General features: G+C 66.6%; 38 protein-coding genes and 3 pseudogenes. 26 read left to right on the top strand and 15 right to left on the bottom strand.

All coding sequences use genetic code 11. From position 1 onward, the window contains the following. Positions 1-203: 203 nt before the first annotated feature. A complete protein-coding gene (locus ACWEJ6_RS45715; protein WP_452431668.1) occupies positions 204-668 on the bottom strand; it encodes a luciferase domain-containing protein in 465 nt (154 codons plus the stop codon). A 10-nt stretch (positions 669-678) separates the two neighbouring features. Further along, a pseudogene (locus ACWEJ6_RS45710) lies at positions 679-897 on the bottom strand (zinc-binding dehydrogenase); the annotation flags it as partial. Between the two features lie 148 nt (positions 898-1,045). Here ACWEJ6_RS45710 and ACWEJ6_RS45705 point away from each other — a divergent pair. Further along, entirely contained in the window at positions 1,046-1,345 is a 300-nt protein-coding gene (locus ACWEJ6_RS45705; RefSeq protein WP_452431667.1) for a hypothetical protein, read from the top strand. Positions 1,346-1,357: 12 nt separating this feature from the next. Here ACWEJ6_RS45705 and ACWEJ6_RS45700 read toward each other — a convergent pair whose 3' ends face one another. Continuing rightward, complete coding sequence (locus tag ACWEJ6_RS45700) at positions 1,358-1,609, bottom strand: alcohol dehydrogenase catalytic domain-containing protein (RefSeq protein ID WP_452431666.1); 252 nt, start codon at positions 1,607-1,609, stop codon at positions 1,358-1,360. A gap of 143 nt (positions 1,610-1,752) precedes the next feature. On the opposite strand from ACWEJ6_RS45700, the gene ACWEJ6_RS45695 reads away from it, so the two are divergent. The 15 genes and pseudogenes from ACWEJ6_RS45695 (at position 1,753) to ACWEJ6_RS45625 (ending at position 19,452) form a co-directional block, all read left to right on the top strand. Continuing rightward, positions 1,753-3,033 carry a LuxR C-terminal-related transcriptional regulator gene (locus tag ACWEJ6_RS45695; protein WP_452431665.1) on the top strand — a complete coding sequence of 427 codons (1,281 nt, stop codon included), beginning with the start codon at positions 1,753-1,755 and terminating at the stop codon, positions 3,031-3,033. A 417-nt stretch (positions 3,034-3,450) separates the two neighbouring features. Beyond that, positions 3,451-3,723: a hypothetical protein gene (locus ACWEJ6_RS45690; protein WP_452431664.1), complete on the top strand. Its 273-nt coding sequence runs from the start codon at positions 3,451-3,453 to the stop codon at positions 3,721-3,723. A gap of 335 nt (positions 3,724-4,058) precedes the next feature. Then, positions 4,059-4,538, top strand: a complete 480-nt coding sequence (locus tag ACWEJ6_RS45685) for a hypothetical protein (protein WP_452431663.1) — start codon at positions 4,059-4,061, stop codon at positions 4,536-4,538. 711 nt (positions 4,539-5,249) lie between these two features. Beyond that, on the top strand, positions 5,250-6,236 hold the full coding sequence (locus tag ACWEJ6_RS45680; protein WP_452431662.1) for a helix-turn-helix domain-containing protein: 987 nt from the start codon (positions 5,250-5,252) through the stop codon (positions 6,234-6,236). A 1,281-nt stretch (positions 6,237-7,517) separates the two neighbouring features. Then, the gene (locus ACWEJ6_RS45675) at positions 7,518-7,685 is read left to right on the top strand and encodes a hypothetical protein (protein WP_452431661.1); all 168 of its coding nucleotides are present in this window, start codon (positions 7,518-7,520) and stop codon (positions 7,683-7,685) included. A 35-nt stretch (positions 7,686-7,720) separates the two neighbouring features. Continuing rightward, entirely contained in the window at positions 7,721-8,587 is an 867-nt protein-coding gene (locus tag ACWEJ6_RS45670) for a hypothetical protein (RefSeq protein ID WP_452431660.1), read from the top strand. Between the two features lie 1,274 nt (positions 8,588-9,861). Continuing rightward, complete coding sequence (locus ACWEJ6_RS45665; protein WP_452431659.1) at positions 9,862-11,457, top strand: site-specific integrase; 1,596 nt, start codon at positions 9,862-9,864, stop codon at positions 11,455-11,457. Continuing rightward, the gene (locus ACWEJ6_RS45660; protein ID WP_452431670.1) at positions 11,364-11,867 is read left to right on the top strand and encodes a tyrosine-type recombinase/integrase; all 504 of its coding nucleotides are present in this window, start codon (positions 11,364-11,366) and stop codon (positions 11,865-11,867) included. Before ACWEJ6_RS45665 ends, ACWEJ6_RS45660 begins: the two co-directional genes overlap by 94 nt. Before the next feature lie 893 nt (positions 11,868-12,760). Beyond that, a complete protein-coding gene (locus ACWEJ6_RS45655; RefSeq protein ID WP_452431658.1) occupies positions 12,761-13,690 on the top strand; it encodes a hypothetical protein in 930 nt (309 codons plus the stop codon). A gap of 120 nt (positions 13,691-13,810) precedes the next feature. Then, the gene (locus ACWEJ6_RS45650) at positions 13,811-15,856 is read left to right on the top strand and encodes a hypothetical protein (RefSeq protein ID WP_452431657.1); all 2,046 of its coding nucleotides are present in this window, start codon (positions 13,811-13,813) and stop codon (positions 15,854-15,856) included. A 76-nt stretch (positions 15,857-15,932) separates the two neighbouring features. After that, positions 15,933-16,658, top strand: coding sequence for a hypothetical protein (locus ACWEJ6_RS45645; protein ID WP_452431656.1), 726 nt, complete (start codon positions 15,933-15,935; stop codon positions 16,656-16,658). A gap of 284 nt (positions 16,659-16,942) precedes the next feature. Beyond that, on the top strand, positions 16,943-17,500 hold the full coding sequence (locus ACWEJ6_RS45640) for a helix-turn-helix domain-containing protein (protein ID WP_452431655.1): 558 nt from the start codon (positions 16,943-16,945) through the stop codon (positions 17,498-17,500). Positions 17,501-17,505: 5 nt separating this feature from the next. Continuing rightward, positions 17,506-17,796, top strand: coding sequence for a hypothetical protein (locus ACWEJ6_RS45635; protein WP_452431654.1), 291 nt, complete (start codon positions 17,506-17,508; stop codon positions 17,794-17,796). Between the two features lie 103 nt (positions 17,797-17,899). After that, positions 17,900-19,196, top strand: a pseudogene (locus tag ACWEJ6_RS45630) (IS256 family transposase). 34 nt (positions 19,197-19,230) lie between these two features. Next, positions 19,231-19,452: an integrase core domain-containing protein gene (locus ACWEJ6_RS45625; protein WP_452431653.1), complete on the top strand. Its 222-nt coding sequence runs from the start codon at positions 19,231-19,233 to the stop codon at positions 19,450-19,452. A 141-nt stretch (positions 19,453-19,593) separates the two neighbouring features. Here the strand turns inward: ACWEJ6_RS45625 and ACWEJ6_RS45620 are convergent, their stop codons facing one another. Then, the gene (locus tag ACWEJ6_RS45620; protein ID WP_452431652.1) at positions 19,594-23,916 is read right to left on the bottom strand and encodes a hypothetical protein; all 4,323 of its coding nucleotides are present in this window, start codon (positions 23,914-23,916) and stop codon (positions 19,594-19,596) included. Between the two features lie 11 nt (positions 23,917-23,927). Between ACWEJ6_RS45620 and ACWEJ6_RS45615 the strand changes: the two genes are divergently transcribed. After that, positions 23,928-25,139: an NAD(P)/FAD-dependent oxidoreductase gene (locus ACWEJ6_RS45615; protein WP_452431651.1), complete on the top strand. Its 1,212-nt coding sequence runs from the start codon at positions 23,928-23,930 to the stop codon at positions 25,137-25,139. A 182-nt stretch (positions 25,140-25,321) separates the two neighbouring features. Here the strand turns inward: ACWEJ6_RS45615 and ACWEJ6_RS45610 are convergent, their stop codons facing one another. Then, the gene (locus tag ACWEJ6_RS45610) at positions 25,322-26,449 is read right to left on the bottom strand and encodes a hypothetical protein (RefSeq protein ID WP_452431650.1); all 1,128 of its coding nucleotides are present in this window, start codon (positions 26,447-26,449) and stop codon (positions 25,322-25,324) included. 167 nt (positions 26,450-26,616) lie between these two features. Here ACWEJ6_RS45610 and ACWEJ6_RS45605 point away from each other — a divergent pair, with 167 nt between their 5' ends. Continuing rightward, positions 26,617-27,138 carry an NUDIX domain-containing protein gene (locus ACWEJ6_RS45605; protein ID WP_452431649.1) on the top strand — a complete coding sequence of 174 codons (522 nt, stop codon included), beginning with the start codon at positions 26,617-26,619 and terminating at the stop codon, positions 27,136-27,138. 109 nt (positions 27,139-27,247) lie between these two features. Here ACWEJ6_RS45605 and ACWEJ6_RS45600 read toward each other — a convergent pair whose 3' ends face one another. From ACWEJ6_RS45600 to folE, 8 genes are all read right to left on the bottom strand, one after another. After that, on the bottom strand, positions 27,248-28,087 hold the full coding sequence (locus ACWEJ6_RS45600; protein WP_452431648.1) for a class I SAM-dependent methyltransferase: 840 nt from the start codon (positions 28,085-28,087) through the stop codon (positions 27,248-27,250). A gap of 36 nt (positions 28,088-28,123) precedes the next feature. After that, complete coding sequence (locus ACWEJ6_RS45595) at positions 28,124-29,044, bottom strand: hypothetical protein (protein WP_452431647.1); 921 nt, start codon at positions 29,042-29,044, stop codon at positions 28,124-28,126. A gap of 14 nt (positions 29,045-29,058) precedes the next feature. After that, positions 29,059-29,748 carry a dTMP kinase gene (locus ACWEJ6_RS45590; RefSeq protein ID WP_452431646.1) on the bottom strand — a complete coding sequence of 230 codons (690 nt, stop codon included), beginning with the start codon at positions 29,746-29,748 and terminating at the stop codon, positions 29,059-29,061. Then, positions 29,736-30,755: a hypothetical protein gene (locus tag ACWEJ6_RS45585; protein ID WP_452431645.1), complete on the bottom strand. Its 1,020-nt coding sequence runs from the start codon at positions 30,753-30,755 to the stop codon at positions 29,736-29,738. Before ACWEJ6_RS45585 ends, ACWEJ6_RS45590 begins: the two co-directional genes overlap by 13 nt. A 77-nt stretch (positions 30,756-30,832) precedes the next feature. Then, positions 30,833-31,666: a hypothetical protein gene (locus tag ACWEJ6_RS45580; protein WP_452431644.1), complete on the bottom strand. Its 834-nt coding sequence runs from the start codon at positions 31,664-31,666 to the stop codon at positions 30,833-30,835. Next, positions 31,656-32,459, bottom strand: a complete 804-nt coding sequence (locus ACWEJ6_RS45575; protein ID WP_452431643.1) for a 7-carboxy-7-deazaguanine synthase QueE — start codon at positions 32,457-32,459, stop codon at positions 31,656-31,658. Before ACWEJ6_RS45575 ends, ACWEJ6_RS45580 begins: the two co-directional genes overlap by 11 nt. A gap of 59 nt (positions 32,460-32,518) precedes the next feature. Continuing rightward, the gene (locus tag ACWEJ6_RS45570) at positions 32,519-32,890 is read right to left on the bottom strand and encodes a 6-pyruvoyl trahydropterin synthase family protein (RefSeq protein WP_452431642.1); all 372 of its coding nucleotides are present in this window, start codon (positions 32,888-32,890) and stop codon (positions 32,519-32,521) included. Beyond that, a complete protein-coding gene (folE, locus tag ACWEJ6_RS45565) occupies positions 32,887-33,513 on the bottom strand; it encodes a GTP cyclohydrolase I (protein ID WP_452431641.1) in 627 nt (208 codons plus the stop codon). The genes ACWEJ6_RS45570 and folE overlap by 4 nt, the downstream gene beginning before the upstream one ends. Before the next feature lie 172 nt (positions 33,514-33,685). On the opposite strand from folE, the gene ACWEJ6_RS45560 reads away from it, so the two are divergent. From ACWEJ6_RS45560 to ACWEJ6_RS45530, 7 genes are all read left to right on the top strand, one after another. Then, positions 33,686-34,981 carry a helix-turn-helix transcriptional regulator gene (locus ACWEJ6_RS45560; protein WP_452431640.1) on the top strand — a complete coding sequence of 432 codons (1,296 nt, stop codon included), beginning with the start codon at positions 33,686-33,688 and terminating at the stop codon, positions 34,979-34,981. Between the two features lie 10 nt (positions 34,982-34,991). Then, complete coding sequence (locus ACWEJ6_RS45555) at positions 34,992-35,366, top strand: hypothetical protein (RefSeq protein WP_452431639.1); 375 nt, start codon at positions 34,992-34,994, stop codon at positions 35,364-35,366. Beyond that, on the top strand, positions 35,363-36,685 hold the full coding sequence (gene fxlM / locus ACWEJ6_RS45550) for a methyltransferase, FxLD system (RefSeq protein WP_452431638.1): 1,323 nt from the start codon (positions 35,363-35,365) through the stop codon (positions 36,683-36,685). Before ACWEJ6_RS45555 ends, fxlM begins: the two co-directional genes overlap by 4 nt. 25 nt (positions 36,686-36,710) lie before the next feature. Then, entirely contained in the window at positions 36,711-37,961 is a 1,251-nt protein-coding gene (locus tag ACWEJ6_RS45545) for an MFS transporter (RefSeq protein ID WP_452431637.1), read from the top strand. A gap of 120 nt (positions 37,962-38,081) precedes the next feature. Then, positions 38,082-38,600, top strand: coding sequence for a DUF6624 domain-containing protein (locus tag ACWEJ6_RS45540; RefSeq protein WP_452431636.1), 519 nt, complete (start codon positions 38,082-38,084; stop codon positions 38,598-38,600). Positions 38,601-39,763: 1,163 nt separating this feature from the next. Further along, positions 39,764-40,150, top strand: a complete 387-nt coding sequence (locus ACWEJ6_RS45535; protein ID WP_452431635.1) for an SSI family serine proteinase inhibitor — start codon at positions 39,764-39,766, stop codon at positions 40,148-40,150. An 846-nt stretch (positions 40,151-40,996) separates the two neighbouring features. Beyond that, complete coding sequence (locus tag ACWEJ6_RS45530; RefSeq protein ID WP_452431669.1) at positions 40,997-42,049, top strand: AfsR/SARP family transcriptional regulator; 1,053 nt, start codon at positions 40,997-40,999, stop codon at positions 42,047-42,049. 47 nt (positions 42,050-42,096) lie between these two features. Here the strand turns inward: ACWEJ6_RS45530 and ACWEJ6_RS45525 are convergent, their stop codons facing one another. Further along, complete coding sequence (locus ACWEJ6_RS45525; protein ID WP_452431634.1) at positions 42,097-42,477, bottom strand: hypothetical protein; 381 nt, start codon at positions 42,475-42,477, stop codon at positions 42,097-42,099. Positions 42,478-42,831: 354 nt separating this feature from the next. Here ACWEJ6_RS45525 and ACWEJ6_RS45520 point away from each other — a divergent pair, with 354 nt between their 5' ends. Further along, the gene (locus ACWEJ6_RS45520) at positions 42,832-44,187 is read left to right on the top strand and encodes an ATP-binding protein (protein WP_452431633.1); all 1,356 of its coding nucleotides are present in this window, start codon (positions 42,832-42,834) and stop codon (positions 44,185-44,187) included. 313 nt (positions 44,188-44,500) lie between these two features. On the opposite strand, the pseudogene ACWEJ6_RS45515 reads toward ACWEJ6_RS45520, so the two are convergent. Next, positions 44,501-44,857, bottom strand: a pseudogene (locus tag ACWEJ6_RS45515) (hypothetical protein); the annotation flags it as partial.

Raw genomic sequence — 44,857 nt, 5'->3', positions numbered from 1 at the left:
GGGCCGATTTCGCCTCCGCGGACCTGGCGCTGCTGTTGAGGGCCAACTGCGGCATCGTCGCCGGTGCCGGGGAGGGGGAGGGGGAGGGGGTGGCGCCGCCGTTCGCGGCAGGAGCACACACCCGGTGCCTGGCTGGCCGCCGCGGTCAACCTCCGCGCCGCGGGCGGGCGACGCGGCCAGGGCTTGACTGCGGGGCCGGGCGGCTACAGGGTCCTGCCGGTGGCGTATCGGTAGGAGGCCGCGACGACGCTCCTGGCAGTCTCCAGCTCTTGTGGGCTGCGGGGACCGTAGAGCATCACCACGTTGATCGTGGGTGAGTACAGGGGATGGCGCTCGCCCCAGCCCTTGGCGATGAGCTCTTGCTGGTCCTCCTGCGACAGGGCCATGTGCAGGCTGCCGTCGACGTGGACGTGGGCGAACTCGTCGACCAGGCGGGGCGGCAGGAGCACCGCTCCCCGCGGCGGCACCGCGTCCTGGTGCAGGAAGAAGGCGAGCGAGCCTGGCTCAGAGACTTCGCTCGGCCTGATCTCGGTGCCGGGAAGCCGGGTGCTCATCCACTGCGCGAGCTGTTCGCGGATCTCGCCGGGGCTGTTCTGGCTGAGCTGGACGTGCGGAACGGACGGGCCGGTACGGGGACGGTCCCCGGCGCGGGTGGGAAGGGACAGCATGACGGACTCCTCAGAAAGTGATGACGATCTTGCCGCGCGTGTACTGGCCTTCGGCCAGGTCGCGCATGGCCCGCGGGGCTTCGTCGAACGGGTAGGTCGCGGCCACCTCGATGCTCATCCGGCCCGCCGCGACTCGTTCGGCCTGCCGGTGCAGGTCGCCGGTCGATGCCTCCATCCGGACGTAGACGGGCGCGACCCCGTCCACCTCCGCCGGGCCGTACAGGGTGGAGACGAGCCGGCCGCCGGGCCGTACGAGCCCGGCGGGGGGACGCGAGTGCGGGACCGGCGTTGATCAGGTCGACGACCACGGCCAGCCCGTCGGGGTGCGGCCGCCGGGCCGCGCTCAGAGTGTCGACGGCGGTGTGGTCGTTGGTCTCGTGCGCACCGAGCGCGCGGATGTAGGCCGTGTCGGCGGGTGCCGCTGTGGCCAGCACGCGTATGCCCAGCTCGGCGGCCTGCTGGTCCACAAGGGCGCCCACGCCGCCGGTCGCGCCGATGACCAGCGCGCTGTCGCCTGGCTCCGGGGCGGCGGCGGCCAGGACACAGTGCGCGGTCATCGCCGCCATGGGCAGCGCGGCGGCATTGACCGGGGACAGCGCGCGCGGCCGGTGGACGAGCTCGGCCCCTCGCCGACCAGCGCATACTCGGCGATCATCCCCGAGGCCACGCCTGCGTAGGCGATCACCTCGTCACCGGCCGCGAACCGCGTCACGCCTTCTCCCACGGCCGCCACCACCCCGGTGGCCCACGCCGGGCACGAACGGGTGCGTCACCGGGAACATCGCACGCAGCTCACCCGTGACCAGCTTCACGTCGATGGGATTGAGCGCCGCAGCCCGCACGCGGACCCGCACCTGGCCAGGGCCGGGTGACGGGTCGGGCACGTCATGGACGCGCAGCTGCTCCAGGGGGCCCAAGGCAGCGGCGACGAGAGCTTTCATGATCAGCGGCTCCTGATGTGGCGGCGAATCGGGCAGGGCAAGCCTGCTCGCCGCCCGCCCTCCCGCTCACCGTCCGTCCGGGCGGCACCTGCTACCCGAACGGGCAGCGACCTCCCTTGCCCGGCGTCGCCTAGCATCAGCGCATGGACCTGCCCGACCCGCACACCGCGCTGGCGGCAGCCGCATCCGTGCTGCGGGCGCCGACCGGCGCCATGCTCGAACCGCTGTCACAGGCGCTGGCCGAGTTCTTGCCGCACCGGGCGGTGACCGTGCTCACCGGCGACTGCGCCCGGCATCCTATGAAGGCCCACGGCGAGACGGCGATCACCGAGAAGATCACCAGCGCTGAGCTGGCCCGCGTGGGCGGCACGGTCGGCGTGGGCCGGCCCTGGTCCGGCCGGGCGCGCCTGGCCGGCGAGGACCTGCCGGTGCTGGCTGTCGCCTCCCGCCCGGCCGGGGCCTCCGGCGGCCTGCTCGTGGTGGTGACCGTCGGCGGGGACGCGCCCACCGGCCCGCCAGCCGAGCTGGTGCAGCGGCTGTGGGACCTGGTCGCCCTGCAGCTGATGCACCGCGCCGAGAACCTGCCCCCCGCCGACCTGACCGGCAACCGGGTGGCCGCGGGCGAGCGGGCCCGCGTCATCGCCGAGCTCACCAGCACTCACGCCGGCACACTGCAATCCCTGCTCGGCACCTTGCGCAGCCGTACGCTCGACGACGCCGCCGCCCGGCGCACCGCCACCGACCTGGCCGTGTCAGCGTTGATCGAGTTGCGCGCCGCGTCCGACCTGAATTCCATGCTGAGCGAGGAGCCAGCCGGGGCGTCCTTCGACCGGTTGGCAGGCAAGCTGGCACCCCTGGCCCGTCACAGCCAGGTGTCGCTGGAGCTGGCCGGGCCGCGCGACCGCGACCGCGCCCTACCGTCCGACATCGCCAACACCGCCCTGGCCCTGGTACGGGGCGCCGTGGTCACCATGCTCGAGCAGGACGGCCTGAGGAGAGTTCGCGTGTCCTGGGAGTCGGAGGAGTCCGAGCTCCACCTCGTCGTTCGCGACGACGGGCCGGGCACGCTCACGGCCGGCGCGCTTGCCCTGCGCCGTCTGGCCGAGCTGGCAGCCGCCGTGGACGGCCGTCTCTCCCTCGACGCCGTCCCCGGCTGGGGCGCGACGATCAGTGCCGCGCTGCCGCTCACCCCGCCCGCACCGCCGGCCTCGGACGCCGCCCTGGCCGCGCTCAGGCCACGCGAGCTCGAGGTGCTCGAACGGCTGGCGCGCGGTCTGCGCAATCGGCAGATCGCCGAAGACCTGCTGATCAGCGAACACACCGTGAAGTTCCACGTGGCCAACATCCTGGCCAAGCTCGGCGTGGGCACCCGTACCGAGGCCGCCGCCCTTGCTCATGCCTCCGGTCTAACCACGCCGGCTTGACTGCGCCAGCCTGACTGCGCCGGGCAACGCCCGGCCGCCGTGCTCGCTACGCCGACAGCGGCCGTGGAGGTTTCACATCCTGGGGCCGTGCTGAGCGCGGTGATCGCGGCACTCAGCAGCAGGGGCGCGCTCATGATGGGGCAGGCTGATCGGCTGCTGGATATGTGAACGCCGCGCAGGTGTGGCACCACCGACCCGAGCAGGATCAGTTGGACGACGCACGACGAAGGCCACACCGATGTTGTGAACCATAATGGTGGCTCGTTCGAGTATTCACTTGCTTCGCGCGTTTCGGCGGGTGTCGTGTCCGTGATGAGCTGGCGGGCCGGTGAGTCGTCCATCGTTTATCTTGGGTTCGCAGCCCTTCCCGCAGCTCAACGATGTGAGCTTGTCAGGCACGTAAGGCAAGTAGGCCGCTTGTCGCCTTGGGGCACCGGCCATCCGGCCCTCGACGCTTTCCTCGCCACGGCCCCCACCGCCAACCCCAACATGCACCGCGCCTACGCCTTGGCCATCGACCGCGTCACCGCGCGGCTCGGCCGCGACCGGCCGCTCGCCGAGGTCGCCGACGCCGCGATCGGGGCCGCGCTCACCGAGCTGTGGGCATGCCCACGTGACCCGCTTCCGCTGTCGCCGCTTCCCTGCGGAACCGAGAGTCGCGAAGTGCTCCTGCAGATGAATGGGAAATGAATTGAATGCGAGGTGAGAGCTCGTCTCCCGGCCGGAGGAGAGCGCCACTCCCTGCACCGGTCGCATTTGGGTGAGATACAGGAGGTGAGGCACGGCGCGAAGCAGCCCGGACGCTTTCTGGGCGAGAGTTTGACGGCCGGGGTTGCGCCTTCGCGTTCGAGCCCATCCCATTTTCCGATTTTGCGGTTTTGGAGCGCCCGATTTAAACGCTCAAACCTTTTCCCATGGGTTCTCAGGCAGTTCTCCTGGCGCTCACCACTTCATCATGTCATGTGTGACATGCTACTGCTGTGTGTGGCGCGAGGCTGCACGCCCGATCACCAAAGGGGAAATCGTTGAAGCAGATCGTCAAGCGTGGAGCCGCGGTATTCGCCGCAGGGGCGGTGGCCGCGGGGGCGCTAGCGCTGAGCAGCCCGGCATCCGCCGCCACGATTACGACCACCTGCAGTGACAGCATCCTGATCTCGGGTCTCTCCACTAAAGCCTGCGTGGATCTCACGGGCACTCAGGCGCGGTTCTACGGCACAGTCGGCGCGCCCGGCATTGCGGAACCTGGCCCCGGCGGAGTCATCACCCCACAGCGCGCAGAGGTGGAGGTGTCCGGCCAAGTCGTCGGTGGCCTGTTCCTCGGCTCCCGGCAGCAGTCGGTGAGCATCTGGAACAACACCGTGACCGTTGAGGGCACCACCGCGACCGCCCCTTGCGGATCGACGATTCGCGCCGAGGTCAAGCTGTCCCAGGGACCCGCGGGTCCCGGCGGGCCCAGCTTCTACGGCCCTGCCTCCGTCACGGTGGATGCGCCGATCGGCTGCTGAAACAGATGGATCGACGGTGGGCGCGGAACAGCCGTTCCGCGCCCACGTGCGCATGCCCGCAACTCGCGCCGCATCAGAGGGGTCCCGGACTGGCGGGCTCGCTTATTCAAGTGTCGTCAGTTCGGTGGGGTGGCCGCGGTAGCGGTGACAGTGTGTGGTCGCCTGGGGCGTAGCGGTTGGAGGCGGTTCCGGTCTCGGCGGCGAGCTTGGCCGTGGTGAAGGGGTGGAAGCCGAGGGCGTCGGCGATGATCGGGGCGGGGCTGTCTTGGATGTGCTGGCGAAGGGCGGCTCCGCGAGCGGGGAGAGTTGAGATGCCGAGTTGGCGGATCTGCTTGGCGAGCCACTCGGGCCGCAACGGCTGTCCGGCCCGCCGGCCGGGGAAGAGCCACGTCGAGGCGGGTCTCCAACCAGCCCAGCGGGGTAGGGCCACGCGGGGGCACCGTCAGAGCCACCCATCTCCGCTCTGGCCGGCCCGGGGCGAGGAACGCGGAGAAGTCATGAGCGATGAGATGGATCATGGTGCGGATGGCCTCCGCGACCTGCGGAAACTCTAAAGATCGTGTTATCGCGCCGGACTATTATGGAGCTCCAACCTCTCCATGATCCCCACCCTCAACATCGCTGAAAACTGCCGGATCGCCTCCCTTGCTGTCCGCACCAAGATCCTGACAGGGTTGGACCGCTTCAGTACGGATGGGCAGGGGACAGGCGATGGGGCACAAGGAGGTAGGGGCGCAGAGCCATGCAGCCGTGGAGTTGGGGGCGGAACTGCGGCGACTGCGTGTCGCTCACGGGTTATCACAACGAGCCCAGGCGAAGGCACTGTATTTGAGCTCGCACAGTACCGTCGCCGACTACGAACAGGGACGGCGTGTGCCTCCTGCCGAGACGATTGCCCGCTATGAGGCACAGTTCGGGTTGGTGGACGGCGAGTTGGTGCGGCTGCGGGAACGGGTCCTGGAGGACAGGGCTGCCCGTGAGGTCGACGATCTGCGGGCCAGGGCCGCTGTTGGCGCGGAGGACGTGGCGGGCACGGCCGACGATATCGCCGGGAACGTCGTGGGGGTCGTTGACTCCAGCGCCGAAGCCGTGGGGGAAGGAAGCGGCGAAGCCGCCAAGAACTCGATGGTGAAGGGCGATGATCCCGTGCCGCCTCGGTGGAGGCGGTCGCTCTGGTGGATCGCCGCTCTGGGCGCGTTGGTCCTTGTCCTTGGCGCGGCCTTGTGGTGGCGTTCTTCGGACAAGGCTCTGGGGATGGTTTGGTCTCCCCATGCCACCCGTATTCTGCCGCTGCCCACGACACCGGCCCAGCCTCAGCAGGATGGTTCAGACCCGGCCCGGGCAGGGTGCTCACAGGGAACGGTCGAGACGCTCGCCGCCCAGGAGATCGTGATCGGCCGTGATGTCCTGGGCACCCTCGAGTTGAGATACTCGACCGCCTGCCGTACCGGATGGCCGCGATTCATGCCGACAGGAGCGCTGATCTACAACAAGTCACCGGGCATCAGAATCTTCTTGGAGGTCGCACGGCCGGCCGACGGTGTAGCCAGCCGGGTCGACGAGGCATTCCTCCACGATTCCCATTGGGCCGGGATGTTGAGCACCGCTGACGGGTGCCTGGTCGCCCGCGGGGCGGTGCTTATCGACGGCAAGCTGTCGGAAATCGGGGAGACGCCCTGCACGGCACCTCCCCGATGACTGCGGGACTGTCAGTACGCAGGACCCCGTTCCCAAAAGGTGCCGATGAAGAACCCTGCTTCCGCAGGACCGGGGGAATAGACCATAGGACTGATCCATGCGTCGCCGATGTTGTGGAGATAGCCCCCGTCGTCGTGCATCCAGGCGCTCTCACCTACGCGCCGAATGGCGGGCAGGGTTATTCCGGTACCGCCTGGCGGTGACTGGGAGACTTGGACAGCCCGAGCCCAGTTGCTCTGGCAGCGATCCGACCACCACAACTCGACCTTGACGCCCATTCCCTCGGGTCCGTTCCAGAGCCCGGGAATCCAGGGATATCCGGCACTCTGGCCAACCTGGCGAGCGTCCTGCAGGCAACTAGCGCCTCCGTTCGTCTTGTAGTCGGGGATACCGGCATCGAGCCCGTCGCAGTTGGCAGGGCTGGGGTTGCTGACACACGCGCTCGCGGTGGCGGCGTTCGCGGGCTGCGCGGTAGCTGTGAGGCTCGTGAGCGTCATGAGGACGCCAACTCCAAGGAGCCTCAGTTTGTGTTGAGACACTGACCCTCCAGTGAACTTGGGATGGTGAGGCTGTCCATGCGGCATGCGTGAAGATCGCAGAGGTTTCGTACGCGTTAATGCGGCGGCTGTTTATGGCCACGAATCAGGTCAACTGTCTCCGGCACTCGCCCCACCTCACGTTGTCGCCGGCACAGGACTCGACCGGGCTGGGGGCGTAGACCATCGGGCTGACCCAAGCGGTGACGGAATCGGTCAGGCCTTCTGGGTCGTTCACGAACTCGCCCTCCGCGTGCCCGTTGCTGAGGCGCATCACCTTCACCCAGGCCGGACCTCTGTAGCCTGTGGAGACTATGCGGGTCCAGTTCGTCTGGCACTTCGGTGACCACCACAGCTGTACCTGGACGCCGACAGGCCCTGAGACAGGGCCATAGATGTAGCTCGGGACGAACGGGAAAGTACTGGGCCCATGATCCCCGTCGCCGACCTGGAAGGCCCCTCGGAGGCAGCTGGCTCCGCCGTGGGGATCGCTATCCGAGAGTCCCGCGTCGAGCCCATCGCAGTTGGTAGCGCTCGGGCTGTTGACGCAGGCGCTCGCGCTGGCGGCCAGAGCGGGCTGGGCGGTGGACAACAGGCCCGCCACCAGAGTGAAGGCGCCTAGCCCGGCTAGAGCAGTCTTTCCTCGGTTTGTCATGCCAGAAAGATCACTTGGTTCGTCCGGCCGTACAAGTGTCGAAGTGGTCGATCGGCCGGAGGCCGACCAGGTTCCGACCACGGATGGCACATGAGCACCGGCGACGTGCTGGGCGGCGATGCCATCGCCGGGAACGCCCTCGTCTACACCGACGGTCTCCTCTACACCGGCGGCGGCAACGTGTACGCCCTGCGCCCCCGAGGCTCATCCGACGTGAAGGGCTCGACGAGAACGCCGAGCAACCACATCACCCGTTGATACGTCTACCGGATATGCGGATCTTTCCAGCCGTAGTGCTCCTTACGCTCACGGCGGCCTGCGGCTCCATCGACGCGTCGGTCAGGGCCGACCCGTTCACCGGCCGGGCCCGGCACATCGCCGAACGCTGGCGGAGCTCGGCCGAGCGCGGGCCCTGGACCCAGGGATACGTCCCGCTGCGCAACTTGACCTTGGAACTCGATGGGGCGCGCATGCCCCACTGGGTCGGACGGAGCATGATGAACAGCGCCTGGAAGCTGGAGACCGAGCTGCCGGCCGAGGTGCCCGCTCCTGCCGAACTGCGCTGGGCCGGCGGCGGCACCATGAGCGTGCCGGTGCTGGCCGCCACGGCCGTCTACGCGGGCCTCAGCAAGCCCAAGTCCTTCGCCGACGAGGAGTGTCCCGCCGACGGCTGCCGGCCGCTGCGCGTGATCGCGGTCGCGCGCGGCGAGGCCACGACGCCCAGCAGCCGGGGAGACGTGCGGGTGCCCACGTGGGAGTTCACCGTAAAGGGCGTGCCGGCGCCGATCCGGCGGGTCGCCGTGGACCCGGCCGCGATGGGCGGGCCACCGCGACCGCTGGCCGACGGGATCCAGGAGGTGGAGACGTACGAGGTGCGCGCGCCGACGGATCTTCAGCTGAGCTATCTGCACGGCACCTGCGACACGACGTACGGCTCGCACGTTCATGAGACGGCCGAAGTTGTGGTCGTGGACGTCGACGTCCGGCGGGACGAGGTGGAATTCTGCAATGCGATGGGGAAGATCGACCGGATCGGCGTCACGTTGCGCGAGCCCCTGGGCCGCCGGGTGGTCCTGGACTCCAGCAGCGGGCTCCCGCTGCTCATGCGGAGCGACATTCGCCTGGCTGAGTTCCGGAACTACGACCCACGCCGTTCCTGACCGACGCCTCGGCGCCGGGCTCGCTCCCAGGTCGCCGGCAGGCCGTCATGACCCGGCGAGTCCGGGTTGTCCAAGGAGCGCGACGTGCCCGCCGGCGCGGGCGGTGTGTTCTCGTCCTTGACAGGCAGGGGCCGTCGGCCCCGATGGTCGGAGCATGAGCGCCGAGCGGAGCAGGCCGTCGGGGTGTCTGCTCGTCGTGTCCGCGGTCACCGTCTTGATCGGGTCCGCCAGACACCCATTGATCATCAAGGGTTGCGTCTGCCATCTGCACCTCGGGGTGCCCTCGACCGCCCGGCCTCATCGAGCCTGCTCGCGTCCCATCAGTCGAGAACGCATCGGCTAACTCAGACTGGGTGGAGAGTTACAGAACGCCCTCTGTGGGCGTAGCTCGCCTGAACATGGCCTCGCGACACGTTTATGTGCTACGCCCAGCCATAAAGGCGAAGTGTCGTCAGGCCATTGCTCGTTTCCAGGAAAACGTAGCGAGGCAGTGCGATCGCGATATCGCGCATCTCAGCTTCGACGTCATTGCGGATTGACGGCTCATCCGCGCCCAAGTCCCACAACTCGATCTGCTTGAGGAGCGGCGTTTGGCGCAGGCTGCGGAGCCGGGTGGCAGGAGAAGGCCGGGGAGGTAGGCCCGGCGAGCCGCAGGAATAGGTGGAGATGTCTGAGAGGGGCGGGCGACGCGGGATTGAGCAGAGGCCCGCTCTCGGTTGAGTCCCCCGCCCCATGGCCGGGCGTTTTCTGGCGTTGCTGCTGCCGTGGGTATGACGTGCTGTGTCTCTGGTTAGGGCTCTGAGATCGCTGTGGCTTGTGGTGCTCGGGTCGATCGGAGCGGGGTCCTACGTCGATTTGACCAAGGCGTGGCCTGCCGCGCTGTCCTGACTCAGTTGTTCGGGTCGGTATTTAGGTAAGTGACCGAGGCAATGTTCGCCCGCCGGATCGGGACGAGGATGCGGACAGTACTTTCCTTCCGCTTAGCCGAGCCTTCCCGCAAGGTTCCAGCCATGACGGCCGGGAGGCGGTCATGCGGGCAAGCGGGGCCATCTGCGGCCGGCCGATGTCCAGGAGGCCAGGCCGGTGGCGTGCTCGGCGGGATCGTGGGTGTGGCCCAGGGAACGTGACCAGCGGATATCGCTTGACGTGGGTGGTGAAGGTGGGTGTCGATACCACCGCCCCCGACCAATGGCCCCTAGGGTCCCCAAGGCCGTCCCGGGCGTATGCCCGTCAGGGAACGGCTGCCATCCCGCCCTGGACGCCGCTGCCCATTGGTGGGCGGCAATACGGCCTGCGGCGCGGCCTATGCGATGCGTAGGGGAATCCGTTGGTCGGGTCGTGTAGGACGCATCGCCCACGGGCGATGGCGTGTCCAGCCGGTCGTTGGGGGTGCGAAGGAAAGGCGCCGTCGAGCGGCGGCGACGCGGTCAGCAGTCGATCTGGAGAAGAAGGGCAAGACGACGCAGATGAACGGAACCACCTTCAAGACGTGTTCCTGCCGGGACGAGGTGACCGGCAAGAGGCTGGGTAAGGCGTGCCCGAGGCTGCGCCGCCCCGGTGGCGGGGAGCGGTGGAGCAGCACCCACGGCACGTGGGCCTACCAGCTGGAGCTGCCCGCACACGCTGACGGTCGGCGGCGTAACCCCCTGCGGCGTCGCGGCTTCGCCAGCCTGGAGGAGGTCGAGGCTGACCTGGAGCAGGCCCGGGCGCTGCTGGCGCTGGATGAGGATCCGCACGTGCAGCGCAAGATCACCGAGCTGATGCTGGCCACGCTCAAGGACAGCAAGGCGCTGCCGCCGGTGGAGGAGGTGCGGCGCAAGGTCCGTACCCGCCAGGACCTCAACCCCACCGTCACAGTCGCCGAGTGGATGGAGGAGTTCCTGCGCCGTAAGCGGAAGATCGACGCCACCACGCGCCGGTCGTACGAGGCGCACATCCGCCTGTACTTCACCCCCTACCTCGGCGACATCCGGCTTGATCGGCTCCGGGTGTCGGATGTGGCGGGCATGTTCGATGCGATCGAGGAGTTCAACGACGTCATCACCACCGCCCGCACGAGTGGTGACCATGAGGAGCGGGCCCAGGTACGGTATCGACGGCCGGTCGGTCCGGCCACCATGCACCGCATCCGCGCCACCTTGCGGCATGCGCTGAACATCGCGATCAAGCAGGATCGGCTGATCGACTTCAACCCGGCCGCGGTCGTCGAACTCCCTGACGCCGAGCGCCCGAAGGCGCTGGTGTGGACCGACGAGCGGGTCGCCGCCTGGAACCGGGATCTGCAGGAGCGGCTGGAGGTCGAGCAGCGGCGGCGCGGCGCTCGGCTCAGCCGTGCCCACATGATCAACGTGTATGCGTCGGTGGCGCGGCCGTCGCCGGTGATGGTGTGGACGCCCTCGCACACGTTCGCCTTCCTCGCCCAGGCGGCCGGTCATCGGCTGTTCGCGCTGTATCGGTTGATCGCGCTGCGCGGGCTGCGCCGGGGTGAGGCGGTCGGGCTGCGCTGGAAGGACGTCGACCTGGCCGCTGGAACGGCAGGGGTGCACTGGCAGATCACCCAGCTGGGCTGGGAGCCGGTGCAGGGCAGGCCGAAGACCGAGGCCAGCGATCGCGCCATCGCCTTGGACGCCGACACCGTCACGGCGCTACGCGCACATCGCAAACGGCAGGCGGCCGAGCGGCTGGCCGCGGGGGAGGCGTGGACGGACAGCGGGTTCGCCTTCACGACGAGCTCGGCCGGCCACTGCATCCGCAGCAGGTCAGCGACCAGTTCTACCTGCTGGCCTTCCAGGCGGGGTTGCCACCGGTGCGGCTGCACGACCTCCGCCACGGCGCCGCGTCGATCATGCTCGCTGCCGGAGTCGATCTGAAGGTCGTGCAGGAGACGCTCGGGCATGTGTCATCCACCTTCACCCGAGACACCTACACCAGCGTTTACCCAGAGGTGGCCCGCGCCGCCGCCGAATCCACCGCCGCCCTCATCAACACCGCAGCCGCAGGCGCCCATAGCGCCCGGCTGATCACACTGCCGAACCACACCGGCCACAGCACCACCCGAACCACCGGACGCAGCAGGCCCGCCGACTTTTCGGCGGGCCTGCTTTTCTATTCAGCGCTGTGCGGGATATGCAGCCGATCAATCCCTTGGCCCATCCTGCAAGCGCATCGGGACGATCGCCTGAGAGAAGCAGCGGATCTTTTATCTGCTGGTTGGAAATGCCTGTCGAACCCGACGGGGCGGCTTGGGGCGGGACTTGCCCCTGCAACAGGTCATCGCTGACGGGCGGGGTCGTGCAGGCCTTCTGTCTTGGTCTTCTGGTGGTCGTCGCCGGGGTCTGAACTGACGAGGGCGGTCTGAATGATCTACCGGCGTACACGGTCCGCACACAAGAGCAACGACGGAGCAACCAGCCGTGATCAACGGCAAGATCCGAGGGTGACGAGAACCGAGAAACCCCAGGTCGGATGTGGTGTTGAAGAGTAGGGCGGGTGGGACTTGAACCCACGACCCACGGATTATGAGTCGGTTCCCTCGATGCCGTTCAGTGTCGCGGGGTGCTGTTTTCTGTGGCTGTGGCCGGAATTCTCCCCGCTGCCGTGTCGGGAAGTGACGGTAGATGCTGTGCCGTACCGCGTTCACGCGAGCAACCACCGAGCAACCGCGCGTTTTTACTATCGGCATTATATGGTATTTGTCCATGCTTTAGCAGGATGGCGTATGGTCAGGCCTTCGTGGGGAAAGCCCGAGCTTCTCGGCGGATCGAACGCGTACGAGCAACCACCGAGCAGCCACCGGCACGCGGTTCTCGGCCGCGGGCGGAGATGACGTGTCATTGATGCGAACATGACCCGCGGCCTGGTGGCGAGGTCGTTGTTGGGCTGCTGGCAGCCGACATGCCCGCCCGCCTGGTTAGCGATCGAAAGTCAGTTCGTGCATCACGGGGCTCGATAACCCCTTCATGCATCCCGGCGATTCTATCGCATACAAGTTCGAATAGTTTCAGTTATGCGACGCATTGCTGGCTATACAAATTGCACATATTGGGCGGCGCGATAAGAACGGCTCGTTGCTCGCTCATCTCGGCGGTCTCCGCGGCGCCATTTTTGTCGGTGGGAGCTCGTACGCTGACCGCGACAGCTCAAGAGGCTCGCGAGAACAGGTGGGTGGTCCAAGTGAATGATCGACTCTCTTCCCCCAAAGCTACTGGAGGAGCCGGAACAATTTTCGAGTATCAGTTCGCCGCCATCATGCTCAGCCGTCTCCTGCGAGGCGCGCATGTCCCCATTGCGATTCAGCTTCCACTCGACCGCGTCGGGCTGCAGCAGCAAGTGACCGGCCATCCCTTCGACGACCTCGTCGCTTACGCTCGCCCTGCTCCAACCGGGCCGCGCATCCAGATACAGGTGAAGCAGAAGATCCATATCCGGGGCAAGGACGAAGACTTCATCAAGGTTATGGCCGCTGCCTTGAGAGCCGTTCGAGACAAAGAAGCCGAGATCGCTGATGGCGCCCTCCGTCTCGGCCTGGTCGCAGGAGGACCAGTGAATGATCTCGCCGAGCTAAGAGAAGTCACCGAGATGGCCCGAACGGTGCCGGATCATCAATCTCTGCACGCGCTACTGGGTGAGTACGTCACCAGCGGTCGGATAAGAGATCGCCACGCCCACGTCGTCGCCGCGGTTGCGTCGGCGGCCGCGGCGCAAGAAGAAGACGAGGCGGCAGCTCTCGCTCATCGAGTACTCGGCGCCCTGCATGTCTGGCAAGTCGATCTGGGACCGGATGGTCGTGATACACGATCGGAAATGGATCAGCTCGAAGCAGGTTTTGCCGGCCAAGTAAACGCCGTCGACCTATTCGCGCACCTCTCCGATCTGGCACAGGAATATGGACCACGGGCCGGTCAGATAGATGCGCCATCTCTGCGCCGCGTGCTCCGAAGCAGGTTCGGCCTTCAACTCGTCCAGGATGGGCGAGAGTCAACAGATCCCGCACCAGACGAGAACAAGAAAACCACGAAAATATCGGTCACCACCAAGGGATCGGGACCGACTTGGGTGGCCGAAACTCAAACATTCCACAACCTAGACTTCCGCAGCCTCTGAACAACCCATCCAAAATCGACATCGAGGTAGAGCATGAACGGCATGTCCCCCGCAGGAATCTCCGCCCCCAATTACGATGACCGCACCTCCTCGGCCCCTCCCCAGCCCGAACATCTCGAGGTGGACTCCGAGAACCCCCCGCTAGCGACCAGTGACGGCAGCGAGCCCTCTCTACGGGAGGCCGAGCCCGCTCCTGAGGTGTTCGATGACATCGCCCCCGAGGCCTCCCCTGCTGAGATCGATAAGAGGACCCCGTCCCCTTCGGAGGTCGGGGCGACCACCGGGATCTCCGTCACGGTCGATGGAGAAAGAAACACCACCTTCGCCGCCTGGATGCAAGACTTCCACTACTACTCCGGGGACCACGTGGAACCCACTCCTGTTCCCGACAAGGACCTAGCCGCGTGCGCAGAAGGACGCTTCGTGCCGCCGGCCTCGGGATGGGAGGACGCGGCGACGACACTCGCCAGCCATGGGATCGTCGTGCTTCTTGCACCGGCCGGTAGCGGTCGGCGCACCGCCGCCCTGCGCCTCCTCTCCGACCAGTGCAATGGATCCCCCTTGTACGACCTGGAAACCGCCTGGCAGAGGCCCAACGTGAAGTGTCTGCAAGATGTGCCTGCGGGAGGGTACCTGCTGGATATGTCCGAGCCCGCCGAGAAGTCACCGAAGAAGGGCTTCGGCATTGCACTCCTTCAGTGGGCGGGGCGGCGCAAGCAACAGGACTCCTACCTCGTAGTTATTACCACTGGGAGTGCCTGGAGCGGTCCATGGGCCGACGAAGCCGGCGATGCGGTGGTGCCACTCGGCTCCCCGGACGCGAAGACGCTGGTGAAACGGGAGCTGACTGTGCTCAAGGCTGCGCATCGCAGCGGTACGGTCGACGACCACAGATTCCAGCCGATCTGGGACTCCACCCCCAAAGCCGAAGACGCCTGCCGGCTCGCCAAGAGGATCGCTGCCTCTCCTGATGCCGATCCTCAACCCATCATCGATGAATACAGAGGTTGGACATCCTGGTTCGCGAACTTTCCTGGCACGCTACACGCCAGGATCGTCCTCTGGGCTGGCGCACTATGCGATGGCGGACGCCGTGAGTCGGTGCTCCGGATGTCGGACGCACTGATCGGACAATTGGGGGACAAGCGCAGTCCAGCACAGATCCTAGGCGGGGACATATCGTCCGAGCGATTCGACGCCGCACGCATCGAGGAAGCCGGAGATCGCGTCCAACTCCCGCCGGACAAGCATGGGCTTCCACCGGCTGTCCTCCGCCACTTCTGGCGTGAGTTCCCCACCCAGCAGAAGCGCTTCGTGAGCTGGGCCACCAATCAGGCGGCCGAACTGCCCGTAGACGATGCTGAGCGGATCGTTGACGCCCTGGTAGAACTTGGGGCCCACCATCGCGCAGGGGAGGTATTCAAACAATTGCGTGACACGCTGGCTCCTCGGCGCCGTTCCTTGGCGGTCCGAGCGCTGTCGGCGGCCGCCCTGGACAAGCGCTCCGGTCCCTACGTGCGTGGCCGCCTCTATACCTGGCTGTACGACTCACCTGCCCAAGGAGTGATCGACCTCGTAGCCGAGGTCTGCGGTGGCTCCTTTGGTGCCGAAATGCCCCTCCGTGCGTTGGCGCGGCTCCGCTTGGCCGGCGAGCACTCGGCATTCGGCAGCCAGGCGGTCGCTCAGGCATGGGTCTCTCTGACTGAGACACATCCGAAGCTCGTACGCGCCGCGGTCACATCGTGGCTTACCGACGACCGCCACCCCCGCGCCGGTCTGGTGGCCTTCATGGCGCTGGCTTCCACCGGCGTCGGTAGCGAGCTGCTCTTCGGTGAGAATGGGCGCGAGCTCGAAGCCGAGGACACCCAGACCATGGTCATCGACTGCATTCGCCAGGCTCTGGGAGAGCCCGAGGCCACAGCAGCAGCCGACACCATCATCCGGAACTGGGTCGACCAAGCCGATAAGGGCGCACTCCCAAGACACGTGGTGGTAGCCATACTCGGCGCGGTATTTGCCGGTGACCGATACCAGGACATCAAGAGATTCCTGTCACAGGAGAAGCTCCCTGATCCTGGCACTCTCTGGCATGAGATCCTCACCAGGGCCCTCTACCCGCCGGCTGCCGGGGGACCGGCCTCCGAGGCAGCAGCACGGGCTGAGTGATATGCGGCTCCTGCCGTGGCCGCGAAGTGCCGCATTCCGTACGGCCTTGCCGACATGTGTACCCGGGATCCACGTCATGGCGGATGGGCGCGTCTGGTTCAGATACGGCGGAGCAGAGTGCACGCTGACCTCGGCCATGGCGGCGCGAGCCGCCGCTCTGGCCGAGGTCTGGAGCGTGGCCGCCGCACGTACCTCGTGCCGCTCGCCCAGAGAAGTATTCAAAATAGAGCAGCGGCTCGCGCTCGATCTCGCTTCATGGCAGCAGGCCAAGGACCATTCGGGCATGCGAATCAAGGCGCGCATCACACTGACGCTCACCGGCGAGAACGCAAAACGAGCCGTCGTCTATGAGGAAGCGCTGCGCGCCGCCCACCTCGAACGGACACTTGCCGGCGACAGGCTCGATCACCTCAAGAAAACGGCACTGACGAATGTACGGATAGCCCGAGTCTGGTGGTTCCAGCAGCACCTCAGCCAAGGCGAGCTGCTCGAGTCATGGGACTCCTTCGACACGGTGGTCCGTCCCATGATCAACGACAATACCGAGGACGCCGCGAGCCGGTTTGCCCAGATATTTGCAACGGCCGCACAACGCGCCCTGGATGACCCAAGCAAAATGCAGGACCTGCGTCTTATGGCTCACATGTTGCTGACCACTGCAAAATGGCAAGATCTTGCCGATCAACTCATCGGCAAAAGCGATGTCCAGCCCAGCAGCGGGGGCCCGAGTGAAGTCGATCACCGAGAGGTGAGTACAGTCCTATCGCCGCGAACTTCTCAACCGCTGCCTCCTATAGACTGAACACTGTTTCAAGTCCTGACCAGCACGAACAGCTTTGCAACCAGCACCAAGTGAGGGGCCACGAGGATTCCGGACAGCCGTCTTATGGGCGTAGCCCATGCGGCTGTCGGGGTCGAAAGGGACTCGTTGAGCACTTCGAAAGGTGGTCGGTAGCCGAGCGCCGAATGTAGGCGCCGGCAGCTCGACCTGCACCTTGCCCGATCCTGTACCGCGTCAAAATACAGCCACAGTGGCTGTGACCTGTGGTTTGACGCAGTCCGGCCACGCAGGCAAGATCGCGTCGTGTGCTTGTCGGCCTGCTCTATCTGATCGCGCTTCGAGGGTTCGGCTGGCTGATGTTGCTGGGCCGCAGCCAAGCGTCAAAGGACGCGGAGATCATAGTGTTGCGTCACGAGGTGGCGGTGCTGCGGCGCCAGGTTGGACGCCCGCGGCCGGACTGGGCCGATCGGGCCGTTCTCGCGGCGCTGGCCCGGTGGTTGCCGGCGGTCCTGCGCGCTCATCGGCTGGTCACCCCGGCGATGTTGCTGGCGTGGCATCGACGTCTGCTGCGCCGGGCCTGGACCTACCCGCATCGGCCCGGGCGTCCAGGAACGACCACGGAAGTTCGAGACTTGATCATTCGCCTGGCGTGGGAAAACCCCCGATGGGGCCATCGACGGGTGCACGGCGAGTTGGTGCGGCTTGGCTTCCAGGTCAGCGAGGCGACCGTACGGCGCATCCTGCGCTCGCGCAGCTTCGGCCCGGCGCCCCGACATCTCGACACCTCCTGGCGGACCTTCTTACAGTCACAGGCGAGAGGCCCCTGGCTTGCGATTTCTTCCATGTTGACACGATCTTCCTGAAGCGCTTGTACGTGTTGTTCGTGATGGAGGTCCGCACGCGACGTGTCCACCTCCTGGGCGTGACCTGCCACCCGACCGGCGCGTGGGCCGCTCAGCGGGCCCGCAATCTCCTGATCGATCTCGGCGAGCGAGCAGCGTCGTTCCGCTTCCTGATCCGCGACCGAGACGCCAAGTTCACCGCCGTCTTCGATGAGGTGTTCGCCGCCGTTGGCATCACGGTGCTGAAGACACCGCCGCGGACACCGACGGCGAACTGCTATGCCGAGCGCTGGATCCGGACCGTGCGAGAGCAATGATCGAAACCTGTGGATCTGCCGGGAAGGGGTGTACCTTCCCGGATCATCCGATGTGGTTTCGAGATAAGGCCGACGCGCCAACGTCGGTCGGGAAGGCACACCCGTGCCGCTCACCGTAGTGCCCGAACTGCCCGCTGACGACCGCAACCCCGGCTCCGCCGGATCTTCCTCACTGATCGATCAGATCGTCCGCGAGGGCGCCCGCCGGATGCTCGCCGCTGCGTTGCAGGCCGAGGTGGACGCCTACATCGCCGCCTTCGCCGAGGAGCGCGACGAGAACGGCCGCCGCCTGGTGGTGCGCAATGGCTCCCACGCGCCGCGCGAGATCCTTACCGCGGCCGGCGCGGTCGAGGTCACCGCCCCGCGGGTCAACGATAAGCGCATCGATGAGGAGACGGGCGAGCGCAAGCGGTTCTCCTCGGCGATCTTGCCGGCGTGGGCGCGTAAGACGCCGCAGGTCACCGAGGTGCTGCCGTTGCTGTATCTGCATGGGCTGTCGTCAGGCGATTTCGTCCCCGCGTTGGGGCAGTTTCTCGGCTCGGCCAGCGGCTTGTCCGCCTCGGTCATCACCAGGCTCACCGAGCAGTGGAAGGGCGAGCAGCGCGTCTTCGCCGCCCGTGACCTGTCCGGGGTGGACTACGTCTACCTGTGGGTGGACGGCATCCACGTCAACATCCGGTTGGAAGAGCACAAGCTGTGCCTGCTGGTGATGATCGGTGTGCGCGCCGACGGCCTCAAGGAACTCGTCGCCCTGTCCGACGGCTATCGCGAGTCCACCGAGTCCTGGGCCGACCTGCTGCGCGACTGCAAGCGGCGCGGGATGCGCGCCCCGGTGCTGGCCATCGGTGATGGCGCGCTCGGCTTCTGGTCGGCGCTGCGGGAGGTGTTTCCGCAGGCCAAGGAGCAGAGGTGCTGGTTTCACAAAATCTCAAACGTGCTGGGGGCGCTGCCGAAGTCGGCCCACCCGGCGGCCAAGAAGCACTTGGCCGAGATCCGCCGAGGACAAGGAGCACGCCCAGGCCGCGGTGAAGGACTTCCAGGCCGCTTACGCCGTCAAGTACCCCAAGGCGGTCGCCAAGGTGGTCGACGACCTCGACGAACTGCTCGCCTTCTACGACTATCCCGCCGAGCATTGGGTGCATCTGCGCACCACCAATCCGATCGAGTCCACCTTCGCCACCGTCCGGCACCGGACCAAGGTCACCAAGGGGCCGGGCTCACGCGCTGCCGGGCTCGCGATGGCCTTCAAGCTGATCGAGTCGGCTCAGGCCCGCTGGCGCGCGGTCAACGCACCTCACCTCGTCGCCCTGGTCCGCGCTGGGGCGAAGTTCCGCAAGGGCAAGCTCATCGAGCGGCCCGAGGAATCACCGGCCGTTGAGGAGCAGCCGGCAGCCGCCTAAAGATCTTGGTCCACAGGTATTGACGATTGCTCCCGTGCGAGCCGAGTTCACCGACCGAATGCTGATCTACGGCGAACGACATCTGCGCTCGATCCTGAACGAGTACATCGATCACTACAACGCGCATCGGCCACATCAGGCTCGTGGGCAGCGACCACCCGATCAAGATGAGCATGTCGTGGTGCCGATGGAAGGCCGGATCGAACGCCACAAGGTACACGGAGGAGTGATCAACGAATACCGCCGAGCCGCATAGCCCGGCCGGAGAAACCCCAGCTCAAACCACACGCGCAAGTTTTGACGCCCTACAGGATTGTAGGGACTGAATCGCTCGAGATGGGGGATGGGCTTGCCGGGATCGACGGCCGCACAGCGGCAATCGCATCAGCACGCATCGCTACTGACTGTCCTCCCTCGCAGGTAGCATCGCTAGAGTTCCGTCGACCACTATCGGAGTTACGCAGATGTCATTGCTATCGCGGAGCTTAATCGCCTGCTGACTCAGCTCTGTAACGAGCTTGTCGTAGGCGTATCGCTTTCCTCTGGTATAACGCGAATCTTTGTTGTTCCAGTTTTCGTGGCTGAACCAGAAGACCAAATAGATTCCCTGCCGGAGGTCTGCGGGTTTGAGGTAGCGCTCAACGAGCTGCGTCTGCATTGCTGTGGTTACTTCGCTGTGCCAGCAGCCCTTAGTTTCGATAATTAGTGTGATGATATCTCGTGCGTTGCTGGTTGAGATCGCTTGGACATAGAGGTCAGTTCGCTCGCCCATTCGGGAGCCGGTCTTTCGTTGGATTTCAACTTCCCGGTTGACGATGACGCCGCGCTGTGAGAGGTCCCGGCGCAGGAAGTCGGCAGCGTAGTCGCTCAACCGGTCTTCGTTTTTCGGTTGGCGCATCTCTTCGTCCCACAGGGCGAATGCCTGCGGTGTGGGGTGTCCTTGCAAGAGGTGCTGTAGCCTGCCGAGGGATTCGGTCACCACCGAGGCGAGGTCTCTCTCATCGTGGACGACTCGCCGTTGCTCATCGTCGAGAAGGGCGATGATTTGCGCAGGCTCAAGTCGCCGCGTGTTGTTCAGGCGGAGCAGCCGAGTGGCCTGATGAACGTGACTGCGCAGCCAGGGTGCGTCCGGCCGTGCCTCGATGATTCTTTCTAGTGCTGCGACGGCTGCTGGTGTTCCGCGTTCGGTTAGCAGGGATGGTATGCGATTACGAGCATTCGCCAGTTCCCGCCGGGGGGTGATGCGGGGTTCGGCATCCTCCGGGGGGTCGTCGTCGGGTGGGAATTGCTGTACCGACCATGTGTAGAGGTTGGCAAGGTCTTCCTCGCTGAGGCGCGGGAAGAGGGTTGTACCTGCCTGGGGCAAACTCAGGAAAAGCTGGGCACCCCAACTTGGATCCTCGTTAAGGATGTTCCATATCACTGGCCACACCTCTGTGGCGGCGTGGTGAAGCGCTTGCCGGGCTGCAGTGAGGGCTCGGGCGGGCTGCGTTCGGCGAGGCTCGGGTTCCAGTGCGGCAACTGCAACTGAGATCGCTTGGGGCGTCCTACTCTCAAGCAGGATTTCCAACACCGATGCTGCCGTCGATTCCGGCAGTGTGCGACTGGCCAAGGTAGAGGCGAGAAATTCTGAGAGGCGCGTATCGATGATGGGAGCGAGAAGGCGGGCCGCGAACAGCGAGTGGTCATGTTGGGCGGCTTGGTCGATGAGGATGTCGGTGGCCTTGATCACCTCGTCAGGGGCAAGTGCGTATGCCCGTTTGACCAGCGCTTCTCTCACCGCTGCACTGTCGTCGTTGCCTGACAGCAGCGGGTAGTCGAGGGTGATGCCGGCCCATCGTCGCCAGACGTCTGCTGGGAGATCGTCGATAGCGGCCGGATCGAGACGAGACAGTAGAGCCAATGCACGGTATCCCGCCCACACCGGTCGCTGGACCGTGTTCGTGCTCAGAGACTGCTCAACATCGATCGGAGCTTCGCGCAGGTAGCGCTGGGCAGCAATGAGGAGGCTCTGCCGCTGCGCGGGATCGAGCAGGGTCCACCCGGGAAGCGTAGTGAGATCATCGTGACGCTCGTCACCGAAATAGGACGTGTCGGGAGTCACGGATAGCCACAGGTTCAACTGCCACCAGGCATCGTGGTCGCCGGCTGAGGCTGCTGCCACGAGTGGACTCAGCCGATTACGAAGCTCTTCCACGCTCAGTCGCTTGACGCGATCGGGCTTGCGCCAGTGCTTTCGCAACTCCTGGACATCCTCTTGGTCCAAGCGCATCGGCTCGATCCACTGACGGGCAAGCTCGCCATAGAGGCGGCTACTTGCAGGGATATCGAAGATGATCTCTCGGTGGTCGGCGCGGGATGGGTCGTAAAGGTAGCGGGCAAGGGTAAGGAGGCTGTCGCGCTCGAGAGACTCGTCGAGCTCGCTACAACGCTGCGTGAGCCAGGCGAAGTCATCGGCGACGAGGACGGGCGTCGGCAGAGCAACCAGGCCAATACTGTCGACTCGCGATTGAAGCGAAGCGATGACCTCGCTGGCCAGAGCCTGACGAACTTCGGCGGCCAGCACGGGAAGAGGCGGTTGGCCGTTGTGTCCTTGCCGCAGCAACCGATGCTCCGGAAGGCCATGCGAAATCAGGGCCGCTAGTGCCTGGCACACGGCTGGCCGAGAGGCATTGTGCCAGGCCAAACGGACAACCGCGTCCCAGAGATCATCAAGCCAATCGCCGGGCCACTCCTGATCGAGCTGTTGTGCGACCCAGTTCAGCGCCTCGGGAAGCTGCTCCTCGGTCAAAGACCGAGGAAGAATGACGCTCAGAAAGTACTGGTAGGCGCCCAAAGTCTCCGGTCGCTGGGGTGGTGTCAGAGCAGGGAGCACATCGCTCATGCTGAGGTCGCGGGGGTACAGTGCGGAGAGCACACTCCCTTTGATCTCGTCGGTTCCAGGGCTGTCGGTTTGGATCAACGGCTTGAGTGCAGCACGTGCTACTGGGTCACTGGTGGCTCCCAACGTCGAGATGGCGGCGATCCGCAGATCTAGAGGCTCAGCGCTATCCCCACCGATTTGTGCGAGATCCTGAGCCAAGGTTGGATCGTCAGCAGTCCGGGCGAGCCAGAGCGCCACATAACGCGCGGCGACACTGTCGCCTTTGTCTCTCAGTACGGGCCCGATCTGCTGGGCCAAGCCCGGGTGCATCAGATGGTGACAGTCCTGACGCAGATTCGGCGGCACGTCGTAGTCACGGGCGTTGGCAAAGAGCCCCGCAACAATCTCACGCCGTACCCGGTCGTCGGGGATCTCCACTGCGGTCATCGTGAAGCCGACTGGGTCGCGACGCGCGTAGTCGCCGTACAACTGCGGCTTCAGGGCGATGAGCCAACTAATAGTGCTGCGAAGGGCCTCTACAGGATTGCCATCGCCATCAGCGATGAGCCGGCGCACGCGGTCGTGCGGCAGATCGGCAAGGTAGCGGGCTGCTAGAAACTCCATGTAGGTCTGGTGAGCGAACCCGAACCGGTACGGGCCTCGCGATGAGAACAGCCCCGTGTTGCCCAGCATTGACCAGACCTCACGACCGGTGCCTTCTTGCCCGGCAAGGCCTGCCATCGAAAGATCGATGTCCTGTGACGGCCGCTGAACCGCCGGTCCAGTCCACACTGCTTCGGCAGCGCTCAAGGTCATCACGATGGCCAGACGTCCGGCCGCCTTCATCAGCACTTCCGGCGTAACCTTCGTCTGATCCGCGTCTCGACGTAGCTCATCCCACTCGTCGCACAGCGCGGTGAGTCCGCGCTCATACAGCTCCAACTGTCCGCGACCCGGTGTCAACCCTCCGTTGGAGCCGCGGCTCATGTCCGCCAGCAGCAGTTGCAGCGTCACTGGCTTGATGGCCAACGGGACAGTGCCGCTAGCCGATAGGGACACCAGCACCTGTTCCGGATCGAAGCCTTTACTGCGCACCATGGTGGCGACGTCGGTGCGCCGTAGCGGAGCGAGCTCATAGACGGCCACCTCCTGGGGGTCGAACACCTGTCCTAGACGCTTCTCCAAGCCAACGGGCCAGCCTGCCGTTCGGCATGCGAGTACCACTCTGAGCTGAGCGGATGCCAGGCGGGCAATCTCAGCCTCCACAATGCGAGGCAATGTAGAGATGCGGCACTCGTCATATGAGTCCAGTATCAGCAACAACGGCTGAGGGTCGTTTCGCCAGCGCTCCAGGTCCTCGTTGCGAAAAACCTCCGCAACTAGACGCTCTTCTGAGGCATATGCGCCCAGGTCGTAACGGAACACAGCGCCACCGACAAGATCGGTACCGGTCGATAGCAGGCCCTTGGTCACCGTCGACTTGCCCATGCCCGGTTCACCGAGCAACACCACGCAGTGACCGTTGCGAACTACTTCTTCCGAGGTGACCAGGTCGCCGTTGACGTGCTGCCCTAGAAAAGTCTCGGGGTCGAGCAGATACCCATCGTCATCTAGCGACAGATTGCCTGCACGTGGACACCAATACCGCGGCGCCTGGCCGTATCCCTCATCGGTCACAAGAGCATTGTCCTGCAAACCAGCACACTCCAGCGCCACGGCACAGCTTGACGGAACGATGTCGGAGATGACGGCGAAGTAAGAGGACGGGACAATGGGTGCCGCCAAGGGTGGCCGGGGGCAGCGTTGTGGAATCGTCGAGCGGCGAAATGGCGGGGATGATGTCATCACCAGCATCACTTTCCGAGTCGGTGTCCTTCTGGCAGGCGCGGTCGGGATGGCTACCTGGCAAGGCCGAAGTGGTGGTCATCGGGGGTGGGCTGCTTGGCGTCAGTACCGCGTACCGGCTGGCCGAAGCCGGACTGGACCCGCTGCTGCTGGAAGCGGGGGTTCCCGGTACAGGCGCAAGTGGGCGTAACGCCGGCTTCGTGGGGCCGGGCTTGGCCACGCCTTACCCACAGGCCGTCGCGATGCTCGGACGCACTCTGGCCCGCGAGCTGCACCGCTTGACCATCGGCAATGTCGCACTGGTACGCCAGCTCGTGGCCAAGGAAGATATCGACTGCGAACTGTCGGCCGATGGCCAGCTCAGCCTCGCAGTCGGGCAGGCGCAATGGAACGCCACCCGTGAGCAGGCCGAGCTCCTGGCGGCCGACGGATTCCCCGTTGAGGTCGTGGAGCGGGCGCAACTCGGCCGATTCATCGGCACGCCTGTCGCTGAGCATGTCGGCGGCGCGCTGTACCAGCCGGACGCACTGTCGATCAATCCGGTGCGGCTGATCATCGCTCTGGCACATGCCGCCCAGCGGCGCGGCGCCCAGATCATGACCGGCGTCCAGGTACGGTCCATTGCCCACCACAGTGGCCGGATCCAACTCCAGACCAACGTCGGGCCGTTGAGCTGCGCGGCGGCCGTCGTGGCAGCGAACGCCTGGACCCCCGCACTGGTGCCGCAGACGGCCGGGCTGATCACTCCGGCGCGCGCTCAGATGCTCGCGTACGCGCCCGCCGCACCGGTGTTCCGGGTGCCGACGGGCGGCTCGGTGAGCCCGACCGGCGAATACTGGCGGCAGACCGCTGACGGTCAGATCATCATCGGCGGTCGCCGTGATCTGGACGTGGGCTTCGCGACTACCGTGCAAACCCCGACCGATGAGGTCCAGGCGGCCGTCGAGCGGGTCCTGCCCGGGCTGTTCCCCGAGCTCGACTTGCCCCCTGTCACCACCCGCTGGGCCGGGGCGATGGCCCGCACCCCCGATCAGCTACCCATCACCGGCGCGTTGCCCGATGTGCCCGGTGCCTGGTTCGCGGTGGGTTGCAACGGGCACGGACTCGCCTTCGCTGCCTTCCTTGGCCACGCACTGGCCCAGGCGATCATCGACCGCCACAGTCCTGACGTGCTTGAACCCTTCTCACTGGGGCGTCCCACCCTCAATGGTTCGGTACACCCATTTACCGAGTGAACCAACGCGCGGCGGCCCGCGTTCACATGCTGTTGGCCGGATACGAAGGGCTCTCGAGGATCCGGAGACGGCCTCGGATCAGGCCTTGGACACCGATTTCTGCCCTCGCTCAACCTCGCGCAATGCCGGAATGATGGAAGCTGCCATCACACGTGCAAACGCGGCACCCGCACTCCGTGGCGCTACAAGAGGCGCTCGCGATGAGCGGCAGCTTCCTCCCGGACTTCCGCAAAGAACGTCGCTGTGCGGCGCTTCTGCCAGTCCTCCTCGTCGAGGTCTTCAGGTTCGTCGAGCTCGGTCGCGTCTTCGGCGTACAGCAGCCAGCAGCCGCGGATGCCGCTGAGCAGGTCCTCCAGAAGGTCGAGGGCCGGTCGGCCGGGATCCAGCGGCGTGATCCGCAGGCCGAGCGCGTCCAGGCTCGGTTTGGGCTGGTCGTTGCGCTGCTTGTCGAGCAGTTGTTCGGCGGCGGCGATGTGCTGCTGGAGTGCGGTGATGTCAGGGATCTCGCCTTCGGCGACCCGCAGGGCGTCGCGGATCAGGGGCATTACGGCCTGGCGCGGTGTGGCGCCGTCGGCCATCAGTTCCAGAACGAGGGTGGGTGTCTCGTGGGGAAGTGCCTCGATGTTGTCAGCTTCGACCACGAGCTGGGTGGCGGGGAGCCCGGTGGACTCGGCGGTGATGGTGGCGGCCGCGTAGAGCCAGTGTGCGGCGGCGACGGCGGCTGCGGCCGGGTCGATCTCGGTGAAGAGTGCTTCGGGGCCGAAGGGGTTGTCGTGCAGCAGGCTGCTGGCTTGGGCGACCTGGACCGGGGAGGCGTCTTCGCGGGTGAGGGTGACGGCCTGGCGGGCGCGTTCGGTCAGGTTGCCCAGCTCGGCCTGTTCGATGGCGGCCAGTTCGGCGCCCACATCGATGGTGACGCGGGTGGTCAGCTCGGCAGCGTTGAGGGCGTGCAGGACGTGGCCGACCTGGTGGGCGGCTTCTTCGACGCGGATGTAGGACTGGATCATGAAACCGTCGGAGGGCAGATTGGGCCTGGTCAACGCGGTGAGGACGCTGGTGAAGGCGTCGCGTTCTTCCTGCCGGCGTTCGCCTTCGGAGTTGGGTTCGTGGCTGCCGGCGGCGCTGGCCGGATGGGTGTAGCACCGCCAGCAGGCGTCAGAGAGCTGCGTCAGTGTCCTGGCCAGGTGCAGTGCGTCGTGGCTGGGGATCCCCGCAGGAAGGTCGCCTACGTCCACCGCGATGTCTCCCAACCCGGTGTTCCAGGAGGCGATGAGGACGTTGCGGCGTTGATCGACGGCGTACCGGGTCAAGAACGCTCCTCGCGAATGAGCAAGAACAGTGCTGGGACACGCTCAGCATGGAGCATCAGCGGCCGGTTGAGTGCCGGATTCAAGAGGCGCGCCTGATCTTTCGCCCCGTCTGCTGTCAGAGCGAGTCCGGCCTGTGGCTGTTGGGCGTGGCGAGTACCGTGGGGTGGGTGGATCAGCGTGGGCCTGACCAGTACACCTTGCGGGCAGCCGTGATGGACGCCCGCAGGGCAGAAGCCGAGTTCGATAACGCATGCGCCTGGTTGGAGGCGGCGATGAAGGGTCCGATGGACCCTCTCGCGGCCGAGGTATGGGTCTTCGACGAAGCGTTCCGGCATGTGCTGCTGGTCAAGCATCGCTGGCGTGGGTGGGTGCCGCCGGGCGGGCGAGTCGAGCCTGGCGAGAGGCCGCGGGATGCCGCCCGTCGTGAGCTGCTCGAGGAGACGGGGATTTCCGCTGATCTGCTGGAAGCACCGGCGGCGGTGACGGTGCGCTCCTACCACCGAGATTGGAGCGTCACGCTTGGCCTGTCCTATGGAGCCATCGTGGCCCGGTCACTGCAGGTCACAGAGGAGAGCAATCAACCTGTCGCATGGGTTCCTCTCTCCCAGGACTGGGAGGGCGCCTTCCCTGAAGATCGGCCACGCATCCGCCGGTACGCGAGCCAACTGTCCGAGCGGACGGGTGCGTAGCGAAGGGACCGCAGTTCCCGCCGGTCACAGGCTCAGTGGGGTGTTAAGGGTCGCGCTCCTGAGGAGCGCGACGGTCCCATGACAGATGCCGCTGGCACTGAGTCCCTTGTCAGGCTTGGGCAGTGACGACGAGCCAGCGTGTTGTGACCTTCCGCGTCTTGTCGACCTGCTCGTAGGCTTTTCGCAGGATTTCCAGGCGCTGTGTGTGGGTGAGCTGTCCGGGCGGTCGGGCGAAGAGCGGGATCGACAGCCACGCGCGCTTCTCCTCCAAGGTGCCGGTGCGCGTGACGACGTCCGTGGTGACGGTCGCGAACCCGGCCGCCTTCAGTTGCGTCCGCAGGATGGCCGCCGTGGAAGACGGCCGGCGCCTCTGCTGGGGCGGTACGTAGCCGTAGTCCGCTACTGCGATGGCGATGATCAGGTCGTTGAGGGAGGCCGTGGCGTGAGGTTCTCGGTCGGTGAGGCCGGCGAATCGGCCGCCGATGTTGAACACGAACCGCCCGCCCGGCCGCAGCACGCGTCGTACCGCGGCGAAGACCGCGGTGGTGTTGGTCTTCCAGATTGCTGAGTTGCAGATCACGGCGTCAGCCGGCGCGGAGATGTGCTTGGCGAGGTCTTCAGCCTTGGCGGTGATCCAGGTGATGCGAGGCGTGTCGCGGTGGCGCCGCCCTACCGCTTGCATGGCGGGGGCACTGTCGATGGAGATCACGCGACCGTGTGGCGGGAGGCTCTCAAGGAGGACGGTTGCGGTGGCGCCTGTTCCGCCACACAGGTCGATGACGAGTTGCTTGTCGGTGAGGTCGGCGCGAGCGGCCAGGTCTCGGCTGGCGTCGGTGTAGAAGGTGTGCTCGCGGGTGAAGCGGTCGTAGAGTTCCGCGTTGTGTTCGTCGTCCCAGCCGGTGAGGGCATCTGGGCGTTGCATCGGGTTGTTGTCCTCGTAGTTCGTCATGGGCCGGTGTGGGTGCATCGCGAGCTGCGGTCGTGGTCAGAAGAGCGATTCTTGGACGGTGGTCGGCGGTGAAGTGTAGTTGCCGCTCAAGACGCGGTGCCCCTTGAGCGCGTTGAGGTCGAGGACGTAGAGGATCTCGTCGCCGGCTGACAGCCGTGCCAGGGCGTGCGGTCCGGAGCAGGCTTCGATGCTGAACCCGTGCTCGCCGGTACGTAGGTCATGGGGGTAGAGGGCTCGTTCTGGTGAGCGTCGGGGGTCACGCACGGCACAGCTCTCGGCCGATGGCCGCCATGCCTCGCGTTCGGAAGCTATCCCGAGGGCGGCCAGCGTGGTGATCGCCTGGTCGACGGCCTTCGCATGTGCGTCATCGACGTGGCCGGGATCGAAGGAGACCAGCGCCGCGAGTTTTGCCGTGGCACGGATGGCCTGGGTGAGGCCGAGTTCACGACTGAGGGCGTCTTCCAGGTGACGAACAGCGCGCCCGTCTGGTGCCTGGGCGAGGTAGGTGGCGCGGATCGGGCCTTGCTCGTCCAGCCGGGACTTGCGGCGAGAGGCCGTCGCCGTTCCGACCTTGCTGACCGCGTTGGCGAAGGTGGCGATGTAGAGCCAGTGGGGTTGAGCCATGTAGGCGGCGAGGGCAGGCGTGGCGTGGCCGCCCTGGTGGATCTGGTGGGCGAAACGGAAGTCGTCCCGCTCCAGGCAGTTGGCGCATTGGCCGCCGCGCTCGGCGAGGGCCTGCTGCGGGCAGGACAGGGGCCCGACATGGACGGTGTCGGTGAAGGCGTAGCGGCCGGTGCAGAATCGGGCCGAGTCGACCACCTTCAGCCCCAGGTGCCGCCTGACGACCTCGATCTGCCCGAGAGTGCCGGTCGTGGTGTCCGCCAGGAGAAGGGTGGGCCTGCCGGTGGCCCAGGTGATGCCGTGCCACAGGTATCGCCGGTCGGGTTCGAGCTGCATGCGGCCTTCCGGGTTCAGGAAATCTGGATGTCGAGGCGTTCGGACAGGAGCACGATCGTCTCGGCCAGGACGGCGTCCGCGTCCTTGCCAGTGACGTCCATGGACGCCCAGGTCGCATCGGTCGCCTGCCGGCGCAGTTCCTCGGTAACACACGTTTGGTAGGAGATGAACGCCTCGCTGGTGGAGCCGGTGCGGCCTGCCTCCAGGGCGGTGAAGTCGCCGTTGCGCCGGCGTAGGGCCTCATCGGCACTGATGCGGAGAAACAGAATGAGGTCGGGCTGGGTGAGGTGGGCGAAGAGCTGTCGGGCCAGGTCGGTGGGGACGTCAGGACAGACGGCGTAGCGGGCGAGGATCTTGTGGTGGGCGTTGTCGAGGATGACGTGGACCCCGGCTCGCAGGGCAGGCCGGATGATCAGCCGGTCCTGGAGGGCGTACCAGGCGGCCAGGGCGCAGAGCCAGTAGTGGTTGCCGCAGGCGGCGCCCACGGTCGGGTCGCGGCGGTACACGACCGTGTTGACGCTGTCCACGTAGGCGGACAGCTCGGCGCTCATCGGGACCTCGGTGGTGTGCTTGCCGACGAGGATCGCGTTCTTGTTGGCGTCCTTGAGCGCCGCGTGAAGGGCGGCGGCCAGCGTTGATTTGCCGGCGCCGTCGATGCCGGTCACCGTGATGAGCTTGCCGGGTGCGCCGGTCAGGATGTGCACGCGTTGGTTCCTTCGCTGGTTCGTGTCGCGGGGATGCTCCGTAGCCGGAGCCGGATGATTTCGTGGATGCGGTCGAGGAGGACGGCCCGCTGTTCGACGACGGTGGGGAGTCGTTCGTTGGACAGGTCGGCGGGATAGGGGCAAGCCAGGTTGTTGGAGATGACGTGGAGATAGCCGAACTCGATGCCGGCGGTGTGGGCGGCACGTCCCATGTGGCCGATCTCCGGGTCGACGAAGTGGTGGCCGTGCTGGCGGGCCAGCCAGTTGGTGTCCTCGAACAGGATGGAGGGTGAGGTCACGTGGGTGCCGGAGCGGACGTCCGGCTGGCCCGCGGCGAGGTCGCCGAAGAAGTCCCGCCAGCTCACGCGACCGTCGGGCAGGACGCTGGTGTGGCCGGTGGCCAGGCGGGTGTTCGGCGCGATGTGCGGGTCGAGAGAGCCGACCTTGCCGACGTAGACGATGCGGCGGGCGCCCAGTGCGGCCAGGCGGGCTACGACGCGGCCGGCCACGTCACCCCAGATGCTGTGCAGGTAGCCGAGGTAGAGCACGCGTCGCCCGTCGACGTCGGTGCGCTGCCAGGCGTGGCCGGGGCCGTGGGTCCAGGCGGTGACGTTGGCGAACCGTTCGAGGCCCCAGCCGACGACGATGAGGTCGTCTGCCGAGGCGTCGATGTCCAGCCGGTCGACGGCAGCTCGGCAGGTGTGTTCGGAGGGGAGCGTGTAGTCGACTTGGCCGCGGTAGCGGCCGACCATGTTCAGGTAGGTCGCGATGATGAGGGCGTAGTGGTGGACGTAGTCCACGCCGGGGAAGCACTTGATGATCAGGTGGGTGCCCTGGACGTGGGCGGTGGGGCGTTGCCAGTTGAACAGCTTGTCGTTCTTCTCATGGGCCGAGATCAGGCAGTGGCGGTCGTAGTCGGCGACGACCGAGATGCGGGCCCAGTCGTAGTCCTGGATCAGGTGATGGACCTTGATCTTCAGGTAGCGCAGCAGGCTCGCAGTGTTCATGGTGTGCCGGTAGAAGTCGATGGGGGATGCTGCGAGAGCCCTTTGCTCGGACGCGTGATCGATGAGTGTCGGGCTCGTCATGAGGCCGTCCGGATCTCGATGGGGCAGCCGGCGGCGTACCGGACAGCCTTGATGTTGTCTTTGATCAGTGAGAACCGGCCCGATTCGATGTGTTGCACGGTCTCGACGCGCGGAGTCCGGATCTTCTCGTAGGGCCCGTCGGGCAGCATGCGGATGCCCATGGCGCCGAGCAGGACCGGCGCGGCGGCGTCGACCGAGCTGATCCATTCGTGCCGGCGTTGTTCGAGGAGCTCCAGATGACCGGTCCGGCCCAGGCCCAGCAGCCGGTAGATCCGTCCGGGGTCGACCATGCCGTGGGCTTCGAGGTGCTCTGTTGCGGTGAGGCGGTTCTTGGACAACGCGTTGCTTGGCTTCTTGCCACGGGAGGCGGGGAAGGCGATCGCGCCGACGTAGTCGCGCGTGATGAAGTGGTCGTAGCAGCGGTGCCAGTCCTCGTCGGTGGCGGCCTGGACGACCGCGCACAGCCGGAACTGTTCGCTTAGGTCGAGGATCTGTGCCGCCGCCAGGTCGCTGGCGCGCATGGTAGCGGAGGCGTCACCGATGACATCAGGCAGGATGATCTCTGCGGCGTTCACCGCTCGGGCGGCTCGGACGAGCTCGCACGGCTTGAGCGACTGGCCCAGGTCGAAGACGCCGTTGTCGAGGATGATCGTGGCGCCGCGGCGTTCCTCTTCGAGGAAGAACGCCCGGTAGGGCGGATCGAGCAGGACGCGCTGGGCCGCCACGTGGTGGACCGTGGCGGGCGTCTGAGCGACGAACTCCCGCAGATAGGCGGCGGGAGCGATGACGGAGAAGCTGATGCCGTGCGACGGGGTGCGGCTACCTGGCACGCTGACCGCCCCAGATCAGCACGTGCTCACGGGTGGTCAGGTTCCAGCCGTGCTGAAGCGCGGGGGCCGCGGCCATGCGCATCTGCTCCATCACGCGCTCGGGGGTGTTGCCTTCGGGGCTCAGCCAGATCTCGGTGAGCCCGAACTCCGCCTGAAGTGCGGCGACCTCCGCCAGGTCGTCCACAGTGCTGACGACGAACTTCCATCTGGCTCGGCCGCTTGCTTCGAGCTGCCTGATGGCGTCCGGTTTGATGCGCTTCTTGCGCGGCACCGCGGAGCTGGTGAGTTTGAGGCCGGCGTTGAAGGCCACGCCCGTGGCGACCAGGTCGGGGCCGGGCTTGATCGTCGCGTTAGTCTCGATCTCGACGTGCCGGCCGGTCAGCTCCGCCTGGTGCGCGAGGTGCAGGACGGCATCTTTGTGGAGGAGTGGTTCCCCGCCGGTGATGACGATCAGGTCGATCGGGGGGAGGGTCGGGTCGGCCGTGGTGGGGTCGAGTTGGATCAGCTCGTCCCAGATCGCCTGTGGTGTCAGGTGCCGTGCACCTGCGGAGAGGTCGTGCTTGGCGCTGTTCCAGGTGTATTCGGTGTCGCACAGCATCGAGCCTTGCGCCGGACTGTGACGGCTGGTCGGCGCGTCGGTGTAGCCGCAGGTCAGGTTGCAGCCCAGGAAGCGGACGAAGAGGGCGCGACGGCCGAGGTTCACTCCTTCGCCCTGGAAGGAGTAGAACAGTTCGGCGATCGGGGCGGGCCGCTGTCCGGTCGGGATGGCGATCGGTAGCAGGTCGGCGGACATGGGTTTCCTCTCGGTGGGATCGAGATGCGGGTTACGCGTCCGGGGGGGAAGCCCCTGGGTCAGGGTCGGTATTCGGCCCAGGTGGCGGGCGTTTCGCTGACCCGGACCGCTTCGAGAGCTGCGGTCGTGGGCAGCGGGAGGTTCGTGGCGCACCACTCGAACAGGCAACGTGCGAGGTTCTCGCTGGTCGGCTCCACGTCGAGACCGGTGTTGAGCGCTTGGTGGTCGAAGTGCTCAGCCAGATGCTGCTTGACCGGAGCGAGGTCGGCGAAGTCGGCGACGAAGCCGGGACCGGTCAGCTCGGTGGCCGTCACCACCACCTCGACGGTGTAGGAGTGGCCATGCAGGCGGCCGCACTTGTGTCCCTCGGGCAGGCCGGCCAGATGGTGAGCGGCCTCGAAGGTGAATCGCTTACCGATACGGAAGGTCATGCGGCTCTCCGCGTCTGTGGTGCGGCGAGTTGCAGGAACTCCGCGCGAGCGCCGGGATCGTCCCGCAGATCACCTCGGCAGGCGATCGTGACCGTCTCAGCACCCTGAGCACGAACTCCGCGCCTGGTCATGCACAGATGCTCGGCCGCCAGGACGACACCCACCCCGCGGCACTCCAGCCGCTCCTCCAGGAAAGCCGCGATCTGCTGCCCGAGCTCCTCCTGTACCTGCATGCGCGCCGCGAAGGCCTCCACGGCCCGGGCCAGCTTCGACAGGCCGGCGATCCGAGCAGCGGGCAGCACGCCGACGTGCGCGACCCCTGAGAACGGAAGCAGATGGTGCGCACACAGCGAGGTGAACGGCACGTCGCGCGCCAGCACCAGCTCGTGCTGCCCTTCCCGGTTGGGGAAGGTGGTGAACTCCCAAGCCGGGCAGTTGAGCAGTTCGGCCAGCCCGGCCACCATCCGAGCCGGTGTCCGGTCGGCGGCCTCACTGCCGTTGCTCACGCCGATGGCCGCGAGAAGGGCTGCGGCGGCCTGTTCGGCTGCTGCGACGTCGATGCCTGGCGATCCTGGGATGAAGGTCGCGGGCAGGCGATGGTTTTCGGGGTGTGCGATGAGCACCTGATGTCCTCCGATCGAAGTTTCCGGCGGGCACCCCAAGCCAACCGTCCGGTGAAGCGCCAGGCCACGGCATCGATGCCGCATCGATGCGGCACCTTTGCGGCATCGCAGCCGGTGATCGTGCATGTGCCGTACGCTGCACTTGACGGAACGACGCGGGCGGAGGTGCGCCTTGGCGGCCAAACGCAGGCGCCTTGCCGAACGGAGGAAGGCGCTCGGCTACAGCCAGGAATTCTTCGCCGACCAGCTCGGCATCGACCGCACTACGGCCGGGCGGTGGGAGCTGGGCAAGACCGAGCCCTGCCCGTACATCCGGCCCAAGATGTGCGACCTGCTAAAGGTCACCCCGGACGAGTTGGATGGCCTTCTCGCCCTTCGTGAGGAACCCGAGCAGATCTCAAATTCGGTCGTCATCGGCAGGGTCGTGACTGAAGCCCAGCTGATGGGTGAAGGTGACGACATGTACCGTCGTGACCTTCTCCGCCTGCTGAGCATCGCCGGCACGCTCATGGTGCTTCCCCAACCGGCCACCGCCGACGTCCAGGAATGGGCCGGCCCATCCGACGAGGCCGACGACGTCGAACAGCACGCGCTGCTCAGCGGCCATCTCTGGCAGGTCTTCGCCTTGTCCAAGTCGAAACGGCTGGTCTATCCGCTGGTCCATGACCAGCTCAAGCTCCTGGTCAAGCAACTGGACCAAGCTCATTCAGCCCGAGCCCGCCATCAACTGTGCGTGGTGGCCTGTGACCTCTTCCAACTCGCGGGAGAGATCTGCTTCGACAGCAACCGCTACACCGACGCCGCCTACTGCTACACCATGGCCGTCAGCGCCGGTCGCGAAGCTCGCTGCTACGACCGCTGGGCCTGCGCGCTCACCCGCCAGGCGTTCGTCAACCTGTACGAGCACGAGTATCCCGAGGCCACCGCGGTGCTGTCCGCGGCCGCACGCATCGCCCAGCGGGGTGACAGCCGGCTGTCCACGCGGCACTGGGTCGCCGCCGTCCAAGCCGAGGCCCACGCCGGACACGGCGACCGGGCAGCATGCGAACGCGCCCTCGCCGTCGCGGACGAAGTCCTTGATCTCGCCGATCCCGCGAGTCCTGGGGGATGGCTTCGCTTCGACGGCTCTCGCCTGGCTGATCAACGTGGTACCTGCTACCTGACCCTCGGCCGAGCCGATGCGGCCGAGGCCGCACTCCTCGCCGCCCTCAACCAGGCCACCTCGCTCCGGCGCCGGGGCAGCCTCCTCACCGACCTGGCAGCCCTCGGCCTCCAGCGACGTGACCTGGACCAGTTCCTGCACTACGCCGGCGACGCCGTGGACCTGGCCGAGCAGACCCAATCCGCGGGCTACGTCGGCCGGAAACTGCACGGCATTCAACAGCAGCTCCAGCCCCTTCTCTCCGACAGCCGGGTGATACAGCTGAACGACCGCATCGCCCACCTGTCGGCCCCCGCCCCACACTGAGAGGATCCCGATGCAGAGCACGACGGACGAGCAGGGCCGCATCTTCCGCGAGGCATGGATCGCGGGAGTGCACAAGCACTTCCCTGGAGAGCCCAAGCCCTCCTACATCACCCCGTGGGAGGAGACACCCGAGTGGGAACGCCAGGCCGCCGCCGCTGTCAGCAGTCAAGTGCGTGCCTTCGTCGAGATCAGCGCCGGCCATACGGCCAAGCTGACCCGCGAGCAGAAGGGCAGATTCGTCGCGTTGTGCTGGATCACCCAGATCCATAAGCACATCGACAACCCTAAGCCGTCTTACGTGGCCGACTGGGACGAGCTGCCCGAGTGGCAGCGCGAGACCGATGCCGACATCTTCGAACACATCGAGAACAGTGCTAGCGGATGAGCTGGACTGACTGCGATGACCCAGCATGTTCATCAGCCGAGAAAGCGATGACACGCGAGGCCCGCACACCCGAGCTCGCTAACATAGAGCAAGTGTCATCTGACAGTCCGTCATCAGTCCAGTCTCCCCATCGCCTCCGCGATGCGATGGTCGCCGAGCTGCGCGAGCGCGGCGCGATCCGCTCCTCCGAGATCGCCGCCGCCTTCGCCAAGGTGCCACGCGAGAAGTTCGCCCCCGAAGTGCCCGTCTCCGCCGCCTACTCCACGCGCGACACCGTCGTCACCAGGCGCAACGCCGACGGCAAGGCCACCAGCTCGATCAGCGCCCCCTGGCTGCAGGCCGAGATGCTCGAAGCGGCCCGCCTGCGGCCTGGGATGCGGGCGTTGGAGATCGGCAGCGGCGGCTACAACGCGGCGCTCATGGCCGAGCTCGTCGGCCCGGACGGGTTGGTGATCAGCCTGGACATCGACCCGTTCGTCACCGACCGCGCCACCCGCTTCCTTGCCGAGGCCGGCTACCCGCAGGTGAAGGTGGTGCTCGGGGATGCCGAGCACGCCGCCGACGAGCTGGGGCCGTTCGACGTCATCCTCGTCACGATCGGCGCCTGGGACTGCCCCTGGGGCCGGCTGCTGGCGCCCGGCGGCCGGATGATCGTCCCGCTGCGGTTCTGCGGGCTCACCCGCTCCTTCACCTTCGTCCGCGACGGCGATCACTTCGCCGGCCTGGACCCCGTCATGTGCGGATTCATCCCCATCCAGGGCGCGGGCGCGCACCACGAGCATGTGGCGGCCCTGGCCGGCGGGACGGTGAACCTGCTCATCGACGCCGGCCCTGCCCTCGACGTCGCGGCTCTGGACCAGGTCCTGGACGGCGACCGTATCGAACGCTGGACCGGCGTCACGGTCGGCTACAACGAGCCGTTCGACACCCTGCACCTGTGGGTTGCGGCCCAGACCGAGACCTTCGGCGTGATCTGGGCCGACCCGGAGCGCGGCAGCGACCGCATCGAGCCCGCCATGCGCTGGTTCACCCCCGCCCTGATCACCCCCGACAGCTTCGCCTACCTCACCATGGGCCCCGAGCAGAAGGACGCCGAGAGCGGGAAACGCCGCTACGAGATCGGCGTCCACGGCCACGGCCGCCACGGCGACGCCCTGGCCCGGCAGCTCGTCGAGGAGGTGATGACCTGGGACCGCGACTGGCGTCGGCATCCGGGTCCGGACTTCAGCCTGCATCCGATCGACGCCACCGTGCCGGCGCCGGCCATCGGCCGGGTCTTCCCCAAGCGCCACACCCAGCTGGTCATGGCTTGGATGTGACCCTCCGCAAGGGGAGGGTCTGCTCGTGACGCATCCTCGCCTGGCCGCCGCCGTCGAACTGCTGCGTACCAACCCGCGCTATCGCCGGTACGCGCTCGCCCGGATCTCCTCCACGATCGGCAGCACCGTCGCACCGCTGGGGCTGGCGTTCGCCGTGGTGGACCTCGGCGGCGGCGCCACGGCGCTCGGCCTGGTGCTGATGAGCGGGCTGTTGATCTTCCTCGTGGTCACGCCGGTTGCCGGCGTGCTGGCCGACCGGCTGCCGCGGCTGTCCATCATCGTGGCCTGCCAGCTCGTCAGCGGCGCGGCTCAGCTCCTCGCAGCCGGGATGGTGCTGAACGGCGCCGCCTCAGTGGAGGCGCTGGCCGGGCTGACGATGGTCGCGGGTGCGGCGGGCGCGTTCTTCCAACCGGCCGCCAAAGGGCTGGTGCCGCAATTGGTGCCGCCGGGGCCGATGCTGGTGCAGGCCAACGCACTTCTGCAGATCTGCTTCAACGCCGTCGCGATCCTCGGTCCCGGGCTGGCCGGCCTGGTGATCGCCGCCATCGGTCCCGGGCTCATCCTCGCCTGGGACGGCATCAGCTTCGTGGTCTCCGCCGCGCTGTTCCTCACCCTGCGCCCATCGCCTGGCGGGCGCCCGGTGCGGCGGCGCTTCCTGGCCGACCTCGCCGAGGGATGGACCGCCTTCACCGAGCGCCGGTGGCTGTGGGCTCTGACCGTCTTGAGCATGGTGACCTCATCCTGCTGGGCGGCGGGGATGAGCGTGCTCGGCCCGATCTATGCCACCCAGCACCTGGGCGGCGCCGCCGGCTGGGGCCTGGTCAACTCCGCGATCGGCGTCGGACTGGCGTGCGGCTCGATCATCTCGCTGCTGTTCCCACCCGCCCGCGTCGGACTGGTGCTGTGCGCCGGCGCCATCCCGGAAGCGCTGCTGCTGGCGGGAATGGCCGCTGACGCCTGGCTGCCGGTCCTGGCCGTGGCCGGGGCACTCACCGGTGCCGCAGGGACACTCAACCTGATCGTGTGGACGTCGTTCCTGCAAGAGACCATCCCCGAGGAACAGCTCAGCCGGATCGTGGCGGCCAACGCCACCCTCGGCAGCTTGCTGGTGCCTGTCGCGTATGCGGTGACGGGGCCCCTGGCGGACGTGGTGGGGGTGCGGGCCGTCCTGGGGGGATGTGGGTCTGTCGTCGTGGCGGGGGCTGTGGGCGTCGTCAGCCTGCGAGCGGTCCGCCGCCTCCGGGCGGGCGACCACCAGGGCATGACCACCGGCTGAGGTACACCCCGCAGCAGAACGGGCACGCTTTCCGGGAGGCGGACGCATGGTCGGAAATGCCGAGGGCCGCTTTGAACAGCTCACCAGGTCACGATGCCTCAGATATTCGAGGGAGCGGACGTGCTCGATCCCGGGTTACGTGATGAGCTGCTGGCGCGGATGGAGCGTGATCAGCAGGTGCGGCTGAGTCTTCCGGTGGGGGAGCCGCTGTCGGCGGAGCTGCTGGAGGAGTGGGAGCGGGTGGACACCGACAACACCGAGTTCCTCAGACGGGTCATCGACGAACACGGCTGGCCCGGCCACGACCTCGTCGGCGAACGCGCCACCCAGGCGGCCTGGCTGCTGGCTCAGCACGCCGACCGCGATCGCGACTTCCAGCGCCGCTGCCTGCCGCTGCTGCGCGACGCCGTCGCCCGAGGGCAGGCGACAACGCGGCAGCTTGCGTACCTGGTGGATCGGGTACGGGTGCACGAAGGACGTCCTCAGGTGTACGGCACCCAATATCGGCAGACCGCCGAAGACGGGTTCGGCCCGCACCCCATCGAGGACCCCGAGCACCTTGACGAGCGCCGCGCTGAGATGGGTCTGGAGCCTCATGCCGAGTACGACCGGCACATGCGCCAATACGAACAGAGTTGAGAACGCGTCATCCGACGCAGTATCGGATTCGTACGGAGCATATTGCTGCTGGTGAAGTCTCGCGCAGAGGCATTGGCCGGCTTTCAGCCCAAGAGGCGATGGCATGCGACGTTGCGCACCCGGAACTCCCACTTGCGCGGTGGGAACATCTCATCGCACTTCATCCCGAGTAGTGATGAGCCTTGATCGCGTACGAGGGGCGTCGGCGAGTGCGCGGACGGACCGTTCTGTCCGCGCTTTGAGCGAGGACCGGGCCGGAACGAGTGACGACCGTTTGCGGTGCTGGCCTGCCCCCGTGGCCGTCCGAGATCGCGGCGACCGCGTGGCTCGTCGACAGGCACATGGTCGCTGACCATGCCCACGTGCTTCGTGGTGCCAGCTTCATCGCTTCGATGTGCGGCCATCCCACGGGGGAGAGCGGCTGGCGCCGCATCGGGCGAGGCGGCTGAAGCGCCCGGCTTACGCCACAGCTGAGAGGCTGCCGGAGCGCCATCGCGAGTGACATCTCGCTGAGCGTCCGCGGCCTGCGGTGAGGAGTTCTGCTGGCCGGTGGACATGATCGACCCTCCGCCTATGGCCACAGCGGCCACGGCGGCGGCTCCACCTACCAACATCAGAGCCTTGACGGGCACCCGTCCACGAGCCCGCTCAATCTTCTTGCGCATGTCCTGCCCCCCGGTGCGCTTGATCATCACGCGTGCGCAGCGTATCGGCACCTCTTGGTGCCCGGCTCAGGACTTTGATCTCCCGTAGGCCATTCCTGGCCGACTCGTTCACGGAGCCGTCAACCCTGGAGATGTAATCGGGTGCCAGCAGACGATTGACCCAGCGATGTCCTGATCATCGGAACGGTCACCTGAGTCAAGCGGGCTACATTAGGTGGTGCAAACATGAGAGTGGGCATTTCGCGAGTTCCGGCATCAGCGATATCTCATCGCTCTCCATGCTCGCGATTTTGGCTGCCCCTGCGAGGGGGCAGTTCCGGTTAGGCGACGCGGATAGGGCGCTTCGCCGTGCCAGAGACGTGCCACGAATGTGTGGATTTGTTCTCTTGGTGAGTGCGATCTCGTCTCGTGAAGCTTACTCATTGGATGCGAGGCGAGAGGATATGGCTTACTGTAGTGTTACGATCACTTTAAGTTGCCAAGGCGTTTGGAGCGGTGATGCGCCTCCCCTTGCTGATCACTGGCGTCGGTCTCTCTGCCGGCCTCGTTCTCGCAGCCATCCCGGCCTATGGGGCTGCCCGGCCGAACGCGGTCGTCCTCACCGTCACGGCGTACGGAAACAGCAGTCTGAAGATGGTCACCCTGCAGTGCCCAGGCCTGACAAGGGGGCACCCATACGGTGAGGTCGTGTGCGTCGTCATCGACGCTGTTCGTGGAGACCTCGACCGTCTTCCTGGCGACCCGGGTCGCCGGTGCAGCGAGAAGCGCGACCCCGTTACAGCGACGATGTACGGTCTGTGGCGGAACCGGACCATCGGCTGGCAGAAGACTTTCCCTAACGCCTGTGCGCTTGCTGCCAAGACGGGTCCGGTCTTCCGCTTCTGAGGAGCAGCGACGGCGTCGCTGCAGGCGGCACCGAGTCGACATATATGAGGAAGTGCCTGTGCGCGCAGTGCGCGGCCGGATCTCAACTTTTGTGATGTGCATTCCATTTTGGGAGGGTGCCACGAAGGCCTTGGTGGTAAATCGGCTGACGTGTCAACCCTCTGGCGAAGCCTAGCGCTTCGGGGATGCCTTCCCAGCGACCGGAAAAGAGCTTCCGGGGCTTTTGGTCGAATTGCCATCACGGGCGCCTTGGTGGCCGCCTTTCTGGATGGCTCGGGTATGGCTTTGGCTGGTGCCGAGCCATATTGTCCGCCGGTTCCAGAGGAAACGCGCCAGATGTTCGATATGGAGAAACTGTGCGCATTGGTGCATCGGGATGTTGCCGAGGGACGCGGGCTTTCCAACCTCAATGAGCGGCTGGCAGAGTCTCAGCGTGTGCCCCCGGAGGCGGAGCCATCTCCGCGGCCACGAGTGCGTTCGACGCCGAAGCGCTCGGCTCCCAGGGAAAGGTTGCCCAGGCCTGCGCCCCTTGTGCGGACACCTCGAGGGGAAGACAAGCCGCGCAGGTGGCGTGAGGTGGATTCGCGGACGTATCGGTCATCGAAAGCAGTCGCGGGTAGGCGCCGTAACGCCAGGAACGTTCATCGTCGGCATGACCGTCATCACGACGTTCGGTCGCCACGGCGTCATGCCGAGGTCGGTCCTTCCTCCTCACCGCTGCCATCTCTCGCATCTCCTTCACCTGCGGCGACCCGCAGTGAAGCTCATGCACCATGGCAGCGTGCGGCGGGGGCGTCCGATGGGCAGGGGCGGCTTGTCGCTGCGCTGCTGTTCGGGCTGGTGGTGATGCTGCTGGCCGCTGTGTTGATCCACCGCCGGCGTCGTTGGCCGGGAACGGCGGTTTCCGCCTCTTCGTACGCGGTGGCCGGCGGGCGCACTGATGAAGGAAGAGGCGGTGATGCGGCCGCTTCCGTTCCTGGACAGACGCCATTGATCGATGCCGCGGCCGACCCCGTGGCCGGTGCTGCCGCGGAGGCGCAGATCATGGCGCCTGGGCCGGGTATGGGCGAGGAAGATGCCGGTGAGCCAGGCGTCGTTGACCTGGGAGATACCGCATCAGCTTCTCGTGCTGCGGAGTGGGTGGATGCGGCGTTCGTGACGGAGCCGGGTAAGGGGAGAGCCGAGGTGCTCGGAGGGCTGCGGCTGTCGTATGACGGCGTGGAGGTCTCCTTCGGCCGTGTCGTGGCGTCCGATCTGTTCGCCTTGCTGTCGACCTCCCAGGAAGGGCTGTCGACGGAGAGCATCATCGACACCTTGTGGTCGGGCGACGGTGAGCGGGGTGTTCGCTCGTTGGAGTCGGCGGTTCGGCAGCTCAACCAGGTGATGCGGCAGGCGTCTGGTCATGCGGCGAGCGTGAAGTTCGTGGTGAAGACGCGGCAGCGACGCCACTTGGCGCCCGCCTACTTCGACGTGGACTACTGGCGATTCGAGAAGGCCTATGTCCGAGCGAACAGCACGGGCCAGGAGCCGGATCGGCTTGCTGCGCTGCATGAGATGCTGGCCCTTTATCAGGGACCGTTGCTCGCTGGGCGGGATGCCCTGTGGATTCTCCCGCTGCGGCAGGCCGCTCAACGGCAGGCGGTCGATGCGGCCGAGCGGCTGGCCGAGCTGGTGCGCGGGGACGCTCCGGATCGCGCGTTGGACGTGCTGCGGTTGGCGGTGGAGCGCATCGACCCGTACAGCGAGCTGTTGTGGTGTCAGCTGATGACGATCCAGGGAGAACTGGGCCGGACCTCAGCCGTACGGCGCTCGTTCGGGCTGTTGAGGGAGCGCTTGGCGGAGATCGACGCGGTCCCGAGCAGCGAAGTGCTTCACGTCTATGAGCGCTTCCTCCGTTAGCTGGCCGCGGTGGGAGGGAGGCGGCGCGGTCCTTATCTGGTGGCTCCTCAACGGAGGAGGCGTTGCTCGCGCGTGGTGTAGGTGGCGAGCATGCCGGGGGAGAGCAGACGGGCGGGCTGGGTGCCGTAGATGCGGGCCAGGAGGTGCAGGGTGTGGACGGAGGGGCGTCGGCCTGTCCGGGGCCACAGCTCGTGGTCGTAGAGACGGGATTCTCGTAGCCCCGCGCCGGTGGTGTCGGCGAGCCGGTGGAAGGCCTCGACCGTTTGCGCTGCGGTGAGGCCGGCGGCGTGGCGGTAGAGGCGTAGTGGGGTGGCGGGGTGGTCAAGGGCGAGGATGATGGCGATCTGGTCGATGGTGAAGCCGTGCTGGCGCAGGTATCGGCTGCGGCGGCGGCAGTCGAGGAGCGTCTGGTAGCCGGTGCTGGTCACGTGGTGAGGTGTCCTTCCGTCCTGGTCGTGGCGGTGTGTGGCCCCTGTGGGTGCGGGGTCGAGGGACGGTAGGTGGGCTGGGCCGAGGGGCTCAAGCTTCTGCGTGGGGTGATCGCCGGGGTATCACGCGGGCGGCTGGTAGGCGTGTGCGCGATGTTGGTGCTGGTCGGCGCGGTAGAGGGTGGGGGTTTCGGGTTGGTGATGTGATTCGGGTGGCGAGGTGGGTGATGGTGCTGGCCGTTCCCGGATGGGCCGGGGGCGTGGCCGGAAGGGACAGTCAGCATGGAGCGCCGCACGCAGCACATGTCAGCGGAGCCGAGCCGCCCGTTTGGATCGTGGACGGACCGTCAGCCGATGGGGGAGGAGTTCCCGGATCTGGCGCCGGGGCTGGTGATGTCGACCTTCCGATCGCGGGAGCTGTGGGGCGGGATGGCTTGGCGCCAGGCGTTCCCGGGACGGGGCGAGCAGTCGGCTCCAGCGCGACGCATGGTGGGGTGGCTGCTGGCCGACACCGGACGGAGAGAGGATGCCGAGTGGGTGACGGCCGAGCTGGTCAGCAACACCCTGCGGCACACGCGTTCGGGGCAGGCGCGGGGGTTCTTCGTGGTGGAGGTGCTGCGCGGCACGGACGTGGCGCGCATCGTCGTCTATGACCTGGGCGGGGGACCGGTTCCGGACTTCACGCAGACGTCGGGTTCCATACCGGGGCTGGCCGAGCACGGACGCGGGCTGGCCGGCGTGGCTGCGCTGGCGACCCGGTACGGGGCGGCGGGGGATCCGAGTACGGGGCATGCGGTATGGGCGGACCTGGCCCTACCCGGGGAGGGGGTTCAAGCTGCAGCAGCTGGCGATGCGGCCGGTGCTGGCGGGCGAGGGCCGGAACCGGGCGGGCTTCACAAGTTGATGTCGATGTCGTCCGGGGAGGCCACGAAGAACACGAAAGGTGTGATTACTGGCATCAGCCCTTCACCGTTGGATGAAAGAACCTCTAGTGGTTCGGCGGCTGGCCTGAAGTCTTTCCCTCGACGGGAGGGGGCGTCGACACAGGAGGCGGATCAGGCGTCGGCCTTCGGCCAAGAGCCGTGGGCGCAGCAGGCACTGGCTGGACTGCGCCGGGACTGGCCCGATTGGGCCTTCCTGGTGGTGCGGTCGCGGTGGCTCGCGATGCGCGGCCCGCAGATCGTGATCAGCGCGGCTGGTTCGGAGGAACTGCGGCGGGCCCTGCCACCCATTCCGCGCAAGCCCCTCTCGATCGGAAGCGAATCGGGCGCATCCGTTCTGAACGAATACCGAGCTGCGCAGCCTTACCCTTCGGCGACCGTGTCTGAGCTGCTGGGGGCGCAGCCGCATGAGGATCGCAGGCGGGCGGGCACGTCATCGCCACCGGCGTCGGGGACCGCCATGGGCGGGGACGGGGGTGTCGTGGCAGGGCTGAGCGGCACGCTGACGGCGGTTGCGCCGCTGTCAGCGGTAGTGGCCGCCGAACGGTCGGGGACAGGCACGTGGGCGGTAGTCGCCGCGGGCCCGGCGCGGGCGGCCTGGTGGCCGCGTGTGTGGCCGAAGCGGTGGCGGGGCCGCTCGCGGGCAGGAGCACGAGTTCCTGAAGGTGATCGGCGGGCTGCTCTGAGCGGTCTGCCTGCTGGGGGTGGGCCTCGTCATCGCCGGGTCCGGTCGAAGCCCATCGCCGTGGCCGCTGTCCTCGCTACCTGAGGTCAGGCGTCCCCCGAGTGATAGCGGGGCTTGACACCTGGGGCCCAGATGGGTGTCGATACCGGTCCGCCCGCCCATGCGTCCGGCGCGGACTGGCGCCGGACGGCTGGACAGGTTAGGGCGGGTCGGCCTCCGATGGGGAGGAGAACTGCGCCTGAGGCGGGAGGCGGCGGTCGGGGTCCGCACCGGGTGTCGCGTCCGCTGTTGCGGCTTCATGGACGGGGCGTTGTTCGGTGTCGTCTTCGGTGTCGCGTTTTGTTGTCGCGTTCGGGGTTGCCGCTGAGAGCGCCCCACCTGCGGAGGTGCCGTTTGCTCAGGTCAAGCGGGTTTCGGCTGTTGCGATGGGCGCCCCGAGTCGCCTTAAGGCGACTCCTGGAATATGTGTGCGGGTACGTTGGCGTGCTGCGTGGTCCCACGCCGGTGTGGTTCCCGTCGTCGGCTGCCTTCCGTCTCGTCTCGCTGCATTTCGACTGGTGTGTTGCTGGGTGCCGGCTGGCCGGCCCTGGTGAGGCTTGCCGAGAAGGTCCTGGGCGAGCAGGTTCGTCCCGCCGCCCGCCGCCCGCCGCCCGCCGCCCGCCGCCCGCATCTGCAGCGTGAAGGAGTACCCGAACAGGAACGAGAAGATGATGTAGAACTTCGTCAGCACGAACGCCGTGATCGCCAGAGCCAC

The sequence above is a fragment of the Nonomuraea sp. NPDC004702 genome (assembly GCF_053601695.1).
The sequence above is the reverse complement of the archived record's forward strand: the minus strand, read 5'-3'. Positions and strand labels throughout refer to the sequence as shown.

Coding starts and splice junctions, on each gene's coding strand:
- ACWEJ6_RS45715 (WP_452431668.1), bottom strand. CDS start 668: ATGCTGTCCCTTCCCACCCGCGCCGGGGACCGTCCCCGTACCGGCCCG.
- ACWEJ6_RS45700 (WP_452431666.1), bottom strand. CDS start 1,609: ATGAAAGCTCTCGTCGCCGCTGCCTTGGGCCCCCTGGAGCAGCTGCGC.
- ACWEJ6_RS45695 (WP_452431665.1), top strand. CDS start 1,753: ATGGACCTGCCCGACCCGCACACCGCGCTGGCGGCAGCCGCATCCGTG.
- ACWEJ6_RS45680 (WP_452431662.1), top strand. CDS start 5,250: ATGGGGCACAAGGAGGTAGGGGCGCAGAGCCATGCAGCCGTGGAGTTG.
- ACWEJ6_RS45675 (WP_452431661.1), top strand. CDS start 7,518: ATGAGCACCGGCGACGTGCTGGGCGGCGATGCCATCGCCGGGAACGCC.
- ACWEJ6_RS45645 (WP_452431656.1), top strand. CDS start 15,933: ATGGCGGATGGGCGCGTCTGGTTCAGATACGGCGGAGCAGAGTGCACG.
- ACWEJ6_RS45600 (WP_452431648.1), bottom strand. CDS start 28,087: ATGACGAACTACGAGGACAACAACCCGATGCAACGCCCAGATGCCCTC.
- ACWEJ6_RS45595 (WP_452431647.1), bottom strand. CDS start 29,044: ATGCAGCTCGAACCCGACCGGCGATACCTGTGGCACGGCATCACCTGG.
- ACWEJ6_RS45585 (WP_452431645.1), bottom strand. CDS start 30,755: ATGAACACTGCGAGCCTGCTGCGCTACCTGAAGATCAAGGTCCATCAC.
- ACWEJ6_RS45575 (WP_452431643.1), bottom strand. CDS start 32,459: ATGTCCGCCGACCTGCTACCGATCGCCATCCCGACCGGACAGCGGCCC.
- ACWEJ6_RS45570 (WP_452431642.1), bottom strand. CDS start 32,890: ATGACCTTCCGTATCGGTAAGCGATTCACCTTCGAGGCCGCTCACCAT.
- ACWEJ6_RS45555 (WP_452431639.1), top strand. CDS start 34,992: ATGCAGAGCACGACGGACGAGCAGGGCCGCATCTTCCGCGAGGCATGG.
- fxlM (WP_452431638.1), top strand. CDS start 35,363: ATGAGCTGGACTGACTGCGATGACCCAGCATGTTCATCAGCCGAGAAA.
- ACWEJ6_RS45535 (WP_452431635.1), top strand. CDS start 39,764: ATGCGCCTCCCCTTGCTGATCACTGGCGTCGGTCTCTCTGCCGGCCTC.
- ACWEJ6_RS45530 (WP_452431669.1), top strand. CDS start 40,997: ATGCTGCTGGCCGCTGTGTTGATCCACCGCCGGCGTCGTTGGCCGGGA.
- ACWEJ6_RS45520 (WP_452431633.1), top strand. CDS start 42,832: ATGGGGGAGGAGTTCCCGGATCTGGCGCCGGGGCTGGTGATGTCGACC.